This is a genomic window from Paenibacillus pinihumi DSM 23905 = JCM 16419 (assembly GCF_000422505.1).
In the GTDB taxonomy this organism is placed as follows: Bacteria; Bacillota; Bacilli; order Paenibacillales; family Paenibacillaceae; genus Paenibacillus_D; species Paenibacillus_D pinihumi.
Genome location: NZ_KE383866.1, coordinates 311,106 through 368,776, shown reverse-complemented (window position 1 = coordinate 368,776; position 57,671 = coordinate 311,106). Strand labels below are relative to the sequence as shown.

At 50.5% G+C, this 57,671-nt stretch carries 57 protein-coding genes (1 of these 57 only partly in view); 47 read left to right on the top strand and 10 right to left on the bottom strand.

The features are described from left to right. The 6 genes from H583_RS0125405 to H583_RS0125380 form a co-directional block, all read left to right on the top strand. Window positions 1-1,578: the 3' portion of a response regulator gene (locus H583_RS0125405; RefSeq protein WP_028562941.1), read on the top strand. The gene continues 9 nt to the left of window position 1, outside the view; the window shows 1,578 of its 1,587 coding nt (coding positions 10-1,587); its start codon lies off the left edge, out of view; the stop codon is at window positions 1,576-1,578. After that, a complete protein-coding gene (locus H583_RS0125400; protein WP_028562940.1) occupies window positions 1,575-3,317 on the top strand; it encodes a sensor histidine kinase in 1,743 nt (580 codons plus the stop codon). Before H583_RS0125405 ends, H583_RS0125400 begins: the two co-directional genes overlap by 4 nt. 303 nt (window positions 3,318-3,620) lie before the next feature. Beyond that, a complete protein-coding gene (locus tag H583_RS0125395) occupies window positions 3,621-4,268 on the top strand; it encodes a FusB/FusC family EF-G-binding protein (protein ID WP_028562939.1) in 648 nt (215 codons plus the stop codon). 408 nt (window positions 4,269-4,676) lie between these two features. Further along, window positions 4,677-5,531 (top strand): metallophosphoesterase, encoded by an 855-nt coding sequence (locus H583_RS0125390; protein WP_028562938.1) that lies wholly within the window; start codon window positions 4,677-4,679, stop codon window positions 5,529-5,531. Between the two features lie 165 nt (window positions 5,532-5,696). Then, the gene (locus H583_RS35675; RefSeq protein WP_051236985.1) at window positions 5,697-6,638 is read left to right on the top strand and encodes a hypothetical protein; all 942 of its coding nucleotides are present in this window, start codon (window positions 5,697-5,699) and stop codon (window positions 6,636-6,638) included. Window positions 6,639-6,845: 207 nt separating this feature from the next. Beyond that, the gene (locus H583_RS0125380) at window positions 6,846-7,073 is read left to right on the top strand and encodes a hypothetical protein (protein ID WP_036710961.1); all 228 of its coding nucleotides are present in this window, start codon (window positions 6,846-6,848) and stop codon (window positions 7,071-7,073) included. A 125-nt stretch (window positions 7,074-7,198) separates the two neighbouring features. On the opposite strand, the gene H583_RS0125375 is transcribed toward H583_RS0125380, so the two are convergent. Continuing rightward, window positions 7,199-7,528: a hypothetical protein gene (locus H583_RS0125375; protein ID WP_028562936.1), complete on the bottom strand. Its 330-nt coding sequence runs from the start codon at window positions 7,526-7,528 to the stop codon at window positions 7,199-7,201. Window positions 7,529-7,740: 212 nt separating this feature from the next. On the opposite strand from H583_RS0125375, the gene H583_RS0125370 reads away from it, so the two are divergent. The 8 genes from H583_RS0125370 to H583_RS0125335 all read left to right on the top strand — a co-directional run bounded on the left by H583_RS0125370 (window position 7,741) and on the right by H583_RS0125335 (window position 16,629). After that, window positions 7,741-9,216, top strand: coding sequence for an MDR family MFS transporter (locus tag H583_RS0125370; RefSeq protein ID WP_028562935.1), 1,476 nt, complete (start codon window positions 7,741-7,743; stop codon window positions 9,214-9,216). 213 nt (window positions 9,217-9,429) lie between these two features. Further along, window positions 9,430-10,113, top strand: coding sequence for a response regulator transcription factor (locus tag H583_RS0125365; RefSeq protein ID WP_028562934.1), 684 nt, complete (start codon window positions 9,430-9,432; stop codon window positions 10,111-10,113). Next, window positions 10,106-11,470, top strand: coding sequence for a sensor histidine kinase (locus H583_RS0125360; protein WP_028562933.1), 1,365 nt, complete (start codon window positions 10,106-10,108; stop codon window positions 11,468-11,470). The genes H583_RS0125365 and H583_RS0125360 overlap by 8 nt, the downstream gene beginning before the upstream one ends. A 77-nt stretch (window positions 11,471-11,547) precedes the next feature. Continuing rightward, window positions 11,548-14,727 carry an efflux RND transporter permease subunit gene (locus tag H583_RS0125355; RefSeq protein ID WP_028562932.1) on the top strand — a complete coding sequence of 1,060 codons (3,180 nt, stop codon included), beginning with the start codon at window positions 11,548-11,550 and terminating at the stop codon, window positions 14,725-14,727. A gap of 207 nt (window positions 14,728-14,934) precedes the next feature. Beyond that, window positions 14,935-15,510, top strand: coding sequence for a TetR/AcrR family transcriptional regulator (locus H583_RS0125350; RefSeq protein WP_028562931.1), 576 nt, complete (start codon window positions 14,935-14,937; stop codon window positions 15,508-15,510). A gap of 65 nt (window positions 15,511-15,575) precedes the next feature. Further along, complete coding sequence (locus H583_RS0125345) at window positions 15,576-15,929, top strand: DMT family transporter (protein WP_028562930.1); 354 nt, start codon at window positions 15,576-15,578, stop codon at window positions 15,927-15,929. Continuing rightward, entirely contained in the window at window positions 15,926-16,240 is a 315-nt protein-coding gene (locus tag H583_RS0125340; protein WP_028562929.1) for a DMT family transporter, read from the top strand. The genes H583_RS0125345 and H583_RS0125340 overlap by 4 nt, the downstream gene beginning before the upstream one ends. Before the next feature lie 200 nt (window positions 16,241-16,440). Next, a complete protein-coding gene (locus tag H583_RS0125335; RefSeq protein WP_154665988.1) occupies window positions 16,441-16,629 on the top strand; it encodes a hypothetical protein in 189 nt (62 codons plus the stop codon). 117 nt (window positions 16,630-16,746) lie between these two features. Here H583_RS0125335 and H583_RS35670 read toward each other — a convergent pair whose 3' ends face one another. Beyond that, window positions 16,747-17,145 carry a helix-turn-helix domain-containing protein gene (locus tag H583_RS35670; RefSeq protein WP_051236983.1) on the bottom strand — a complete coding sequence of 133 codons (399 nt, stop codon included), beginning with the start codon at window positions 17,143-17,145 and terminating at the stop codon, window positions 16,747-16,749. 380 nt (window positions 17,146-17,525) lie between these two features. Here H583_RS35670 and H583_RS0125325 point away from each other — a divergent pair, with 380 nt between their 5' ends. The 5 genes from H583_RS0125325 to H583_RS0125305 all read left to right on the top strand — a co-directional run bounded on the left by H583_RS0125325 (window position 17,526) and on the right by H583_RS0125305 (window position 19,898). Then, window positions 17,526-17,885, top strand: a complete 360-nt coding sequence (locus H583_RS0125325) for a response regulator (RefSeq protein ID WP_028562927.1) — start codon at window positions 17,526-17,528, stop codon at window positions 17,883-17,885. A gap of 106 nt (window positions 17,886-17,991) precedes the next feature. Next, window positions 17,992-18,198 (top strand): hypothetical protein, encoded by a 207-nt coding sequence (locus H583_RS0125320; protein ID WP_028562926.1) that lies wholly within the window; start codon window positions 17,992-17,994, stop codon window positions 18,196-18,198. Window positions 18,199-18,246: 48 nt separating this feature from the next. Then, a complete protein-coding gene (gene sda, locus H583_RS34270) occupies window positions 18,247-18,447 on the top strand; it encodes a sporulation histidine kinase inhibitor Sda (protein WP_036710956.1) in 201 nt (66 codons plus the stop codon). 212 nt (window positions 18,448-18,659) lie between these two features. Further along, complete coding sequence (locus H583_RS34265; RefSeq protein WP_051236981.1) at window positions 18,660-19,433, top strand: putative bifunctional diguanylate cyclase/phosphodiesterase; 774 nt, start codon at window positions 18,660-18,662, stop codon at window positions 19,431-19,433. 141 nt (window positions 19,434-19,574) lie between these two features. After that, window positions 19,575-19,898 carry a YflT domain-containing protein gene (locus H583_RS0125305; protein WP_028562925.1) on the top strand — a complete coding sequence of 108 codons (324 nt, stop codon included), beginning with the start codon at window positions 19,575-19,577 and terminating at the stop codon, window positions 19,896-19,898. Window positions 19,899-19,994: 96 nt separating this feature from the next. Here H583_RS0125305 and H583_RS0125300 read toward each other — a convergent pair whose 3' ends face one another. Continuing rightward, window positions 19,995-20,438 (bottom strand): GreA/GreB family elongation factor, encoded by a 444-nt coding sequence (locus H583_RS0125300; protein WP_028562924.1) that lies wholly within the window; start codon window positions 20,436-20,438, stop codon window positions 19,995-19,997. Between the two features lie 211 nt (window positions 20,439-20,649). On the opposite strand from H583_RS0125300, the gene H583_RS34260 reads away from it, so the two are divergent. From H583_RS34260 to H583_RS0125255, 9 genes are all read left to right on the top strand, one after another. Continuing rightward, window positions 20,650-21,231, top strand: coding sequence for a bifunctional transcriptional activator/DNA repair enzyme AdaA (locus H583_RS34260; RefSeq protein ID WP_051236979.1), 582 nt, complete (start codon window positions 20,650-20,652; stop codon window positions 21,229-21,231). Between the two features lie 253 nt (window positions 21,232-21,484). Continuing rightward, window positions 21,485-23,146: a spore germination protein gene (locus H583_RS34255; RefSeq protein ID WP_081667552.1), complete on the top strand. Its 1,662-nt coding sequence runs from the start codon at window positions 21,485-21,487 to the stop codon at window positions 23,144-23,146. Further along, window positions 23,143-24,339, top strand: coding sequence for a Ger(x)C family spore germination protein (locus H583_RS0125285; protein ID WP_028562923.1), 1,197 nt, complete (start codon window positions 23,143-23,145; stop codon window positions 24,337-24,339). Before H583_RS34255 ends, H583_RS0125285 begins: the two co-directional genes overlap by 4 nt. Before the next feature lie 6 nt (window positions 24,340-24,345). Next, window positions 24,346-24,585 (top strand): hypothetical protein, encoded by a 240-nt coding sequence (locus tag H583_RS0125280; protein WP_028562922.1) that lies wholly within the window; start codon window positions 24,346-24,348, stop codon window positions 24,583-24,585. Between the two features lie 6 nt (window positions 24,586-24,591). After that, window positions 24,592-25,692, top strand: a complete 1,101-nt coding sequence (locus H583_RS0125275; protein ID WP_028562921.1) for a GerAB/ArcD/ProY family transporter — start codon at window positions 24,592-24,594, stop codon at window positions 25,690-25,692. A 225-nt stretch (window positions 25,693-25,917) separates the two neighbouring features. Then, complete coding sequence (locus H583_RS0125270; protein ID WP_028562920.1) at window positions 25,918-26,619, top strand: GntR family transcriptional regulator; 702 nt, start codon at window positions 25,918-25,920, stop codon at window positions 26,617-26,619. 172 nt (window positions 26,620-26,791) lie between these two features. After that, on the top strand, window positions 26,792-27,784 hold the full coding sequence (locus H583_RS0125265; protein WP_028562919.1) for an ADP-ribosylglycohydrolase family protein: 993 nt from the start codon (window positions 26,792-26,794) through the stop codon (window positions 27,782-27,784). A 35-nt stretch (window positions 27,785-27,819) separates the two neighbouring features. Further along, window positions 27,820-29,193 carry a purine-cytosine permease family protein gene (locus H583_RS0125260; protein ID WP_028562918.1) on the top strand — a complete coding sequence of 458 codons (1,374 nt, stop codon included), beginning with the start codon at window positions 27,820-27,822 and terminating at the stop codon, window positions 29,191-29,193. A gap of 2 nt (window positions 29,194-29,195) precedes the next feature. After that, window positions 29,196-30,110 carry a PfkB family carbohydrate kinase gene (locus tag H583_RS0125255; RefSeq protein WP_028562917.1) on the top strand — a complete coding sequence of 305 codons (915 nt, stop codon included), beginning with the start codon at window positions 29,196-29,198 and terminating at the stop codon, window positions 30,108-30,110. A 151-nt stretch (window positions 30,111-30,261) separates the two neighbouring features. Here the strand turns inward: H583_RS0125255 and H583_RS0125250 are convergent, their stop codons facing one another. Both H583_RS0125250 and H583_RS0125245 read right to left on the bottom strand, forming a co-directional pair. Then, the gene (locus tag H583_RS0125250; protein WP_051237029.1) at window positions 30,262-31,695 is read right to left on the bottom strand and encodes a DHA2 family efflux MFS transporter permease subunit; all 1,434 of its coding nucleotides are present in this window, start codon (window positions 31,693-31,695) and stop codon (window positions 30,262-30,264) included. 115 nt (window positions 31,696-31,810) lie between these two features. Continuing rightward, window positions 31,811-32,395, bottom strand: coding sequence for a TetR/AcrR family transcriptional regulator (locus H583_RS0125245; RefSeq protein ID WP_028562915.1), 585 nt, complete (start codon window positions 32,393-32,395; stop codon window positions 31,811-31,813). 195 nt (window positions 32,396-32,590) lie between these two features. Between H583_RS0125245 and H583_RS0125240 the strand changes: the two genes are divergently transcribed. After that, a complete protein-coding gene (locus tag H583_RS0125240) occupies window positions 32,591-33,058 on the top strand; it encodes a hypothetical protein (protein WP_028562914.1) in 468 nt (155 codons plus the stop codon). 18 nt (window positions 33,059-33,076) lie between these two features. Beyond that, window positions 33,077-33,226, top strand: coding sequence for a 50S ribosomal protein L33 (gene rpmG, locus H583_RS0125235; RefSeq protein ID WP_028562913.1), 150 nt, complete (start codon window positions 33,077-33,079; stop codon window positions 33,224-33,226). 204 nt (window positions 33,227-33,430) lie between these two features. Here rpmG and H583_RS0125230 read toward each other — a convergent pair whose 3' ends face one another. Further along, on the bottom strand, window positions 33,431-33,733 hold the full coding sequence (locus H583_RS0125230) for an ArsR/SmtB family transcription factor (protein WP_028562912.1): 303 nt from the start codon (window positions 33,731-33,733) through the stop codon (window positions 33,431-33,433). 15 nt (window positions 33,734-33,748) lie between these two features. Continuing rightward, window positions 33,749-34,789: an LLM class flavin-dependent oxidoreductase gene (locus H583_RS0125225; protein WP_036710952.1), complete on the bottom strand. Its 1,041-nt coding sequence runs from the start codon at window positions 34,787-34,789 to the stop codon at window positions 33,749-33,751. 326 nt (window positions 34,790-35,115) lie between these two features. Between H583_RS0125225 and H583_RS0125220 the strand changes: the two genes are divergently transcribed. Next, complete coding sequence (locus H583_RS0125220) at window positions 35,116-36,030, top strand: ATP-binding cassette domain-containing protein (RefSeq protein WP_028562910.1); 915 nt, start codon at window positions 35,116-35,118, stop codon at window positions 36,028-36,030. Then, window positions 36,027-36,710, top strand: coding sequence for an ABC transporter permease (locus H583_RS0125215; protein WP_028562909.1), 684 nt, complete (start codon window positions 36,027-36,029; stop codon window positions 36,708-36,710). Before H583_RS0125220 ends, H583_RS0125215 begins: the two co-directional genes overlap by 4 nt. Window positions 36,711-37,009: 299 nt before the next feature. Here the strand turns inward: H583_RS0125215 and H583_RS0125210 are convergent, their stop codons facing one another. Then, window positions 37,010-37,369, bottom strand: a complete 360-nt coding sequence (locus H583_RS0125210; protein WP_028562908.1) for a c-type cytochrome — start codon at window positions 37,367-37,369, stop codon at window positions 37,010-37,012. Window positions 37,370-37,707: 338 nt separating this feature from the next. Between H583_RS0125210 and H583_RS0125205 the strand changes: the two genes are divergently transcribed. The 12 genes from H583_RS0125205 to H583_RS0125145 all read left to right on the top strand — a co-directional run bounded on the left by H583_RS0125205 (window position 37,708) and on the right by H583_RS0125145 (window position 52,182). Then, window positions 37,708-38,049, top strand: a complete 342-nt coding sequence (locus tag H583_RS0125205; protein ID WP_245586000.1) for a c-type cytochrome — start codon at window positions 37,708-37,710, stop codon at window positions 38,047-38,049. Window positions 38,050-38,250: 201 nt separating this feature from the next. After that, the gene (locus H583_RS0125200) at window positions 38,251-38,673 is read left to right on the top strand and encodes a disulfide oxidoreductase (protein ID WP_281170145.1); all 423 of its coding nucleotides are present in this window, start codon (window positions 38,251-38,253) and stop codon (window positions 38,671-38,673) included. A gap of 44 nt (window positions 38,674-38,717) precedes the next feature. Further along, window positions 38,718-39,176: a MarR family winged helix-turn-helix transcriptional regulator gene (locus tag H583_RS0125195; protein WP_036710949.1), complete on the top strand. Its 459-nt coding sequence runs from the start codon at window positions 38,718-38,720 to the stop codon at window positions 39,174-39,176. Window positions 39,177-39,289: 113 nt separating this feature from the next. Next, window positions 39,290-40,372: a saccharopine dehydrogenase family protein gene (locus tag H583_RS34250; RefSeq protein ID WP_051236977.1), complete on the top strand. Its 1,083-nt coding sequence runs from the start codon at window positions 39,290-39,292 to the stop codon at window positions 40,370-40,372. A gap of 271 nt (window positions 40,373-40,643) precedes the next feature. Further along, complete coding sequence (locus H583_RS0125185) at window positions 40,644-42,524, top strand: heavy metal translocating P-type ATPase (protein WP_036711081.1); 1,881 nt, start codon at window positions 40,644-40,646, stop codon at window positions 42,522-42,524. 423 nt (window positions 42,525-42,947) lie between these two features. Continuing rightward, on the top strand, window positions 42,948-45,623 hold the full coding sequence (locus H583_RS0125175; protein WP_028562903.1) for a YhgE/Pip domain-containing protein: 2,676 nt from the start codon (window positions 42,948-42,950) through the stop codon (window positions 45,621-45,623). A gap of 78 nt (window positions 45,624-45,701) precedes the next feature. Further along, window positions 45,702-46,319: a DUF3267 domain-containing protein gene (locus H583_RS0125170; RefSeq protein ID WP_028562902.1), complete on the top strand. Its 618-nt coding sequence runs from the start codon at window positions 45,702-45,704 to the stop codon at window positions 46,317-46,319. Window positions 46,320-46,738: 419 nt separating this feature from the next. Continuing rightward, complete coding sequence (locus tag H583_RS0125165; RefSeq protein WP_028562901.1) at window positions 46,739-47,584, top strand: STM4015 family protein; 846 nt, start codon at window positions 46,739-46,741, stop codon at window positions 47,582-47,584. 21 nt (window positions 47,585-47,605) lie between these two features. Further along, window positions 47,606-48,826 (top strand): STM4014 family protein, encoded by a 1,221-nt coding sequence (locus H583_RS34245; RefSeq protein WP_036710947.1) that lies wholly within the window; start codon window positions 47,606-47,608, stop codon window positions 48,824-48,826. Between the two features lie 73 nt (window positions 48,827-48,899). Beyond that, window positions 48,900-49,682 carry an STM4013/SEN3800 family hydrolase gene (locus H583_RS0125155; RefSeq protein WP_028562900.1) on the top strand — a complete coding sequence of 261 codons (783 nt, stop codon included), beginning with the start codon at window positions 48,900-48,902 and terminating at the stop codon, window positions 49,680-49,682. 287 nt (window positions 49,683-49,969) lie between these two features. Further along, on the top strand, window positions 49,970-51,325 hold the full coding sequence (locus H583_RS0125150; RefSeq protein WP_028562899.1) for an STM4012 family radical SAM protein: 1,356 nt from the start codon (window positions 49,970-49,972) through the stop codon (window positions 51,323-51,325). After that, on the top strand, window positions 51,322-52,182 hold the full coding sequence (locus H583_RS0125145) for an STM4011 family radical SAM protein (RefSeq protein WP_028562898.1): 861 nt from the start codon (window positions 51,322-51,324) through the stop codon (window positions 52,180-52,182). The genes H583_RS0125150 and H583_RS0125145 overlap by 4 nt, the downstream gene beginning before the upstream one ends. Here H583_RS0125145 and H583_RS0125140 read toward each other — a convergent pair. After that, window positions 52,179-53,528, bottom strand: a complete 1,350-nt coding sequence (locus tag H583_RS0125140; protein ID WP_028562897.1) for an aminotransferase-like domain-containing protein — start codon at window positions 53,526-53,528, stop codon at window positions 52,179-52,181. The genes H583_RS0125145 and H583_RS0125140 overlap by 4 nt on opposite strands. Before the next feature lie 154 nt (window positions 53,529-53,682). Here H583_RS0125140 and H583_RS0125135 point away from each other — a divergent pair, with 154 nt between their 5' ends. Next, window positions 53,683-54,636, top strand: a complete 954-nt coding sequence (locus H583_RS0125135; RefSeq protein ID WP_036710944.1) for a DMT family transporter — start codon at window positions 53,683-53,685, stop codon at window positions 54,634-54,636. An 82-nt stretch (window positions 54,637-54,718) separates the two neighbouring features. Here H583_RS0125135 and H583_RS0125130 read toward each other — a convergent pair whose 3' ends face one another. Next, window positions 54,719-55,555 (bottom strand): aldo/keto reductase, encoded by an 837-nt coding sequence (locus H583_RS0125130; RefSeq protein ID WP_028562895.1) that lies wholly within the window; start codon window positions 55,553-55,555, stop codon window positions 54,719-54,721. Window positions 55,556-55,657: 102 nt separating this feature from the next. Here H583_RS0125130 and H583_RS0125125 point away from each other — a divergent pair, with 102 nt between their 5' ends. Together H583_RS0125125 and H583_RS37070 are read left to right on the top strand one after the other, a co-directional pair. Then, window positions 55,658-56,776 carry a glycosyltransferase gene (locus tag H583_RS0125125; RefSeq protein WP_036710939.1) on the top strand — a complete coding sequence of 373 codons (1,119 nt, stop codon included), beginning with the start codon at window positions 55,658-55,660 and terminating at the stop codon, window positions 56,774-56,776. Between the two features lie 218 nt (window positions 56,777-56,994). Then, the coding region (locus H583_RS37070; protein WP_036711078.1) for an alpha-helical endospore appendage domain-containing protein at window positions 56,995-57,671 on the top strand (677 nt) is incomplete at its 3' end.

Sequence of the window (57,671 nt, the reverse complement as noted above, 5' to 3'; positions counted from 1 at the left end):
CTGTTTGTAGATGATGAAGCGATAATCCGGGAAGGCTTGCATTCGCTGATTGACTGGCAGGCGGCAGGCTTTGAGGAATGTCTGGAAGCGCCTACTGCAATGGAGGCCATCGGGATTATTGATCAGAACCCGCCTGATCTGGTGATTACGGATGTGTTTATGCCGGAGATGTCAGGCATTGAGTTCGCCAAGCGGATCAAGGAGAGCCATCCGAGAATCCGGTTCGTTATTTTGACGGGCTATGAGAAGTTTGAGTATGCCAAAGAGGCGGTAGCGCTGGGAATATCCAGCTATCTGGTCAAGCCGGTGCTGCCTGAGGAAATGCAGGAGACAGTGGCGTCAATCGTCAATGAGATTGCCAATGAGCAGCATAATTCGCTTCTGAATGAGGATACAAGGCGGAAGCTGGACTTATATAAACCGATTATTATTGAGAAGCTATGGTCTGATCTCCTGTCGGGAGCTTTCCGGAATTCGCCGGATATGGAGGAGCGGATGGAGGCTGCAGGCCTCGATCTTGGGGAAGGCAGCTATTACTGCATTACGATTAAGATTAATATGAACCAGGTGATCCGTCTGCAGGCTGGAACTGATATTTCAAAGCTGAAGGGCAAGGTGCGCGCGATAGCCGATAAGCACCTGAAGCGTCAGCGGGTTCATTTTACCGACTCTGGGCCGGCTCTGATCCAGGGCATCCTGCACAAGCCGGTGGAACAGGCGGTTTATGAAGCGCTCCTTGATGAAATTGAGGAGCAGCTAAAGGTTACAGCTTCAATCGGTGTAGGGAGGAGTTATGACTCTTTCAACTTTATTCCCAATTCAGCGCATGAGGCTGAGGAGGCTGTCCATCTGCTCTCGCTGCTCGACCACCGTGGCATCATTCATTATGAAGAAATGCCGGCTTTGAACCAAAGCCACATTGAATATCCATACCAGGAGGAAAAAGAGCTGATCGAGGCCGTGCGGTTCCGGGATCAGTTGGAGGGTAATCCCCTAAGACCATTTACGGCAGCTCTGGAACGTCAAAAGGCTGCTTCGCCGATGATGAAGCTGATGTATGTCCATCTCCTGGGTACGGTATACAGGCTGGCGGATGAATATCAGGCCGGAGATACAATGCCGAGCTACTTCGAGAGCTATACGAAGCTGAATGAAACGGAATCAGCCCGGGAGATTGAAATTTTCTTCGAGGACTGCTTCAATCAACTGATCGTTCTGAGGACCCGCACGAATGCGGGCTTCGTCGATGTTCTGGTTGAGCGCGCCAAGCTTGCGATGGCGGAGGGCTATGCAGACAGCGAATTATCCGTCAGCACCGTCGCCAAACTGCTATGCATAACACCAAATTACTTATCCCGTATTTTCCACCAGAAGACCGGAATGACCTGTGTTGAATTTTTGACGGGCATCCGTCTGGAGGAAGCGAAGAAGCTGCTCGTACATACATCTCTTAGGAATTACGATATTGCCGAGAAAATTGGCTATTCCAGCGCCCATTACTTTAGCAGCCTATTCAAGAAAAATACAGGATTTACCCCGAGTGATTTCAGAGACCGCTACGGGGATAAGGAATCATGAAGTTTTTAAGATCACTCCGGTCCCAGATGGTATTTTTCTTCTCTATTCTGCTGCTGCTTCCGTTATTAATTTGTGCGGTCTATGTCTACTCGACCGTTCAGACGAATTTGATGCAGTCCTATGCCCGCCATCACAACCAGTCTGCTGAGGCGCTTACGGTCGAAATTACCAAGTGGAGGCAGGAATACGAGGGTCTGATGCTCCGTATTTTCGGCGATCCGCTCGTACAGCGTTTTCTCGCTGTTCAGGAATGGAAGCAGACGGCCGAACATTTTACCCTCCGCAGCGATCTGCATAACCGCCTTGTCACTTATGGAGACTCGAGCGAATTCACACGCAATATTTTTATTATGAATAATGAATTCCGCATTTCCGGAAGCACCGCAATTTCACCGAAGCTGACCGTGAATCTCATCGATTTGACTCAGAAAGTTGATGAAGCGAATGGGACATCCGTCTGGTTTGACGGTTCTGACGAGGGGACCATCGTAATTGCCCGGCAAATCATGGATAACCGTTCCGACTTGAATCATAAAATCGGCTATATGTTCGTCCTGCTGGAAAAGCAAGAGATCTTCAACATGTTCAAGCAATTTACACTGGATGAGGGCCAGCAGTTTGCTGTTTTTGATAATGAGATGCGCATTAAGGTTTCCAGTACCGATGACTGGAATCCGAAGCTTCTGTTGTCCGGAAGCGGGGGGACAAACGGGGACTCCACCTTTGAGTCGGGAGGGGGGAAATATTCGTACTATACGATCCAGCAGAAGGATTGGAATATTTCCACCTGGATACTGGAATCCAAGATTAATGAACCGATCCGCAATATACTGCTTGCGTTTGCATTTGTCATGTTCACATTGCTGATCTTCACCATTGTATTGGTTGTATTCATGTCTCACCGGATTACAAGGCCGCTCCAGCAGTTGCAAGCGGGAATCAAGCATTTAGGCAGCGGGCAGCAGATCCGGATTCCGGTGCTTCGCAATGACGAGATTGGACAAGTTGCGAACAAGCTGAATATGATGTCCGATGAAATTGCCCATTTGATTGAGAAAAACCGCGAGGAACAGGAAAAGCGGCGCAAGCTCCAGCTTCAAACGCTGGAATATCAGATAAATCCGCATTTTTTGTATAATACGCTCGATTCGGTATATATGCTGGCACGCAAATATGACGATTCCAGAATTAGCGATATCGTGACTTCCTTGTCACGGTTATTTCGGATCGGACTCAATCAGGGTAAAGAAATCATTAAGGTTGAAGCCGAGGTCATGCATGTCAGCCACTATTTGAAAATCCAGGGTATCCGATTTGCAGACCAGCTTCACTGGGATATTGACCTGGAGCCTGAGGCCGGGGGGCAGCATATGATCAAGTTCCTGCTGCAGCCTCTGGTCGAGAACAGCATTATGCACGGCATCCGCAAACACGGACGTCCAGGCACGGTAACCGTGCGGGCAGCATTGAAGCAAGATATACTGACACTTACAGTAAGTGATGACGGTGCCGGGATGACGGCTGAGAAGCTTGCCGAGGTACGGAGATCGCTGGAACGTGAGGAAATCGAGGATTCATGGGCAGCCTCTACAATGGAAACAGGCGGTTTCGGTCTGCGCAATGTGCATCAGCGGATTAAGCTTCATTATGGCGATAGCTACGGGATTGAACTGACGAGTATATCCGGGGAAGGAACAACGGCTGTCATCCGTCTTCCGGTCCAGACTTCAAACAGTTGAAGCTTTTGGAAGAGCTCCTCCGGCACGGCTGTCTTATATTAGAGCTAATTTGCAAACGCAATTGAAAGAATGGCCTATTTTTATTATACTAATCCTATCGTTAAATCGAAGGAGCTGGTAACGATGGCAATAAAAGATTGCCGGATTGGCAAGTCTCATGCAAAGCCTTTTATTGGGGCGATACTTTGCATGGGCGGAATGTTGCTTTAATCTAAACATCGCCCGTATAAGCAGTGATCGTTTCTAGTAATGGGCTTTGCACCTTATTTTCCACTAAAATAACGGATGAGGGGCTGTCAAGCGATGCAAACACCATTTATTAGAAACCACCAATATAATTTGATAAAAAAACAGGCAAGCCTGGTGCAATATACGTTACGCACAGTATCTGACCGCAAGGTCATCGAGTCCATCCGGGATGGTGCCGAATATACAATCACAGAACAATTCCCGGAACCGGCACAGCACGAGAAGGTCAAGGGCATTTCTTTGCTGGAGACAGCAGAACAATTTGAAGCCTATCTCCGGGAGCTGGAACCCTATTTGCTGGAATTTCCTCTTCTTTCGGAGAAGCAGATTCAGAAGCTCTTTCCCAAGACCAAGAAACTGAAGGCTCCGGATCTTCAGCAGATGGACCGGCGTTATATGTCCCATCTGAGCTGGATGGATATCTCAACGAACAAGCTGTTTATGGTCTATCCTGTTGAAGGAAAGCTTGTCGGGATAGAGGGCAAATACACGCCTACGAACAAGAAAGGCTATTGCTTTATTTGCAATAGACAGGAGGAAATTGCCCTGTTTTCGGCGATGTCCAAGAAGAGACCCGAGAAGTCCTCGTCAGATTACTATCGGACAGTGGGCAACTATCTGTGTGCAGACGGCCATGCTTGCAATTCCAATATAACGGACCTCTCCGCTTTGGAGAAATTTATAGAATCTGTTATCGGCTAACCGGCAGGCCCGGTGCTGATTACAGATAATTAAACTTTAGCAAAAAACCATTGAACCAGATGCAGTTACCGCATCGGCATTCAATGGTTTTTTGCTATTTTTAGCTCATTTGATACCTAATATAATCATACTTACGTGATATAAACATGCGTGTTTGCACGTATTGTGATTTTAAGTTTTGGCCCTGCCTATCTGTTATCAGCATTATCAGCTGATAGCGCTCCCTGGATCATTTCAATTTGGGAAAAATCGCATTAAAAGAGGATCAAAGAAATTTTAATTTCTTTAATTTTAATTTCTTTAAGAATTTTGCATGAGTTGACCCTGGGAATGTATAGTAAATGAGTACGTTAAAAATATTAACCGCAACATAAATAACGGATCATCCGTCTAGGGGGGTGAACAGCAATGAGTAAGATGATAAAGCGTATACTGTGGATTGCAGTATTTGTTGTTCTTGCAGCAGGTTTTCTTATTTTTGAAAATAATGCGTTGACCGTCACAAACTTCAACATCAGCTCTGCCAAGCTCCCCAAAGGAGCGGAGAATTATACAATTGTGCAGCTTTCCGATCTTCACAGCAAATCTTTCGGCAACGGCCAGCAGCGACTGGTCAGCAAGGTGCAGACACAGCATCCGAACCTGATTGTCATCACAGGCGATCTGGTGGACAGTAAACGGTATGATGAAGAAACAAGTCTGACTTTGATGAAAGAACTGACTCAGCTTGCCCCCGTCTATTTTGTCACCGGCAATCATGAATGGTGGTCGGGAAGATACGAAGAGCTGGAGAAGAAGCTGGAGCTGCTCGGGGTACATGTGCTGCGTAACCGCTCCGAAATGATTCAACTGGGCGAAGGCTCTTTTCGTATCATTGGCATCGATGACCCGGCAATAGAGAGAATGTCTTATGACGAGCAGGATCTGGTAGCCTCTGAGCTGCGAAGCTCGCTGGAAGGAGATGAGGAGTCAAAAGATTTCATGCTGCTGCTGTCGCACAGGCCGGAGCTGTTCCCGGTCTATGAAAAGTATGGGATGGATTTGGTGCTCTCCGGACATGCGCATGGCGGACAGGTCAGATTGCCTTTCATCGGCGGACTTGTCGCTCCGAATCAAGGCTTTTTGCCGAAGTATGACGCCGGACAATATACGGGCGAAGGCACAACGATGATTGTAAGCCGGGGGCTTGGGAACAGCATTATTCCGCAGCGGTTATTTAACCGTCCCGAGATTGTCGTCATTAAGCTGTCTCACGCAGCTTAGGAGAATGGATGCCTGAGAATGTTACAGAACGTGGCTGGCGGAAATAGGGTTCAGACCTGTGTAAAGCAGTGATTGTGCGGTTAATCAATAATCAATGGCATCCATATGAAATGGATCACGTTATTAAATTATTCAAATACAAACAATGAATTGGAGGAACTTATCATGAACAAAACATCCAAACGCTTCAAAAGCCAACTGCTGGTACGTTCCATGGCTCTGGGTATTACATTGACCGTAGCTGCAGGGGCTGGAGCTGCTGCTGCGGCGCCGCTTGCCAGTACGGCCAACGTTCCCGCACAAACAGTCACTGCCCAGTCCTCCCAGGCTATTTATGATCAGTTCCAGATCTATCTGAAGGCACCGGGCAAGCTTAGCCAGGCCCGCAAGTATCTGCTTAATCATATCAGCAAGACATCACCGCATCATGCAACACTGATGACGCTTCATCTGGAAAATGCGCAGCGGGCGGATCTTGCTTCCTTTACGAAAAAGTTTGAAACCGGAATTTTGGATGGTGTCCGGGTAGAGAGTCCGACATTTACGAATTTGCTGGCCGTCGTGAAAGATCCGGCCAAGCGCAAGCTGCTCATTGAGGCCAGAGACCGCGGTTACCAGATAGCAACACAAGAGGGCATGTATTACCCCGTAATTAATTACAGCGAGTATAAACGCTACAGCCCTTACGTGAACCGTGATATTGCGGCTTATATCGATATTATGGCAGTGGAGGCCAATAAGCCGGCTCTTGGAGATGCGGCGCTGTTGATCAGCTGGGATGAGGCATTGAAGCGGGGATTGGAACGCGAGAAGTTCCTGGATACTTACAAGGTATCCAACCGCAGAGCCAATGTGGAGCGGGAACTGGAATTTTCCAAAATGCATATTTTTTATGGTGCCAACAACACGCCGTTGTTTGATTACGATACGAAGACAATCGAGCCAGGAGCTCTTAAGACTTACAAGAAAGCACTGGAGAACGGAGCCGGAAGCAGCAAGCTGCTAGGGACTTTGCAAAAGTTCATGGATGTCCTGGAGAAGAATGGCGGCAAGCGTACGGCTGATGTAGATAAATTTCTTAAAGCCAATGTTCCGTTAAAGTTTTAATTAAATTACCCTATAAAGGAGCTGTTCCTGCTGATAAGCAAGGGGCTGCTCCTTTTTATGGATATCCGATAAGATTAATGTGAATAGTTAATTTATAAATATATCATAAAGTAATATTGAAAATCAAGAAATAAATATTGTGCAAATCAGGTAAATATAGTATTCTAGTGACGGGAACAAAATGATCGAGTAGAAGGAGAGATGGAGATGAACAATATGATGATGTCCACGGTTATGATGAACATGTGTATGGAAGAAATGATGTGCAAAATGAAATGTATGAAAATGATGATGGATTCCATGATGGGAATGGATATGGACATGGACATGGACATGAGCATGGATACTGATATGATGATGTCCAAAATGCAGGAATGTGATGAAATGATGACGATGATGATGCAAATGATGAGAGAAATGAAGCAAAAAGCATAAAAAAGCCGCCCGCGAAGATTCCGTACAAGCTGGTCCCGTCCTCAAGAAACGGGAGAGCTGTTACGTGGTCAAGGCAGAGCAGACCTCTGTATGCCAACGAATCGGCTATTCAATTCACACCCCTGCTACAATCCTCTTAGCTGCTGCGCAACATGCAGACGCTCCAGTTTGAGCCCCCACAGCTTTTCCTTGATTTGCTGACTATCCGGATTTTCCTCATCCTTCAGCCCATGAAGCTGTTCGTATAGCGACATCAGTTCCTGATTAATCTGGTCAAATTTTTGCCAGAGACGGGTTTTGATCGTATAGCGGATCTCACCTGCAATATGCAGCTCCTTTTGCTTTAAGGTGAAGAGGATGTCTTCCTGCCAGGCTGTATCCCTGACTTTTACCGCATAATTATATAAATCCAAATGATCGTCAATCCATCTTTGGGCAATAAGTTTTGCTGTCATAGGATAGGCTCCTTTTTGCGTTTCAATTAATATGTGTAAGTTGAATCTCTTTACCGAGTATTATACTAGGATTTATCGGAAAATCAATACATTTTTCAGAGAATTTTATGCACCGGGATAGGCCGGAAAATCAAGACTTGTAACCTCTCGTACATATTCAGTTCAAATAAGTTCGATATACTTCAATTCTGGAGAAAGAGAGGAGCTATCGAATGAGTACGAACAGCTTGAGTACACATGAAGAATTTTCAATTAAAAAAATTATTGGCCCGATGTTGGCCGTAATCGTCGGCATGATCATGGTCATTCTGGACAGCACCGTGGTTAACGTTGCGCTGCCGAAGCTGGTGGAAGAGTTCAACTCTACCATATCCAAGCTGCAATGGTCCGTTACAGGCTACACCCTGGCTTTGTCCGCCGTGATTCCACTGGCCGGATGGATGACCGACCGCTTCGGGACGAAGCGGATTTTTCTGATTACCATCGGTTTTTTTACCGTTGGATCTTTGTTGTGCGCCATGGCGCAAACACCGGAACAACTGATTTTGTTCCGTATTATTCAGGGTCTTGGCGGTGGTATGGTATCGCCGATTGGAATGGCCATGATTTTCAAGATGGCGCCGCCGGAGAAACGCGGAACATTAATGGGAATGCTCGGAATTCCGATGCTGCTCGCACCTGCGCTTGGACCTGTGCTGGCCGGTTATCTGGTGGAGTATGTGCATTGGAACTGGATTTTTCTGATCAATTTGCCGATCGGCATTTTGGCGATCCTGATCGGACTTCGCAACCTGCCAAAAAGCGAGGTGAAGGCTGTGCCGTCGCTTGACCTTCTTGGCATGATTTTGGCGCCGATCGCCTTCTCCATGCTGGCCTTTGGCGTAAGCGAGGGCGGTGTAGAGTGGACATCTCCACGAACGTTGACAGGCCTGATTGTTGGCGGAACTGCGCTCTTGTTGTTCATTATCGTAGAGCTAAGAAGCAAGCAGCCGCTGCTGGAGCTGCGCGTATTCAGGTCTTCAGACTTTACCCGCGGCATTTTGATTTCCTGGGTGACGCAGATTGCCCTATTCGGGTCGATCCTGCTCATCCCGCTGTTCCTGCAGAGCATTAAGCAGTATACGGCGCTGGAGACAGGCTTGATTCTGCTGCCGCAGGCGCTCTCGTCTGCGATCTTCATGCCGCTTGGCGGCCGTCTCTATGACAAGCTGGGCGCCCGTCCGCTCGCTATTGCCGGACTGAGCGTCATTACAGCAGCATTGTTCATGCTGTCGAAGATTACACTGGATACCGGACTGCCATACATCATGACTGCACTGGCAATGGTAGGGGCAGGAATGGGGATGTCCATGATGGCGATCAATACGCATGTGCTCGCCTCGGCGCCTCGTCATCTCGTCGGACGGGTCACTCCGCTGACGACTGCTGCACAGCAGGTCATGGTATCTTTCGCCGTTGCGGGTTTAACCGGCTATTGGACCTCACGGGTAACCAGCCATATGACAGAGACAGCCAATCAGGCTGCAGCCGCAACTTCCGCTTTCGGGGATACGTTCCTGCTGGCATCGGGTATTGCGCTCGTAGGGGCGTTGCTGGGATTCATTCTGCGAAAGCCAAAGCCGAAACCAGATGATACAAGCAAGGGAGAAGGAAATGCCCCGGACCCGGCCATGATGATGGGACATTAATGAATAAAAAAAGAGCATGAGCAAAAACGCAGTCTGTACCGGCATGACAAAAATGCCGGGGCAGGCTGCTGTTGCTGTTTTGGCGATTCTATGCCCGGAGATAATGAGAGCTAGGCAGCATCCCGCCTAAGCAGACCAATTGAATAAGAAATGGATGGAGATTAAATACTTTTTAATCAGCGTGTATGTAAATGCGGAAGGGGAGAGCAGCGGATGACAACGGTGCTGGTCGTTGATGATGAAGCGCACATCCGGGAACTGGTGCGATTATATTTGCAGGATGAGGGCATGGACATTGTGGAGAAATCCAATGGCGAAGAGGCATGGGATTATGTGAACTCCCATCCGGTCGATCTGGTTGTGCTCGATGTGATGATGCCCAAAATGGACGGCTGGGAGCTGTGCAGACGGCTGCGCGAGTCCGGTGACAAGCCGGTGCTGATGCTGACAGCCAAAGGAGAAGCCGGAGACCGGATCAAAGGCTTCACTGTAGGAACGGACGATTATTTGGTCAAGCCCTTTGAGCCGATGGAGCTGGTTATGCGGGTAAAGGCACTGCTCAGGCGCTATCGGATTGCAGTGTCCAATGCAATTCAGCTTGGGCGAATCATATTGGATAAGCAGAGCTATATGATTGCCTTCAAAGATACAGGACAGGAAATGTCCATCCCGCTGAAGGAATTCGAGCTGCTCTATACGTTGGCCAGCTATCCGGGCCAACTGTTCACGAGAGAAATGCTCATTTCCCAAATCTGGGGCTATGAATATGAAGGCGATGAACGGACAGTTGATACGCATATCAAACGGGTGCGCGAGCGGTTCGCCGATTATAATGATGATTTTAAAATTGTTACCCTGCGCGGGCTGGGCTACCGTCTTGAGGCGGGCCATGATTAAATCGCTGTATGTACGGATCATTTTCGTTTTTTTCGCAGTAGTAATCGGAAGCCTGATTCTGACTTTTTTAATTTACGGGAAAATGTACAGCAGCCAGTTCAAGTCCTTTTTGCAAGAAACTCTGATTTTAAGCGGCAAAACAATCATTCAGTCCTATGTGGAGTCTTACCCGGATAATCAGGACTCTTTACTCAAGGGAATTAACGCGCTGCCCATCTTCACGGTCAATATTTATGACAATAAAGGCAAGCTGCTTCATCAGGATGATATCCGCAAAGTCAAACGGATTCAACTGAGCGGCAAGCAGATTCAGCAGGTGCTGGGTGGCGGCGTGCTGCGCGACAAAGCGCCAGGGAAAAATCATTCGGAAATTGTCATCGGCCTGCCCTTTCAGGTAGGGAACGCATCCTACGCCTTGTTCCTGTCGCCGGAGATCAGCGATCTGGAACGGGTGCTCGCTTATATTTTCCGGTCCCAGCTCTTGCTTGTGCTTTTGTTCGGAAGTTTGCTGATTCTAATCGCTGCAGGTTATATTGTCAGGCCGCTGCGCAAACTTACACATGCAACCAGACAAATGGCCAAGGGAGATTTCAGCATCCGGCTGCATACAAGACGCCGGGATGAGATTGGGGAACTGACGCGCAGTTTCAATCTGATGGCCAAGGAGCTTGGCGCGCTGGAGCAGATCAGGAAGCAGTTCGTATCGGATGTCTCGCATGAGTTCAAGTCGCCTCTCACTTCAATCAAGGGCTTCACCCAGGCACTCAAGCACAAGAAGCTGGATGAGGAGAGCCGGATGCGCCTGCTCGGCATTATGGAGGCCGAGACGGACCGCCTGTCAAGGCTAAGCGGCGATTTGCTCCAGCTGTCTACGCTGGAATATGAGCATTTTCAGCTGGATACCCGGCTGTTCCGGCTTGATGAGCAGCTTCGCAAATGCGTAATTGCCTTTGAGCCGCAGTGGCTGGCAAAAAATATCAGCATCGAGCTGCAAATGGCTGACGCTGCAATTGTAGCGGATGAAGACAGACTGAATCTGGTATGGACAAACCTGATCAGCAACAGCATCAAATTTACAGAGCCCGGAGGAAAAATTCGTGTCACGCTGGAACTGGGCAGTGAGTGTGTAAAGGTGGGAATTACGGATACTGGAAGCGGTATCCCTGAGGATGAGCTGGACCAGATTTTCAAGCCGTTTTACAAGGTTGATAAGTCCAGGGACCGGACAGCCAGCAGCGGCAGCGGCATCGGGCTTTCCATCGTCAGGCGTATTGTAGCGCTGCATAATGGAAATATTATGGTGACGAGCCGGATTGGAGAAGGAACAACCTTCACGATACATCTCCCGTCCGGCTGAATTTGTAATCCTTCATTCACAGAGGGTTCAAATGAATTGGCTATACTACATCCACAACATGAGAGGAGAGAAGCCAATTGAACCAAATCACCCGGCTCAGCCTGAAAAATGGTGCTGCTATTGTTCTATTATGCCTGCTTGTGCTGGGCTATGGATTTTACTCCACAACCCAAATCAAGCAACAAACGTTCCCCGATGTAGAGTTTCCGGCTCTGTTCATCCAGGCCGTTCAAGCGGGAGCATCAACTGAAGAGATCGAGAGCAGCCTTACCGCTCCTATTGAAGACAGTCTGATCCATCTGAAAAACTATGATTCCATAACAAGCACCTCAGCGGAGAATGCAGCCAGCATTGTGCTGCAATTCCCGTTTGGTACCGATATGGACAAGCGGACAAACGAGATTGAAAGTGCGCTTGCCAAGCTGAAACTGCCGGAGCAGGCGAATGTAACCGTTCAGCGTCTGTCCGCGTCTGCTGCGCCGATCTATCAGGCGGCTGTCTATGCGGCGGGTGGTGAATCCGATGAGCTGTCCAGGCAGCTTCAGGACGATATTGTACCTAAAATGGAAAAGCTCAGCGGCGTAAGCACTGTCACTTTGCACGGCCTGCCCGCTGAAGAACTGCAGATTGTAGTTGACAAAGCGAAGGCAAATGCAAATGGGATTACGCTGCAAGCGATTCAAAACGCGCTTTCAGGCCTTGATTATGCTCTGCCGCTTGGCGCTGTCAATGAGGAAGGCAAGACGATTCCGATCCGGCTGTCCGGGAAGATCGGGTCCGTCTCCAAAATCGAGCAGCTCGTCCTTGCACCCTCCATTCCTCAAGGGGCGGGGGGAGTTGCCCCCAATGCCGGCCTTTCGGACGGAACCGCTCAAAGCAATACAGGCTCTCCAGGTACTTCCGGGGGCAAAGGAGCGGCTCCGCCGCCGCAGGGCAATGCCAAAGGGGGTGGAGCAGCCGCGGGTGCTGCCATTCAGCCAATCAAGCTGGCTGATATTGCCACTATCAGCACGGCAACCTCGCAGCATGAGATTACCCGCTTTAACGGCAAGCCAAGCTATGTCGTTGAAGTTATCAAAAATCAGGATGCAAATACAGCAGAGGTTGCCAATGAGGTCAAAAACCTGCTCGCTCAACAGCAGGAGAGCAGCGGTCTGGAAATCCATGTCATTATGGACCAGGGCAAGGATATTGAGCATTCCGTATCCTCGCTCGTTAAGGAAGGGCTGTTTGGCGCTTTATTTTGCGTCATCATCATCTTCCTGTTCCTGAGAAATATCCGGGCGACACTGATTTCGATTCTGTCTCTGCCGCTCTCGATATTTGCTACTATTGCCTTGCTCAACCAGATGGACTATACGCTCAACATTATGACCCTTGGCGGGATTGCGGTGTCCATCGGCCGGATTGTCGATGACAGTATCGTGGTCATTGAGAATATATACCGCTGGCGCCAGGAGAAGGGCGATCAGAGGGGCGGCAAAGAGCTGGCCTGGCAAGCGACCAAAGAGGTAATCGGAGCGGTTACTTCCTCCACGGTGGCAACTGTCGTCGTCTTCGCTCCGCTTGCTTTCGTAAGCGGCATAATCGGGGAGTTTTTCCGTCCGTTCTCGCTAGCGGTCGTCATTTCAATTGTGTCTTCCCTGCTCGTATCTGTCATGCTTATTCCTGTGCTTGGCGCCGCCTTGTTCAAGCGGGTCAAGCCGCATAAAGAAGGAGGGCGGCTTATCGGGGGATTCGAGAGGCTGCTTCGCGGGGCGCTAAGACGGAAGGGTTGGGTGCTTACAGGCGCTGTGCTGCTGCTGGCAGCTTCGCTGAGCATCATCCCGTTGCTGGGCGTCGCCTTTCTCCCCGCTGATACTGTCCCGACTGCTTCCATTAATCTGAGCCTGCCTGCAGGCAGCGGCATAGATCAGACCGGACAGGCCAGTGAAAAAGTAGAGAAATATGTCCAGTCCTTGCCGGGTCTGGACAACGTTCTCGTATCCATCGGCGGTGCTGCCGGTAATCCGTTTCTCGGCCAAGGGGCAAAAAACAAGGCGGCCATTACCGTCCAATTTACCAAAGGAACGGACATGGATGCGGTGGTCGGGCAGGCGAACCGTGAGCTGCCGACTATCGTCGACGCAAGCGGCAAAGGAACGGTTGTCAACATACGCGAAGGCCAGCAGCAGGGGCTGCCTACAGGCAATAATATTGACATCAATCTGTATTCAAACAGCACGGATGATTTAAATAAGGCTGCACGCCAGATCGAGGACCTGATGAAGCAGGACAATGATCTGAAGGATGTTGCCAATTCCATGAATGATCTGTCTCCAAAATGGGAGCTTAAGCTCAAGGACAATGCGGAAGGAATCAGCCCGTACCTCATTATGCAAATGGTCGGCGAGCAGCTTCGTCCGTTAGATGCGGGTACGTATGCGCTGGAAGGCAAGGAACGCCATATTACCATCGCCTATAAACAGCAGATTGCCACCCGTGAGGAACTCGAAAATATAGCAATCCCGACGGCCTCAGGCATTGTCCGGCTAAAGGATATTGCGGAGCTGTCGGAGCAGAATGCACTGGTAACCATTCAGCATAATGAAGGAAAAATGTACGCCCAGGTAAAAGCAAACGTGAAGGGCAGTGATACGGCTGCTGTTACGCAGCGCGTGCTCAAGGATATTGACAGCCTGAGCCTGCCCCAGGGGGTAGAAGTTGAGACCGGGGGCGGCCTGAAAATGATAACCGAGGGGTTTGTCCAGATCGGGATTGCGATGGGTGCAGCGGTCGGGCTTGTTTTTCTCGTGCTGAGTGTAACCTTCGGCGGGCTGCTGACGCCGCTCATTATTTTGTCCTCCTTGCTGTTTATTCCTGTAGGCTCGCTAGGCGCCCTGCTGCTGACCGGGCAGGCTCTGTCCATGAGCGCAATGATCGGGATGCTCATGCTCGTCGGCATTGTGGTGACAAATGCAGTCGTCCTGCTGGATCGGGCGGAGAAGAACCGCAAGGCAGGAGCAGAGTTGAGGGAAGCGATTGTGGAGGCCTCGCGGACGCGGCTCAGACCGATTCTGATGACGGCGTTCGCAACGATGCTGGCTCTTGTGCCGCTGGCTTTGTCCGGCTCTTCCACGAGTCTGATCTCAGGCAATCTGGCCGTTACAGTTATTGGCGGCCTGTTCACCTCAACCCTGCTTACGCTGGTCGTCGTCCCGGTGCTGTATGAGCTGGCCTGGAAGAGAAGAACGTTCAGGCGGACAGACGGTCTATAACATCTCAAGCTTTAAGGAGTAGCAGGTATGCGGTAATGCTATATAAGGCAGTATACAAAAAGACGGACCCGGAAATCGCCAAGGGTCCGTCTTTTTGGTTTGTCCAGTAGCCGGCCGCAACATCATCAACCAACTTTAAAGAAGAGGGTTGACAATAAAAAAGAATGGTGAGAAAATTTCACCTAACGACCGTTAGGAAGGTGAATTATGAGTTCGCAGAAAATTTTGCTTGCAGCACGGTCCTGCTTTGCCAGGGATGGGTACGAGGGAGCATCTCTGCAAAAAATCGCAGAGGAGGTTGGGATCAAGAAGCCTTCTATTTACGCCCATTATAAAGGAAAGGAAGACTTGTTTTTGCATGTCATGACGCTCGTTTTTTCAACAGTAAAACGGCGAATCATAGACTATTTCATCCAAAATCATCAGGCGCCGCTGGAAAGCCGGATGAAGAACTTTTTTGACTGGATGCTTCAGGAGTATGAAATGAGTGACAATGCCCGATTTTTAATCCGCTCGGGCTACTATCCGCCTGCCGGCCTTTATGGGCAGGTGATGGACATCCTGATTCCGTTCCTTGACGGATTGAGGCGGGCATTGACCCGCCTCCTGCAAAGGGAGATGCTTACCGGCGGGGTACACTGCAAGGACCCGAAGGAGGCGTCAATAGCATTTCTGACCGTGGTAGAGGGGGCAGTGGTGGAGCTTGTGTGCGGCTGGCCTGACCGTTACCAGTCCCGCGCAGCAGCGGTGTGGCCGGTCTATTGGAAAGGAATCAATGCTTAAATAATATTTGCAAGTCTGTATAGGCTTGTGACATCAAGAAGATTAATTGGAAAGCAGGCTTGAAAATGAATCGTATATGGTTATCTGTATTTGGCGCTGGAGCGCTGGAAGTGTTGTGGGTCTCCGGACTCAGACATTCGTCGAATGTGCTGGAATGGACCGGTACTGCCTTGTTTATCCTGCTCAGCTTTATCATTCTAATCAAAGCGACACAAACATTGCCGGTAGGGACTGTATATGCCGTATTTGCCGGATTGGGTACTTGCGGAACGGTAATCGTAGAAATGCTTGTGTTTGGTGAGCCGTTCAAATGGAGCAAAGTTTTGTTGATTGCTGTTTTGCTGGCGGGTGTGATCGGGCTGAAGCTCGTCTCTGGAGACAGTGAGGAACAGGCTGCGGGAACGGAGGTAGCGAAATGAGCTGGCTGGCATTAGGTTTGGCAGGGTGCTTCGAAGTGCTCGGTGTATTGAATCTGAAACGGGTTGCCATGAAGAAGGGCTGGAGTGCGATCGCGCTGTTAATTGTCTCCTTCGTGTGCAGCTTCTCGCTGCTTTCCTATGCGATGGTCTCGATTCCGATGGGGACCGCATATGCAATATGGACCGGAATTGGTACAGTGGGCGCTGCTGTGCTCGGGATGGTAGTGTACAAGGAGCCGAAGGAATGGAAGAGGCTGCTGTTTATCGCGATGATACTGGCTTCCGCAATCGGGCTGAAGCTGACGGTATGAGAGAAGACTGATGTGTTAGAGGTAGAAGCAGCTATGTCCGCATTGACAAGCTGCTTCTGCATAAAGCTTTGATGGCCCGCTGCTGAAGCGGTTTGCAAGACGAAGGAATTCGGACATCGCGCCGGCTGATGAGTGAGTCCCGGGAAGTTGTGGCTGCTGCCAGTAATTGATCTGTGGCGGATGAAGGCGGGGAAATGCTGGTGCGGCAATCACTCCTTGAGCCCTCGGATGCATGGAATATTCGGGAGGAACTGTTCGGGGGACAGCAGCAGGATGTGTGGCTGCCAGCCGGATGCCGGGAAGTCTGGCATGGAGATTGTTTCTATCCGGGCGGATTGCTCCTGCCCAAGGCTGTGTTTCGAATGACTATGTATCCGAAAGCTATATAATTAGCCTGTAAAATTGGATTTTACAGGTTTTTGTTATGCCTTCTACTTCTTGCAGAAAGACAACATGAATTATGCGGTAAAATTACCACATTTGGACATTAATAAAACACCCCCTGGCTAATGCTCGTTCATTGGCGTCTGTGTTCGTTGCTCTGCCAGCAAAAACTGCATAAACTTGCGAACCGTCATTTTGTTGGCCGGGTTCAACGAGCGGCAGTCCGCCAAAAACTGCAATTCGTCGCTGCTTGCCTTGTCAAAGGGCATGAAAGCTTCAGGTTTGCCTCTTGGCGTCTGGGAAACAGTTTCTGGAGGAAAGCCTTTACCCAACAATAACCATTCCGCACTAGGTGAAAACTGGTTAACCACGGCGATTAGCGTATCGGCGGAGGGTTTGTTTTTTCCTTGTTCAATATCGCTCAATCTTCCTTGTGAAAGGTTGATCAGGCGGGCAAATTCAGACTGCTTCATACCTGCCAGTTTGCGCAGGTACAGAAATCTTTCTGCAAAAGTTCGCATATATCTCCTCCATAGAAAATGTAAATCCGATATCAGATATTAGGGTGAAAAAAATCCTTTTTTTGTTGAAATTATTCCTTATCAGATATATGATGGATGTAGTGGTAGTAGTACCACATTTATTATATCACCTTAAATGATGTCATTCCTTGGGAGGAAAGAAATGAGGCAGTATCCAGCAGCTACACTTGTTAGCCTGTAGCCCGAAAACTATTTCATCATCATTATCCTCTACACATGGTAATCAGATTATTTTACCACTCCAAATCGGGCCCGCTGCTAGAATTGCTACAATGGACATGGACCGGATCGAAAGTGGTTTTATTATCGGAATTTTTTGTCGTAATTTGTTGTAAATATGGGATAAAAGGATGAGGTTTGTGAAACGAGTTTTAATCGCGGATGATACTGAAGTCGTACGCCTGTCACTTAAAATGCTACTTTTCGCCGCAGGCTTTCAGGTGGTAGCGGAGGCGCGGACCGGCAGGGAGGCCGTTCAGATGTACGAGAAATACAAGCCTGATCTGGTCACGATGGACATCTCCATGCCTGAGATGGATGGCGTAGAGGCGACAAGAGAGATTATGGCGATGGATACCGAAGCCCGTATTGTCGTCTGCTCGGCATTGGGCCAGCAGAAGATGGCTGCCGAGGCCGTCCAGGCCGGTGCGAAGCATATCATCCATAAGCCGCTTCTCAATGAACGGCTTATGAATGCGATCAGCAAGGCGTTTATTTGACCGTTCCTCTTGGCATCTATCATCAGCTCATCTCGCAGCCTGCCAGACTTATGCAAGCAAGAAAATCGTGGGGGATGACTGTATCAATTCATTGGAGGTGTTGTGATTGCAGGAAATCAGAAGGCTGACACTCTTTGGATTGGCTGTGAAAAGGGCACTTCTTGAGAAGCAGATGACACAGAAGCAGTTTTGTGAAAAGGAAGGTATTCCCGTCAACCGGTTTACAGAAATATTGTACGGACTCCGTCCGGGCAAACGGTACCGCAATCAAATCGCAGAGGCCTTAGGCATAGATCGAATTTACAATGGATGAACTCCTTTGCAGAGAGGAGACGTTTTTGGAAATGAAAAGGATGTGCCCATGAAGATACAGCCCTACATTATTGACCGTAAATCGCTGTCTGATGATTTGCTGATTCAATGTTACTATCAGGCGATTCGCTTGAAATGCGATGAGCGTTTTATTCAAATTTTAAAGGATTCTATTCAGTATCGCAGTCTGATTGTAGAATCAGAATGTCCAAAGCAAGTGTGTAATCATACGCAAGGGACGGGAAGATAATGCCCGCTCATGAAGCCTGAAGCTTGGTCACAGGCAGAATGTACGTATACTTGTGAAACGCTGTAAATCAACAATGCCGGGCGGTTCTATTCTAACCGGAGAATGACGCATGCCTTTTTCATTTCTTATCCGAAGGGTCTTGCAGTTGCAGCATGATTAGATTTGCAAAATAGCGGTGCGAATGGAAACGTAACCGGAAGGATGAATGACCAGTGATTCAAGAGTTAACGAAGGCAACCGAGCATATGCATGATTTTCACTTGGTATTTCAGCCTCAGTATAAGCTGGACATTCACGCCATTGCTGGCGTAGAAGCGCTGATCAGATGGAAACATCCGGGCAAGGGCTGGATCAGCCCGGAACAATTTATTCCGGTTGCAGAACGCAGCGGACTGATCGGCCGGATTGGCCTGTGGGTGATGCAGGAGGCGTCCAGACAGTTCGCAGCCTGGAGAAGGGCGGGGATTTCACTGCGCGTCTCCGTTAATGTGTCTCCGGAGCAGTTGAAGGATGATGGTTTTGTGTCGTCTGTGCAAACTGTCTTGCGTGAAAGCGGGATGGAAAGCGACTGTCTCACGCTTGAACTGACTGAAGGAGCACCACTATATCAATCGCCGGATGCTGTAGCGCGCCTGCACCGTCTCAGGGATTTAGGCTGCTCGATCGCGATTGACGATTTTGGTACCGGCTACTCCTCTTTGAAATATTTGCTGGACATTCCCGTGCAATACGTCAAGCTGGACCGCTTCTTTATTCAGCATTTGGGACATCATACCCGCTCAGAGGCGATTGTCAGGTCGGTAATCGGACTTGCCGGGCAGCTTGAATTCCAGGTCATAGCTGAAGGAGTAGAATCGTATGATACAATTGTGCATCTGGCTGAGCTTGGCTGTCATGAAATCCAGGGCTATTACATCAGTCCGCCAGTTGAAGCGCAGCATATTCCTGAGATTATGGCGAGATATCCGGTGAGCAAGACCACCTGACAGACAAATATAGAGTTCGCACGGCTTGGCTGAATCTGTGCCGGAATGCTTCGGTCTGTTTCATCTTTCTCTATCCGGGTATTTAATAGTACGGCGCTTGTAAGAGACTGCCGAATCATGAACGAGATGGAGGAATGAACAATGAGACCTTCTGTACAGGTTGTACACACGGAAGCTGATGCGGTGCATGCTGTGAGAGATTTGACTTTGAGGGGTGTTGACCAGGAGCATATTTATGTACTCGCCCATGAGAAAGAGGATACGAAGGCATTGTCGGAATTAACGGATGTGAACACAATCGGTGCCCGCGAAGAAGGGGCCGTCAGCTCTGTAGCGAATCTGTTCCGGTCAAGGGGAGACGAGCTTCGCTCCAAGCTGGAATCGGTAGGTTTCAGTGAGCATGAAGCGGAGTATTATGAGCAGGAGCTGGACAAGGGGCATGTGCTTGTTATTACCAGACACTAGCTTGATTTTCACATTTTCATATATGGAGACGACCCTCCGAGAAGACAATCCCCTTGAAGCGTGACCGAGCGCAGTGCTTCAAGGGGATTGTTGTGATTAATTTGCAACGGGTATCGGCCAATCAAGCTGAAGTTGAATATCATCTACACGCACTTCCAACGATTCGGAAGCCGTCGGGATAACGATAATATCGCCCTTTTTAGCAAGCAGCAACCGTCTGCCGGCCGGAGACAGAAACGAAATTCTGCCTTCATCCGTACTGGCTTCTTCAGGGAGAACAAGCTTGAAGCTGTCTGTTGTCTGATAATGTAGGTAGGTCAGCGTAATTGTACTGCCGATCATAACCGTTGCATGCAGATCGCTTTCCGGCAGCATAAGCAGACGCTCAAGTTCAGCTTTATAGTCGGAAAAAAGCTGGATCATTTCTGTGCGTTCATTACCTTTCAATGGAAGGTAAGCATCCATTTTGTCATTCCCGAACGTCTGTAACTGCGCCTTCAAAAACTGCAGGCACGGGTCGGGGGCTATACTCGGGTTCACCGTATGCGTCACCTCAGGTTTAAAATCATACAATCCATATTGCAGTGTGCAAAAGCAGAAGAATACGATATCCTGTCCGCTTTGTCGAAGTCGTTTCTCTATATAGTTTTAACACATTACAAGTGCTTCGGCTTTTGTATTCTTGCTATTTCATTCGAAACGATGACATTGTGAATTATTGAGGGTATAATTTTTTTGTGGGGTGAGGCAGATGGGCAAGAAAGATGAGATAACGCTTACAAATCAACGCTGGAAAGCAATTTTCAGTAATGATACCGCCTATGACGGGGCGTTTTACTATGCAGTCACAACAACAGGAATTTACTGCCGTCCTTCTTGCAAATCCAAGCTGCCTATTCGCGAGCATGTACGGGTATATGTCACTGCCGAGGCGGCGGATCAGGCCGGTTTCAGGCCCTGCAAGCGCTGTAAGCCTGACGGCAAACGGCTGCCGGATGAGGAATGGATCAGCCAGATTGCCGGATTTATCGAGACGGGGTATGCCGAACCGTTAACTTTGAATGCGCTGTCCCAGGCGTTTCATGGGAGTCCTTACCACCTGCAGCGTACATTCAAGCGAATTATGGGTGTTTCCCCATCCCGCTATATTCAGCAGGTCCGAATGGAGAAGGCAAAGGAACTGCTGCTTCATACAGATATGTCTGTTATGGATATTGCAGTCGCGGTGGGCATTAGCAATGCCGCTCATTTTGCGACATTATTCCGAAAGAAGACGGGTTGCACACCGACAACATACAGTTCAACCTACAATCCGCAGCACATCGGCAGATAATCGCTGTTCCGCCTGTAACCATAAGGGTATCCCCTTCAAAGCATCTTATGCTGCAACAGCGGCCGTCTGCCGTACTGGCAGTTCAGATGCTTGAAGAGGGTACCCTTTTTATGTGGGCAGCCAGTCAGGCGCCGCAGTCGCAACCAAGACGGCATACCTGCCGCAGCTTTCCAATTTTTCTGGAGGATTCAGGGTAACTTTAAGGAGAAGTGGGCATCATTAGCAAGACTACACTTTGTTGGGGGGATGATGCATGCGTTCGTCAACAGGAAAAATTCCGCTGCAAGACGGACTAAAGCCTGCCATTGAGACCATCCAGCAAACCCTGGGAAGCAGCCAGGACTTCATTGTCAAGCCGATTGAAACAGCCTGGAATCGTGAGGCAGTACTCATGTATATGCATGGCATGGTGGACCGTCAGATTCTCCAGCATTCACTGGTCGAATTATTGGAGGGAGTAAAGCCCGATGAACTGCCTGCGGAGACCCGGGAAGCTAGGCAACTGCTGACCCATATCCAGAAAAAGGCGCTGACGGCGGGCGATGTCAAACTGGATGAGACAATGGATGAGCTGCTTGCGGATTTGCTGTGCGGTTATGCGATCATTATGATAGAAGGCTGCATGGAGGCGCTCGCGATTAATGTTGAGGGCGGAGAAGGGCGGTCTGTGGAGGAGCCTACTTCCCAAGGTGTTACCCGCGGTCCGATGGAGGGCTTTAATGAGTGTCTGACGACTAATCTGTCGTTGATTAGACGCAGAATCAAGGACCCGCGTCTGTGGGCGCAAGGGCGCAAAATTGGAAAAATGACGCAGACGAATGTCGTCGTGGTCTATATTCACGAACTTGCCAGCCAGGAGATGGTGGATGAGGTATTTCGCAGGCTGGACAAGATAGACACCGACAGTATATTGGAGAGCGGATATATTGAGGAATTCATTCAGGATGAGCGGTATACGCCTTTTCCGACTCTTTATAATACGGAGCGTCCGGATGTTATAGCTGCAGGCCTGCTGGAGGGGAAAATTGCAATTCTGGTAGACGGAACCCCCTTTGTTTTGCTTGCACCCGCACTTTTCGTACAATTTTTTCAGTCGCCTGAGGACTACTATCAGCGGGCCGATATTAGTACACTGCTGAGGCTGATCCGTTTTCTTGCCTTTTTGATAACGATGCTTGCTCCTTCATTATATATTGCCATCACAACCTTTCACCAGGAGATGCTTCCTACCAGCCTGCTGGTCAGCCTTGCCGCACAGCGTGAAGGGGTTCCGTTCCCGGCATTCGTTGAGGCGATGCTGATGGAGCTGACATTTGAAATTTTGCGGGAAGCGGCAGTCCGAATGCCAAAAACCGTTGGTCAGGCGATATCCATTGTCGGAACCCTTGTTATCGGACAGGCTGCAGTGGATGCAGGCTTTGTATCCGCGGCGATGGTTATCATCGTGGCAATTACCGCAGTGTCGAGCTTCGTCGTCCCTGCAGTCAATCTGTCCATTGCGATTCGTATGATCCGCTTTTTGCTTATGGGACTTGCAGCTTCCTTTGGCCTGTTCGGCATTATGACAGGTCTGATCGTACTCGTGCTTCATCTGACCGGATTGCGGACGTTCGGCGTTCCGTATATGACCTCGATCGCGCCTTTTGTATTCGAGAATCAAAAGGATACCTTATTCCGTATCCCCTGGAGGGGGATGGTGCTGAGGCCAAAGCAGAGCGGAAGCCAAAATATGCAGCGGCAGACGGACCCGCAACAGCAGAAAAACATCCAGTCTGCCGCTGCTCCGCCGGCGGATGGCTCGCAGCAACCGGCAAGTACAGCTCATTCACACTCATCGCCGCCGGCCGGATCAGAAAAAGCGGCTTCGAAGCGTGATGGCACAGGAGCAGGGAAGCAAGAGGAGGAACCGTCATGAAGCTGCTCCGGACCATTCTTGTTGCTCTGCTCCTGATTGCGCTGCTTTCCGGCTGCTGGAACCGCAAGGAAATCAATGAATTGGCAATTCAGGTCGGGACTGCGATTGACAAAGTTGGAGACCAGTATCGTGTAGCGGTTGAGGTTGTTGTTCCGGCAGAGGTATCAGCCCGTGCTCCCGGCAGCGGACGATCTCCAGTGACGATCTATGAGGCGACAGCGCCAACTATATTTGAAGCTTTCAGGAAGCTGACGGAGACCAGCCCCCGCAAAATCTATTCCGCTCACATTCGGGTGCTTGTCCTTGGTGAGAAGCTGGCCAGAGAAGGCATTGTCGATGTGCTGGACGCGTTGTCACGAAATCCGGAAGCCCGTGCGGACTTTTACATTATGATTGCCCGCAAGTCCGAGGGCAAGGACGTACTCAAGATATTGACGACACTGGAGAAGATTCCGGCTGACGACCTCTTCTATACACTGGATACCTCAGCGAAGACATGGTCACCAACAACAGCGGTCACACTTGACAAACTGATCGAACAGCTTGTTACTGAATCGTCTTCACCTGTGCTGACCGGCGCTCGAATCATAGGAAACCAGAAGCAAGGGGAGACCCATAAAAATCTGGAAGAGGCTGAATCTGCAGCCATCGTCCGGTTTATCGGGCTCGCTGTATTCAAAAAGGACAAGTTGGCCGGCTGGCTGAATGAGACCGAAAGCCGAGGCTACAATTATATTATGGACAATGTCAAAAGTTCCGCAGGCCATATCAAATGTCCAACCGGCGGGTATGCCGTCATGGAGACGACACGCACGAAGACCAAGCTGAAAGGCAAAATTGTAGACGGAGAGCCTGTCATCCGGATTGAAATGAAAAATGTCGGTAACGTCAGCGATGTGGAATGTGATATTGATCTTGCGGACCCCAATACGATTACTGCGTTGGAGCAAAAGTCCAAGGAGCATCTGGTTGAAGTGATGGAGAAGGTTATTCAAACAGCCAAAACCAAATTTCATATGGATATATTCGGCTTCGGGCAAGTGCTAAACCGTTCCAATCCCGATGCATGGGAGCGGATGAAGGAGAATTGGCCGCAGCATTTTTCCAAGCTGAAAATCGAGTACGCAGTAGAGTCGATCATTCACAAAATCGGAACGACAAATGATTCACTGCGAAAATATTTGAAGGAGTAGAGGAGTATGCTCAAGGGGCTGTTCTTATTTGGCACGTTAGCCGCTGTGGTCGCTGCTTGGGAGCTGCCCAGAATGCTGAAGAAGGGCTGGCGCAAGGAAGCACTGGTCTATCTGCTGCTGCTGATTCCCGGTGTCATCATGAGTACGTTTGTCGTTAGTCTGATCCGTATTCCAACTCCGCTTTATCTGATTGAAATTGTCTATGGGCCAGTAATCCGTTGGGTATCACATATGGTTGGGGGGTAACTCAGCATGGAAAAGCAAATCGTTGGAACAAGGCAGTTTGCCGTGCTTGTCCTGTTTTTCATAATCGGGGATATGCTGTGGTTCCTGCCCTCCTTTATGGTTAATGCGGCGGAGCAGGATGCCTGGATCAGTGCACTGATCGGGCTGCCGATCGGGCTGCTGGCTGCATGGTTTTTGTTTCACTTTGCCGATCAATTCCCGGGCATGAGCCTGGTCGAGATTAATTGGAAGGTGCTGGGGAAATGGTTGGGATCCGTCCTGACCATCCTGTATCTGATTGCTTTTTTCACGGTGTCGGCTGTGCAAGTGCGGGAGGTCAGCGACTTTATCACATCCCAAATGATGACGGAGACACCGCTCAGGGCAATTAGCATGCTTATGACCATCATCGTCATGCTTGGTGTATGGTCGGGGATCGAGACATTTGCGCGAACCGGCGAGATTTTTATTTTGCTTTTCGTGTTTATGTTTTTGCTGCTTATTGTCATGCTTTTGCCCCAGGCCAAGGTGGAGAATCTGCTGCCTATGATGCGTCATTCCTTTGCTTCAATGGCTGAGGGAGTCGTGTATTATATCTCCTATTCCTTTTTGGAAATGTATGTATTTCTGATGATATTCCCGTACGTCAAGCGAACAGCACACTTGTTCCGGGATTATATGCTTTCCGTACTGCTGGGGGGCTTGGCGATTTTCCTGATCGTCACCATCTCGCTCCTGGTGCTTGGACCGTTTCTCTCCAAGTTCCACCTGTTCGCCACGTATACCTTGGCCAAGAAAATAAGTCTTGGGGGGTTCCTTGACCGGCTTGAAGCAATTTTGGTCGTGAATTTTATTTTATCGACCTACTTCAAGGCGACGTTGTTTGCGTTTGCCTTCGTCATGGGCTTAACGAGAATGTTCAAGCTAAAGGATCACCGGATTTTGACCTTTCCGGTTGGGCTAATGATATTTGGTTACTCTTATCTTGTATCTCCCAATATAGTAGTTTTGAACAGCATTACGCCTGCATGGAGTCTTTGGGATATGACGAATAACCCGGTTATTCTAGTCCTGATCTATCTCATCCACAAGCTGAGAAGCCGCAAGCAGCAGGGAAATGGAGCCTGATCAATCGCTTAGGGAACTGCTGTTTTTTTTATAGTATTGTCAAATGGCCGATAACTTGTTAGTATAGAAATACACTCATACGTATGAGTGTATAACTTGAGAAGCATAAGCAAGAATTTGCTTGAAAGCGTTACATTAACGTAACAGAAGCTTATTCTTAATTCACGGGGCTGGTAGTGTCCCGGCCTGGCTTCATTATCCTATTATTCATGCAAGGAGGCCGATATGCTGAATAAGCACGACAGTGTCCCTCTATACGTCCAATTACAGAATATCATTCGGGGAGACATTGTAAGCGGTAACTATAAGGAAGGGGAGATTATACCCTCCGAGACCGAAATGATGAAAACGTATCAGGTTACGAGAACGACAATCCGCAAAGCCATCGCCAATCTTGTGGATGAGGCGCTGCTGATGAAGCTGCACGGCAAAGGAACGGTCGTATGCCTGAGGGAAATGAAGCATAATATATGGAATTTTAGCGGATTTACCGATTATGCCCGCAAAAAAAATGAAATTCCGGTATCTCGGGTACTGAGGAAGGAAATTATAAGCTTGCAAAATGAACCCTTCATGGTTCTCGTAAGGCTTCGCGGAACCCGGAGAGAGACGACGGCCAGGTGGCTGACGCTGGATACCTCCTATGTGCCTATGGCTCTATTTCCGGGCATAGACCAGTATGACTTTACAGAACAGTCCCTGTACCAAATTATGAATCAGCGCTACAACATTTATCCACAAAATGCTGCGTTGGGTATACATCCGATCATGAGTGATGCAAGAACCCGGGAGCTGTTCGAATTTGATGGAGACATCCCGCTCATAATGGCCAAAGGAAGTGTGCTTGGCGAGGACGGGATAGAGGTGGAGCAGGTTGAGGTCATTTACGGGCCGAACGTCGAATTCAAGGTTGTCACTCATATTTAATGTTGATGGCAGATTTCGGGCGGAGACTGTATGCTGCACTTGGTAAAACATTGGTGAAACAGATATAATGCACGAATTGCTGATGCCTTGCTTCAAGGAACAGCCTTTCATGCTGTAACAACTCATACGTACAACCGTATAACTATAGATGAATATGGATAGGAGAATAGAGATGAGAAACAAAGTTCTTGGCGCACTGTACGGTATGGCAATCGGAGATGCAATGGGGATGCCCCCGGAGTTGTGGGGGAGAAAGCGGGTTCAAGCCTATTTTGGAGAGATCACTGATTTTCTGGACGGTCCAAAGGAAAACGATGTAGCCTGCAACTTCACGCGCGGCCAATATACAGACGATACGTCCCAGGCGCTGCTGATTCTCGATGCGCTCATTGAAACGGATTTTGTACCTGACACAAAGGTGATTGGCAGGCATCTGATGGAATGGGCAGACCGTCTGAAAGCATTCGACAACAATATCCTCGGTCCAAGCTCCAAGGCGGCGCTGCTTGCGCTCAAGGACGGCAAGGATGTCAGTCAATTTACCTCCAAGGCAGAGACGAACGGCGCTGCGATGAGAATCGCCCCTGTAGGTTGCCTGTTCAGCTCGAACGAGCATCAGCAGCTGGCCCAATATGTGATGGACATCAGTAAAGTGACGCATTCCACAGATGTAGCAGTCGGCGGAGCAGCGATGATTGCAGCCGCAGTCAGCTCGGCTTTGGAGGACAAATCCTGGGATGCAATTATGCAAGATGCCATCGCAGCTTACGATGTGGCCAAAGAGCTAGGGGCAGAGACCTACAGTGCATCATTGTCCGGCCGATTAAAGCTGGCAATGGGCTATGCCAAGCAGTATGAGGGGCAGGACGAGCCATTCCTGCAAACCATATATGATATTATCGGCAGCGGCGTCATTACCAGCGAGTCGGTCCCGGCTGCTCTGGCGATTGCCTACTATGCGAATGACCCTCACCGCTGCAGCCTGCTGTGTGCCAACCTCGGGGGAGACACCGATACGATCGGAGCAATGGCAACTGCAATCTGCGGAGCGAAGAGTGGAGCGGATGCAATAGACTCCGGCTGGAAGCAATTGATGGATGAGGCCAACGGGACAGATTTTGGACGATATGCCGATCACATCATCGCTTACCGGGGCAAGAAGTAATCTTAATTACTTTATAAAATCAGGGGGAGACACCAATGTCCAATCCGAATTCTGAAATGTTTATCCCGCAAGCAGAAAGAAGCGGAAGCCCGAAGGAATTGTTCTTTATCTGGTTTGCCAGCAACATTGGCATTTTGGGTGTTGTGTACGGCGCACTTATTGTCAGCTATCAGCTTAGCTTTATCCAGTCTGTGCTGGCGGCGATTGTCGGAGCGCTCTCCTTCGCACTTGTTGGTTACCTGAGTCTCTCCGGCCTTAAATCCGGTGGTACAACCTTTGTGCTGTCCAGGGCAGTATTCGGTGTAAAAGGCAATTTTATTCCCAACCTGCTAGGGTGGATTAGCCTGATTGGCTGGCTCGCTGTGAATGTCATTACCGGTACACTGACGATTTTATCACTGCTGTATCTGTTTGGGTTCGGACAGTCTGCTGTGCTGACGGTCATCAGCCTTGCACTTTTCGTACTGCTGATCCTGGCCTCCAGCTTGTTCGGGCAAAATATGCTCGTTAAAATTCAGACCTTCTTCACGTATGTATTCGGTGCACTGACCTTTATTATTCTGGTCCTGCTTATCCCGAAAACGGACTGGACGGCCTTGCTGGCCATGAGCAACGGGGACTGGATGTCCGGATTTTTGCCCGCAATTTCGATTATTATCGCAGGTACAGGAATCAGCTGGTCCATCGCTGCTGCGGACTACAGTGCCTATCAGAATCCGGCTAATTCCGGGAAAAAGGTATTCTCAAGCGTTACATTAGGCGCATTCATTCCGTTGTTCTTTATTATGGGTGTCGGTATTTTGCTGAGTACATCCGTACCGGATCTGGTATCTGCATCAAATCCGATTCAGGCGATCGGTTCGGCGCTTCCGAAATGGATTACAATCGTCTACTTTATTACCGCTATCGGCGGTTTGATCCCGCAATGCATCATCAGCCTGAAGTCCGCCAAAGTCAATATGGAGACGCTGAACATCAAGGTGAGCAACAAAACGGCGATTTTCATCCATGCAGTGATTATGATTCTGATTCCGGTCTACGTGCTGTTCGTTTCCGAGGACTTCCTGATGAACTTCCAGTTGTTCCTTGGCATTCTCGGAATCGGGCTCGCAGCGTGGGCAGCGGCCTTTATGTTTGATTATATTCTTCTTCGCAAAAATGCAGGCTATGCTGCAGAGCAACTGGACGCAGCGACTGGCCGTTTCTTTAATTGGAATGGCGTTATCAGTTGGCTGGCAGGCGTGATTACCGGTTTTCTGTTTACGAATTCCCCGTTCTTTAGCGGTCCGTTCGCCAAAGGGATATTTCAGGATAACAGTCTTGGCGTATTGCTTGCATTTGCAGCCAGTGCCATTATGATGGCGATTTTAAGTGGAGCAAAAGGTAAGGAAAGTGCAGGGAGGTCATGAAAATGAATAATAATTTGGTGCAGCGCTCCGGATCGGATGAGGATCAAAAAATTCTGGTAATCGGCGCTGCTGTGGTGGATGTCATTATCCAACTGGACAAACTTCCGAAAACGGCGGAGGATGTAATTGCGGAGCATAAGGAGACCGTTGTAGGCGGGTGCGCATACAACGTATCGAATATTCTCAAGCAGCTCCACGTCCGCTACGGTTTATTTGCCCCGGTCGGAAAAGGCACTTATGCGGATGTTGTCAAGGGGCAACTGCTGCATGACGGCGTGCCGATTATGCTGGAAGACGGTGCAGCGGACAATGGCTGGAACCTGTCGATTGTTGAGCAGGACGGGGAGCGGACATTCATTACGATTCCGGGTATCGAATCCCGCTGGGAACGCCGCTGGTTTGAACATATCGACCTAGGGGCCTATGATTACATCTATCTGAGCGGCTATGAACTGGAGGGTCCGTCGGGTCCGGTCATTCTGGATGCGCTGGATCAAAGGAAGGATACAGCGAAGCTCGTATTCGATCCGGGACCGCGTGGAGAATTTCTGGATACCGAAGTGCTGGAGAAGATTCTCGGCATGAGGACAATCGTGCATGCCAATAAGTCGGAGATTCTCGCGCTAATGAAGGAGAAGGACCCGCAAGCAGCAGCGGACAAGCTGATGAGGCTTACACATGAGCCTGTCATTGTAACGCTGGGCGGCGAGGGCACTTTGTATTGTGCGCCGGATGGGAACGGGCTTGTCGAGACTGAGCCGGTCAAGGTTGTGGATACAATCGGCGCGGGTGATGCCCATACGGGCGCATTTATCGGCGGACTGGCTAGAGGCTATACGCTGAAGCAGGCATGTGCGCTTGGCAATGTGATTGCCGGCAAAGTCGTGCAGCAGCAAGGCGGACGGCTCCAATTGTAGGCTGGTATGGGCTTGCTTGCGGCACTTCTGGAATAGGAAGAGCGGATAGTCCAATTGCTCCATTAAATGAAGAGAAGAGGCACATCTCCATAGTTATTTTGGAGGTGTGCCTCTTTATTGAATTCTTTTAAATCATACTGTGAGTTGTGAATTATGCCTTGCCGACTTTGACACGTTTGATGAAGAACGAACAAATGAGTGCGACAACTGCCATGGAAACAGCGAAAATAAAGGCATTTTTAACACCGTAAGCAAAGGCGTTCGGCAAGTGCTGCATAATTGAAGGGTCCGTCAGATTAGCCGGGTCAAGACCGTGGCTCACATCAAAGCCCTGATCGCCAAGATATTTCTCCTGGCCGGCAGACAGAATACTTACAGCCAGTGCAGTACCGATAGCGCCTGCCACCTGCTGGAGGGTGTTCATAATGGCCGTACCATGCGGATAGAACTCAGGCGGAAGCTGGTTCAGACCATTGGTTTGCGCAGGCATCATGACCATCGAGATTCCGATCATCAGACAGCTGTGCATGGCGATGATGAATGCTGCCGTAGAGGCAGTTGTAATGCCGGACATCAGCCACAGAATCGAAGCGATAATGACCAGACCCGGAATGACGAGCCATTTTGGTCCGTACTTGTCGAACAGTCTGCCCATGATTGGAGACATCAGACCGTTGATAATCCCGCCCGGGAGCAGCAGCAGTCCTGCGCTCAAGGCATTTCTGCCCAGTCCATTCTGAAGGAACATCGGAAGCACGAGCATCGATGACAGCAGAACCATCATGACAACAAACAGCATAATGACTGCCAGCGTGAACATCGGATAACGGAAAGCCCGGAGGTCCATCATCGGATTTTCCATTGTCAGCTGGCGCCAGACGAACAAGATGAGCGCGACCCCCCCAATGACGAGAGAGGCAATGACACTCGCGCTTCCCCAGCCGTCCGACTCACCCGCTTTGCTGAAGCCGAATACCAGTCCGCCAAATCCTGCCGTAGACAGGACAATGGACAGCAGATCAATTTTGGGCCGGGTAATTTTAGATACATTTTGCAAGAAAACAATGCCGACGATCAGGGAGATCAAAAGAACGGCAAATGAAATCCAGAAAATCCAGTGCCAGGTCAACTTCTCAATGAGCAGCCCCGCAATTGTAGGACCGATCGCCGGAGCGAACATAATGACCAGACCCATCATTCCCATTGCAGCCCCGCGCTTGGCAGGCGGGAAAATGACAAGAATCGTATTAAACAGCAGCGGAAGCAAGAGGCCGGTACCAGCTGCCTGGAATACCCTTGCGACCAATAACACTTCAAAGTTCGGCGCCATTGCAGCTACGAGGGAGCCGAGTGTTGAGAAGCTGACCGAGGCGACGAACAGCTGCCGGGTTGTAAACCATTGGAGCAGTAGTCCCGATATCGGAACGAGAATACCAAGAACGAGCAGATAGCCGGTTGTCAGCCATTGAATGGTTGTCGGGCCGACGTTCAGCTCCTTCATTAGATCAGTTAATGCGATATTGAGCGCTGTCTCACTGAACATGCCAATAAAACCGCTCAGCAGCAGCGAGATAACGATCGGCATGACTTTGTATTGCTTCGTCTCGTCATATTGCAGATCGTTAGATTGTACAGTTGCTTCCACGTTTCATCCTCCAACTCTATATATCCGTCTGTGTAATCATTGCAAAAGCAGCGCTTCAAGGCTCAGGCTGGGCGTGTATGATTGCATTCACATGCCGGCTGATCGCTTTCAGCGCCCGGTTGTCCCGGTACGTCACGCTAAGAATGCTGGACCCCTCCAGCATGGAGATGATCAACATAGCCTTTTCCTCAGCATCCTGAATAGCAATACCTTGAGTAACCATATGATCCGTCAGAATGCTCTGCCATTCCGAGAATACATTGCGGCAGGCCCCACGAAACTTTTCATTGATCGCGGATGTTTCTGCAGCCATCCAGAAGCTGAACGGGACAAAATCAAAGCAGTCGTTTTTTTCGGCCTCCCCGATGAAACGCTCGAACATCCTGCGCAATCCTTCGGCGGTATCCGTGGTGTCTGCCAGGAATGATCTCAATTCATTGGAGACATTATTGCGTGCGATTTGAATGCACTCGACGGCAATTTCCTCTTTCCCGTCCGGAAAATAGTAATACAGAGAGCCTTTGGGACACTCACTCTCCCTGATAATCTGGCTCATGCCTGTAGCGTGATAGCCCTGGGTGAAAAACAGCCTTGCAGCGGTATTCACTATAAGATCACGTGAGCTGAATTTTTCATTCAACCGATCACCACCTAAATTATAACGATTGGTCTATATAATAACGCCCGTTTTCTTATATTGTCAACTGTCTTATTTTTTTTAAGGCCGCAAGGGTAATATAGAAGCAAACGAGTAAACATTTAATATCACATTTGCAAAATGTAATATTTACGATTATAATAAATTTACAAACCTGATATGAAGGAGGAGGGGAACATGGCGGCTGTTGGACTTGAGCAAGCAGGGGAGATCATCTTGAGCAGCCACGAGTCTCAGCATTGGGCCCGGAGGCGGGCTGAGCTTACAGAGTGGATATCCCGCAAGAAGGAGACACGCCAGCCGAAGGGGACAAAGCTTCTTGCAGGAGTGCCGGTGGATGTTGAGCTTCATTCCGCGCTAAAGCTGATAAACGAGGCAGGGGCAGCGACCGAGTTCTCCTGTGCAGGGGTCAGTATGCTGGACGAGCCGTTGGATCATTCTTTGTATGCGTATGTTACCCTGACGGCCACAGAACGGTCTGAGGCCTTTGTCCGCCAGGCAATGAACAGGATGCGGCACCGCCTGCTTGTTGCCTATGAGCCGGAGCGCCGCCGTTATGACCTCTCTTCTTTTCTGATTGGCCATAATCGTTCCTTTTGCCTGCTTATAGAGCAGGCAGCCCGGGAGTTTTCCGGCAACAGATGACGGAAGGAGGTGGGCAACATGAGAGTTATCGTAACCTTGGCATGTACAGAGACAGGTGACCGCAACTATACAACCAGCAAAAACAAGCGGAATCACCCGGAGCGGCTGGAGGTGAAAAAGTACAGTCCGCGTTTGAAACGATATACGATTCACCGGGAGACACGTTAAGATGCCCAAGTTTAGAGTACAGGCATCGACCCGGGCATTCCCGGCAATGCTTGGGCATCGTTGTGCCGGATTTATCGTTATAACCTAAATAAAGCGGCTCCGGCATGCCTGATGCATGCCGGAGCCGCTTTATGCTGCAAGCAGGGAGCGTCCGTAGCTGAAGCAGGTTACAAAAAGCCGCTGCATTAAACCGCAGGGCTTTCGTTACAACTCATCCTCCAGATAGTGCGCGACCTTCCGCAGCATGTCCTCATTCCGCTTGTAATAGGTCCATTTGCCGATCCGGGTCGCTGTAACCAGCCCCGCCCGCTGCAAGATCGCCAAATACTCGGATACCGTGGACTGAGTGAGCTGCAGTCTTTGATGGAACAGGCTCACACAAACCCCGACATCTTTGCAATCGGCGCTCGTCTGGGTGCCAAAGTGCACCTCAGGCTCCTTCAGCCAAATTAAAATTTGCAATCTGGTTTCATTCGATAGCGCTTTGAAAATGTCAATAGGGTTCATGTGCTCCATTATAATCTACTTGATCTCGCCCCGCCAAATGTTTTTGACGATTTCGTAAGAATGAATTCGGTCCTTCTGATCGTAGGCATCGCTCACAATCATCAGCTCGTCCGCTTCCGTCATCTCAAGGAATCTTTCCAGCTTGGCTTTTACTTTGGCAGGAGACCCGATAATGGCTGTACTGAGCTGGGATTCCACGGTGTACTTCTCTTGTGGTGTCCAGAGTCCGTCCATGCTGTCCACAGGCGGCAGTGTCAGAGTCGGCTTGTTGCGAATGAGCGCCAGAAATCTCTGGTACAGAGTGGTGGCAAGACGCTCGGCCTGTTCGTCTGTACCTGCAGCAAACACATTGACGCCTACCATGGCATGAGGCTTGTCCAGCATTGCAGATGGACGGAAGCTCTGGCGGTACAGTGACAGGGCAGGGAGCATATAGGTTGGCGCGAACTGCCCTGCAAATGCGAACGGCAATCCAAGCTGACCGGCAAGCCGCGCGCTGAAATCGCTGGAGCCAAGCAGCCAGACCGGAATGGATAGACCTTCACCCGGAACTGCCCTGACGCGGGAATGATCATCCGGATCCGGCTGGAAGTAGTCTCTCAGCTCGGCCAGCAGCTCAGGGAAATCGCGTCCGGCATTGACATCCCGGCGCAGCGCACGGGCAGTCTTCTGATCAGAGCCCGGGGCCCGTCCGAGGCCCAGGTCAATACGGCCGGGGTAGAGCGACTCAAGCGTGCCGAATTGCTCTGCAATGACCAGCGGCGCATGGTTAGGCAGCATAATGCCGCCGGAGCCAACGCGGATGCGGCTTGTGCCGGAGGCAATATGGCCGATCAGCACGGATGTTGCCGAGCTGGCGACACCAGGGATGGAATGATGCTCTGCAAGCCAATAACGGTTGAAGCCCCATTCGTCGACTTTTCGTGCAAGCTCCATACTGTTGCGGAAGGCTTCGGAGGCATTGCCTCCTTGGCGGATGGAGGCCAGATCAAGAACAGATAGCGGTATATCGCCAAGCGAACGCTTGGATGAATCGGAATGGGACGGTTCAGTCATATCGGATAGCTCCTTTATAATCAAGTAATGGGTTGAATGGTGAAGTATCCCCATCATACGCGTTCACCATAGGAGAGTCAATATTGACATATCGGGACATATCGATATTAGATAGGTTTTCCCCGGCTTAGGTCCAGCATGACGACTGGACCGGGGCCGGATTTTTTTTATCCGATTCCGTTTTATGATGTAAACAGGGATAAAAGGCTCTATATAGATTATTTGCTGCCCTGCTAATAGTAATCATGTTCATACATATACAGCTCAAAAGATTATACATAAACGAAATTAGAGCATCATTATTCTGGCTGAGAGGAGCTTGCAGGATGCGAAGTGAGGATGCGCTTCAACTGCGCAATGTATCGAAGACGATGCGGGGGAAGGAGCTGATTAATAATATTTCGCTGGCCGTCCGGCCGGGAGAGATCTATGGCCTGCTTGGACCGGAAGGAGCCGGTAAAACTACAATGGTCCGAATGATTACGGGACTTGCATCAATCACCTCGGGAGATGTTCTTATTGGGGGTCACAGTGTGATCACAGACCGGAGCAAGGCGCTGTCCGGACTGGGGGTTGTCCTTGGGGGAGACGGGTTTTATCCCTTTATGAGCGGAATCCAGGCGATGAAGCAATATGGAAGAATGACGGGTGCAGGTTGTGGTGAGCGGATACACGAGCTGCTCAGCTTGTTCGGGCTTGAAGCTGTCATGCATCGCAAAATCAGCAGCTATACGGCAGAACAGCGCCGACGGCTTGCAATTGCACAGGCGTTGCTGCACCGCCCGTCTGTTTTGATTATAGATGATCCTTTACTGGGACTTAAAGGGGAGAGTGCCGAGATCATCTATCATGAGATCTGCAGTCTGTCACGCCGCGAGCAGCTTGCAGTCGTCCTGACAGGCGGGCTGGACTCCGGACTGGATCAGCGATGTGACCGGTCAGGCTTCATCGCGGGTGGCTGTATTGCAGCCGAGCAGCCGGCAGCCCGTAGAGCCAGCGGCAGACAGAAAGTAGTCACCTCCTTTGAGGTGAGTGATCCGGCCAAGGCAGCTTCGTTGCTGTATCATTCCGGGTTTATTTCCCTTGACCACAGCGTGGTAACGATTGAGGCTGATAAGGAGCAGTTGCCGGAGTTGATGAGCACCTTAACAAGACATCAGGTCGGTATTCTCCAGATCAGGCAGGAGGCTGGTGCGCTTGAAGAGATCTATGGACATTTGAACGAAGGCGTGCACGGATGATTTTCTTCCGGCTCCTGCATAACGAGCTCTTTAAAGTCGCTGCGAACAGGCAGCATGTGCTGTCTGGGGCTGTTCTGTCCGGCCTGATTTTGCTACTGGCATTCATCCGCCATGTTAATCCCGAGTTGCTGAGACTAATTGCCTCCACAAAAGGGGAGAGTGCGCTAAACTTTGCTTCTGCTGCGCTGGTTCTGCTCTTTTTGCCTGTTCTGGTGTATTCCATTTGGCTGGGAGCGAACGTCGTGCTGTCGGAATTTAAATATGGTACTGCAGCACAATTGTTAGCACGCCCGGCAGGGAGGGCTGCCGTACTTCTTTCCAAATATACCGTCGTCGCCATTGTTCTTGTGGTGCTGCTCCTCTTGTTGGCTGCTGTGGCACTGTTGGCAGACACACTGTTGTCCGATACCGGAATGTCAGCGGAGATGATCCTGCAGATACTTGGAATGCTTGGCGGTGAATATCTTCCGCGGCTGCTGCTCTCTAGTGCTCTTGCTCTTGTCACAGCAGTGTTAAGCCGCAAGTTGTGGTTGTCCGCAGCAGTTGGAGCGATACTGCCGGCTCTGACATGGATGCTTCCGGGCTGGGGACATTCATTGGGGTGGGCAGAGGCGCTGGGGTTCACCTTCCTGATTTTGCTCGGCGGGATCTGGATGTTCCGCAGGCAAGACATCGTCTAACGGGTGCTCTGGAGAGTGATTTCACTTTCATTAGACGTTCATAGTGTCTGTCCCGCGACGATGCAAGATGCCCCTACCGGAATGGATCGGAGTCTTCAATGCAAGCCTCATCCGAAGGTAGGGGGACTGCGCCAGGCAGTGTCCAGGTTACCTGCTCACGGCCGGGTGTCATCGGATATATCGTGAAAGAGCCTGTCCTTGCATGTGAGGCGGAGTGTATTCTTCCAGTATGGAAGACATCCCGTTTCACATGACTGAGGACAGGCTTTTTGTTCATCATCAAGTGCTATGATCTGGTGTTATTTCATTTGCGCAAACCAACTGCTCAGATTGGCAATCTCTTCTTTGGTCAGCTTCTCCTTGAAGGCAGGCATTCCATTGCCGCCGTTCAAAATCCGCTTGTACACTTCCTCTTTAGTCATATGGCTTCCGACCTGATTCAGCGCCGGTCCCATATTGCCCTGCATATCAGTGCCATGACAGCCTAGACAGCTGTTTTTGTAGATTGCCTCTGCAGATCCAATATCAGAGGGCTGTTCAGGAATAACAAAAGCCTCCTCCTGTTCAGGCGCCGTCTTCTCCGGCAATCCGAATGTCAACAGAAATATGCCGAGCAGGCAGGCTGCCATAAATCCGCCGAACATCATCCATTTTTGCATGTAAACTCGCCTCCTTTGTTTAAATTTATTAACCATATTCTGTACCATGAAAAATACATACGGCCTTAATTCTAGCATTGCTGCCTGGAACCTTCTATAACCCGAAAGGGCTATCATCGCCTTTGGGCAGTAGAATATACACCGTCTTTGCTGTCACAGATTCATCATAATCAAGGGGGAAATATAGCCCCAAATAGTCATTTGAAGCCTATTTTAGTTCCCTTATGATAAATACAAGCCACAATATAATTGTAAATGTAACTTTTTTCGCCGATACTTAAGATACTGTAAACAAGCTAATACTTCCATTTCATACTGCAAGTTAAGGAGCTGATCATATGCCCCATCTGAAAAAAGGAATGGCCCTTGCCTCCATTGCTGCTGTACTGCTGTTATCCGCCTGTGGAGCAGCTGTTCCCAAGGAACCGGGCCTGCTTGATTCGCAGGCAGCGGATTATCCGGAGGCTGTTGCGCTGTACAAGCAGAGCTGCCTCTCTTGCCATGCAGTCAATTTACAGGGACGCGTTGGCCCAGGGCTGCAACAGGCAGGCAGCAAATTCACGGAGAGTGAGCTGGTCGCCCTGATCAGCGACGGAAAGGGCGGGATGCCGGCCTTCAAGAAGTCGATGACGCAGGAGGAAATCGAGACGCTTGCCCAGTGGCTTGCCCAGCAAAAGTAAGATTGAAATGCCGTCGTGCTGTCTGCCTCATACAGCTGTTCAGCCATAAAGTCATACGCCCGAAATAGTCGTTTGGCTGTCAGGCGGATACGATATAATGAAAGAACGCTTGGTCATGCAGGATTGCAGGGTGCAGATGGCGTAAATATTAAAGCAGAACCGCTTGAAGCGGAAGCTGAATTAAAGGCAGGTGACGAAGAATTGGCTCAGCAGCCCAAAGCTTTATCGTGGATGTTTGTTGCATGGGGAGCCTCTGTGCTGGCAACTTTAGGCAGCTTGTATTTCAGTGAGGTTATGCAATTTGAACCTTGCAGTCTGTGCTGGTTCCAGCGTATTTTTATGTATCCGATTGTCCTGCTGCTTGGCATGGCTTATGCCCGCAAGGATACCTCCATGCATGTGTATGTGCTTCCCTTGGCAATTATAGGCGCATTATTCTCGATCTATCACATCGCGATTCAAAAGCTCGGGACGCATTTGGGCGATCTGGCCCCAGCCTGCGGGCGGGTGCCATGCTCGGGTGATTACCTCAATGCCTTTGGCTTTATTACAATTCCGATGCTGGCACTGGCAGCATTCGTGATTATTATCGTGGCATTGTTCCAGGTCCGCCGCCTTCGTTAATCAGGCGGCTTGACATTTTATAGTATAGATACTAAACTAAGTTTATGAATACAAATATACATAATAATCAGGATGATGAAGTAAGAGGAACCCGTTATCTGGGACAAGTCATTATGAAGCTTCGCAAGCTGGAGCGGCAGCCCAAGCGGTTTGGGGAAGCAGGTCTGCTGACGCCAAGTGAAATTCATACCATCGAAGCGATCGGATGCGGACGAAGTGTACTGATGAGCGAACTGGCAGCAAGGCTTCAGGTGACTAAAGGAGCGGTCACTCAAATCATCGCACGGCTGGAGGCTAAATTGTTGGTGAAGCGGACTTTGCATCCGGCAGACTCCCGAGCAACGGAGCTGTCCCTGACAGAGCTTGGTCTTGCTGCATATCGGGCGCATGAGGAGACAGAGAGGCAGTTCTACTCAGAGCTGCGTGAGCAATTGACGGAACAGGAGATTCAGGTGTTCGAAGTTTGCATGGAGAAGCTAAGCCGTTTTTTAGACCGGGAATAATCCGGTGTTCATCGTCAGACGGCTGCCCTGACAGCATTTTTTGTGCTGGGGCAGCCGGTTACTTCGGGATTTTAGTTTAGATACTATACTTTATGGAAGAGAGGGAATTTCAGATGAGAGAGGATATTGTAGTTGTCGGGGGATACGGGCATGTTGGACAAAAGCTAAGCCTGTTGCTGGCAGAGCAGTTCCCGGGCAAAGTAATAGCCGCCGGAAGGAACAAGAAGCGGGCAGAGCAGTTTAGTCGCCAGAGCAGGGGCAAAGTCAGAGCGATGGAACTGGATATCAGCAAACCAATCCATGCGGACAAATTAAAAGGCGTAAAGCTGATCGTGATGTGCATCGACCAGCAGGATACGCCATTCGTAGAAGCGTGCTTGCGCCTTGGCATTCACTATATAGATGTGACTGCGAGCTATGATTTCTTCTCCAGGGTCGAGAAGCTTGACCATGCCGCGGTTGCAGGGGGCGCTATCGCGCTGCTGAGCGTCGGGCTTGCTCCCGGGATAAGCAATTTATTGGCGCGCCGCACATATGAGTTTTTGGACCGGACCGACCGAACCGATATCACGATCATGCTGGGACTTGGCGATGCGCATGGCCAAGCAGCGATTGAATGGACGATTGATCATTTGGACGGCAGCTATACGGTAGAGGAAGCCGGACGATCCAGGCTCGTTGGCAGTTTCACGGATGGCAGAGCCGTTTCACTGGGTGCTCCATGGGGTAAAAGACAAGCATACCGCTTTAATTTCGCAGATCAGCATGTGCTGGTTCGCACATTGGGCATCCCTGCTGTTGCTACGCGCCTCTGCCTGGATTCTGCCTGGATGACAGGTTTGCTTCATATGCTGAAGCTTGCCGGCATCACCAGATTGCTGGCATTCAATCCAATCCGTACAGCTGCAGTCCGGGTGTTCGGCAGCATGCGCTTCGGCTCAGATGCTTTTGCTCTGAAAGTAGAGGCGAGCGGGATTCTTGACGGTAAACCTGTTATAGCAGAATGCCTGCTGCATGGCAGCAATGAGTCAGCTATGACGGCCAAAGCTGCGGCTGCGGCAGCAGCTTCCCTGTATCGAGCAGCACGTGATCCGGGCGTGTATCATATTGAACAGCTGTTCAGGCTGGAAGATCTGTTCGATCCTGCTGCTGAAGGAATACAGACGGCTGTTATCCACAGTAAATGTATAAGTTGAACGAATTAGAGTTTACATGAAGAGAGTTTTATTTTATAATAATTATAAATAAATTATTATTCCTATATTAAACAAATACTTAATGAGAAGTTTCCACGTGCTGTCCCTGTAATCAGGGGCAGCATGTTCCATTTTAAGGGGAATAAGAGTGGAACTCATTCTCAATTAGAAGGGAGAATCAGATATGTCAATACTAAAGACGACAGGTAGAGCAGGGCAGCAGGAGAGGGAAGGGACTTCAGGCATTGGCATCGGCCAGTCTGTCCGGCATATGGGCAGGGAGGAAAGCTGGCTTATCCGCTATGCGGAGGGCGTTGCTGCACTGGCAAGCGGTGTTCTGATTGGCACAGCATGGATGATGGAGTCTGCCTCCTATTCATGGGCAGTGGCACTTTATCTGACAGCATTCGTGGTTGGCGGATTTGTGAAGGCCAAGGAAGGTTTGCACACATTATTTATAGAGCGTGATTTGGATGTCAATCTGCTGATGATTGCGGCTGCCATTGGCGCTGCCAGCATCGGCTATTGGACGGAGGGAGCTGTTCTGATCTTCATATTCTCGCTTAGCGGAGCATTGGAGAGCTATACGATGGACCGAAGCCGCCGGGACATTGCCGCATTAATGGATTTGAAGCCGGAGCTTGCAAGGCTTGTCAAAGATGGCATGGAGAGCATGATTGCAATTGAGGAACTGGAGCCTGGTGAATGGATTGCGGTCCGGCCAGGTGAACGCATTCCCGCTGACGGCAAAATTGTAGACGGCCGCTCTGCTGTTGATCAGTCTTCGATTACCGGGGAATCGGTACCTGTAGACAAGGAGCGCGAAGATGAGGTTTACGCCGGTACCTTGAATGGGGAAGGGGCGCTGGTTATACAGGTGAGCCGCGCCTCCGAATCGACCGTATTTGCGAAGATTATCCGTCTTGTTCAGGAAGCGGAGAGTGAGAAGCCGGCCTCCCAGCTCTTTATGGAGCGCTTCGAACGGATTTATGCCAGAGCAATTATTGTTGTTGCACTGCTGCTCATTCTCGTTCCGCCGCTTCTGCTGAATCTCTCCTGGGAATCAGCACTTTATCAGGCAATGGTCTTCCTTGTAGTGGCTTCGCCATGCGCGCTCGTCGCCTCCATTATGCCGGCAGTGCTGTCCGCAATCTCTGGCAGCGCCCGCAAAGGCTTGCTGTTCAAGGGCGGCGCTCATTTGCAAAATTTGGCCAGGACCCGGGTTGTTGCCTTCGACAAGACCGGCACATTGACACAAGGCCGTCCAAACGTAACGGATTATGCAGCGTTTGGCGGCTACACAGATCAAGAGTTGCTTCGCATTGCCGCTTCCATTGAAAGCCTGTCGGAGCATCCGCTTGCCAAGGCCATTGTTAGGAAGGCGAAAGAGGAGGGGCTGCTTCTGGAGAGGCCAGAAGACTTCCGCAGCGATACGGGACGCGGTGTGCAGGGACGGCTGGAAGGGAATTTGTGGCGGATTGCAAAGCCAACGCTTGTTCATGAAGCTGTGATGACTGTAGAGCTGCGTACGGCAATTGACCAGTTGGAGCAAGAGGGTAAGACAGTCTCGGTCGTCTATCATGAGGGGGGTGCGGCAGGTGTTATAGCTCTTCAGGACGGAATTCGTGCTGAAGCCAAACAAGCGATTGCGGCCCTCCACAAGCTGGGCATTCAAGTTGCCATGCTGACGGGAGACCAGAAGCAAACTGCGCAGGCCATTGCACGGGAGGCAGGAATTGATCTGGTTTATGCGGATCTTCTTCCAGAGGATAAGGTGCTCAAGGTCAAGGAGTTGAGACAGCGATACGGATATGTAGCCATGGTAGGTGACGGAGTTAACGATGCTCCTGCGCTGGCCACTGCCAGCGTCGGGATCGCCATGGGCGCTGCGGGCAGTGATGCTGCTCTGGAGGCAGCCAATGTCGTGCTGCTGAAGGATGAGATTGGACGGATCGCCGAAGCGATACGGCTGGGCCGCAAGACGATGAGCGTGGTGAAGCAAAATATCGGGTTTGCGTTAACTGTCATTATTCTCTTGATCGCGGCGAATTTTGCCGGCCATGTCCCGCTGCCGCTTGGGGTACTGGGGCATGAAGGGAGCACGCTGCTTGTTATTTTGAACGGCTTGCGCCTGCTGCGCCCGATTCAGTAAGCCGGATATAACAAGGTTCTCAAAAAAATAAGCAGCAACAGGCATGCATGCCTATGCTGCTTATTTGTGTCCGGCTCTCCTGCGGTCATTTTCGATTGCGGCGAACAGGCAGAACGCTCCTGTAAGTACCAGAACAAAGGTCAGGACCGGAAATGCGATATTCAACAACCGTCATCTCTCCCAGTTTTAGTAGTAATAATCATTATCATTGTATACGGGGAAACTTCATATGACAATGGCTATTTTTTCTTGATTCGGGGCAAAATCAATCCGACAGCGCACAAAAAAATGATGACAGCGGTTTCTCTGGCTTGTCATATGCCATGAGGGTTTGCTCACGCAATCTGTCAGGTATGCTCAGGCTTGAAACCCTGCCATAATTGGGTATAATGATAGAATCCTAATTTTGCAAGGAAGGTTATTATGAAACAAATCGCAGAAATTTACAAACAAGACTGGCGCAACCTGTTCAAGGTACCGGTAGCCATATTTTTGATCGTGGCTCTTATCGTGCTTCCTTCCATTTATGACTGGGTCAATGTCGCCGCTGTATGGGACCCGTACAGCAACACCTCCGGAATCAAAATTGCTGTGACCAGCAAAGACAAAGGAGCGGAGATTGAAGGGAAGGCCATTAACATCGGTGACGATGTGATTGAGAGCCTCAAGAGCAATACGAAGCTCGGCTGGACCTTTGTCGACGAGGAGACGGCCCTTGAGGGTGTCAAACATGGTGATTATTATGCCAGCCTGCTGATTCCGGAAGATTTCTCCCAGAACATCACAAGCATTCTTGATGGGAAAATTCACAGACCGGAAATCAAGTATACGGTCAATGAGAAGATCAACGCCGTTGCTCCGAAAATTACGGAGAAGGGTGCTACTTCCGTTACATCCCAAATTAGTGAAAACTTTATGGAGACGCTCAGTACGACAGTATTTACCCGCCTGAAGGAGCTGGATGAAGCCTTTGAAGCGGAACTCCCGGCAATCCGCAGGGTTGAGGAAGGCATCCTGGAGCTGGAGAAAAGCCTTCCTCAGATCGAGACGATCGCGGGCAAGGTGCTGGAGCTCGAGAAGAAGCTGCCTGAGCTCAAGGAGAAAAGCGAGAAAATCGCAGGGCTGGAAAGCCGTATTCCCGAGATGGACCGCGCAGGAGAGGCTGTGCTGAAAATTGAGGAGCGGCTGCCGCTCGTACAGGAGGCTGCCAAAGTGCTGACTGCGCTGCAGGGCAAGCTGCCTGAAATTCAGCGTATATCCGGCCGCGTTGTAGAGCTGGATCAGCATTTCGGCGAGGTTGAACAGACCGTTGGGCGCGCAATTGAAGAGATTGGCAAGGCCCAGGGCGTTGTGAATACAGCGCTGACGGCGCTTCCGACAGTGGAGCGGATCGCAGCCGAGGGCGGGCAGTTTACCCGTGAACTGGGCCAATTCCTTGAGCGTAATGACGCGGCGCTTGATGCCATCATTCCGGTAATCCGCCAAAACCTGATCTTGCTGCAGCAAACAGCGGATTCGGTAACTCAAATTGCCAGCCTGCTTAAGGATGCTGATATCGATCCTTCCGGCCTGCTTAAAGCGATGGGCTTCGCCAGAGACCGTCTGGAGAGTGCAAGCGGGGTAGCGTCCAGAATGGCGGGCATGCTGTCCACACTTAACAATTATTTGCCAGGCAGTCCGCTCGGCAGCCAAATTGATCAGTTGAATGATATCAGCTCCAGGTTTGACCAGCAGCGCCAGCAACTGGCGCGCATTATTACAGCGGTGGAACGCGGAGAGAAGCCTGCCAAGGATCTGGTAGACAATCTGTATCGTCTGTCGACGAGCACAAGCGCGCTGCTGGGCGGGATGATCGAACGCTTCGACAGAGAAACGGTTCCTGCCCTGCAACAGGCCATCAGCCGCCTCAAAACAATTGCAGCGGACTCCACATCTGCACTGGATACGGCTGCGGGCAAGCTGCCGGATATCAAGGAGCTGCTGGAGAGTGCGCTCAAGGTAACCGATTTTAGCCAAATGAGGCTTCAGGAATTGCAGGAGAATCTGCCGCAAATCCGCAAGGTTATCCATGAATCGGCAGTCAATATTGATGAGCGTCTGAGCGGATTTACAGATGCGGTCAATCATGCCGTTCCGCTCATGGAGAAGGAGCTGCCTGCGGCGGAAAACAAGCTGCGCAAGGCTGCGGACTTCGTCCGCAATGACCTGCCCCATGTAGAGGAGCAGATCCGTCATGTTGCCTCGCTTATTGGCACAGGCACGCCACAGGTAGAGGAAGGCGTTCATCGTCTGGCCGATATCGTCCGCAATGACTTCCCGCAGATGGAAGAATCCGTGCGCAAGGCGGCGGACAAGATCCGCAAGATCAAGAGCGAGACTAACCTGGAGGAGATTGCCAAGCTGCTCGGGGGAGATATCAAAGCGAAGAGCGAATTTCTGGCTAATCCGGTACAGCTTGTAGACGAACGCTTGTATCCGATCCCCAACTACGGTTCGGCAATGACGCCATTCTATCTGGTGCTTGGGCTGTGGGTCGGCGGTACGTTGCTGATTTCGCTGTTGCGTGTCAATGTGGATACCGGGGGTAAAACCTATAAAGGCTATCAGCTTTATTTTGGGCGCTTGTTTACTTTTCTGACGATAGGTATTTGTCAGGCACTGGTCGCCTCACTCGGGAATATTTTAATTTTGCCGACTTATATTGTAAACAAGGTATGGTTTGTGCTATTTGCGATATTAATCAGCATTGTCTTTGTGACCATTGTATTTACACTTGTATCGGTGTTTGGCAATATCGGCAAGGGGGTTGCAATTGTTTTTATGGTGCTGCAATTTTCCAGCTCGGGTGGCACATTCCCGATCAGCACGACCGGCCATTTCTTCCAGATGCTGAACCCGTTTATGCCATTTACGTATGCGATTAGTCTAATGAGAGAGGCGGTAGGGGGCATACTGCCGGAGGTTGCAATTAAGGATGTTCTGTCTCTGATATCTTTTATCGGGGTGTGCTTCCTGATTGCCCTGCTGCTCAAAAAGCCGCTCAGCAAATCGATCAGCCGTACAGCCGAAAAAACCAAATCAACAAAGCTGCTATCCTAGCAGCGGGATGAATTCTGAACAAGGATCTGGGATGGGCACCAGGCAGCAAGCGAAGGTATAGAAAGGAAGATGCCGGGCTTGAAAATCATCTTTAGACGGCCGCTTCCTGATCCGCAGCGCAAGGCTGAGCTCCTCAAGCGGCAGTGGATCAGGCTGAAGGAACCGGACAGCATCGGACGGGCGCTTGTGTGGTCGATGCCCCTGATGCTTGCAGCCGGTGGTCTGACCTTGTTGATCATCGATATGTTTGCAGAGGTGAGTATCAAAGAATACGGTGCAGATGAAGGGCGCACAAGCCTTGTGGTGACACCATTAGCGATCGCATCTGCCCTTTCCCTGCTTCTGATACATGAGGCGATTCATCTTGTTTTGATCCCGAAGTTTTGGCGGTCGGAGAAGACTTGGATTGGCCTCAGGCTCTTCGGCGGGTTTGTTTTGACTGAAGAGGAGATGTCGCGTCGGAGATACATTGTCATTTCCGCAGCGCCTTATATTCTAATTTCTATCATCCTGCCATTGATTCTGGGCTGGCTGGGCTGGCTTGCACCGGGAGTCATTATACTGCTTGTACTCAATGCCTTGGGCTCCTCTCTGGACTTGCTGAACATCATCCTGATTCTCATACAGACGCCCCCAAAAGCCAGATTGGTCTGTACAGGTACCGCTACGTTCTGGAAGGCTCCGCAAGGGAGGTGAGCCTTGCAAGGACATTGCCACCCTGATTTTGAAAGGCGGGATTTATAACGATTAACAGTAATGCAGCTTTCTGATCACGTTTACCCTTTATGCGAGGGTCTATATACGTGCAGAGGCTGCATTTTTAATAGGCGAATTACGGAGCATCTGAGCTGTTGCAGTCCGTTTAAATGTAAAATGGGAGTTTATACCCGATTTTTGGCCTTTTTAGCATTAGCATGACCTGCTTGTCCTGACCATGAGCGGAACTTACAGCAGAAGAATGGTTCTAAAGTCATGTAAAAATAAAGTGGGAAGCACGCTTACGCAAGGCTTCAAGTTTGGAGCTGTTTTTGCAGTCCGGGATGTGAATTTGACGAAGAATTGCAGGCCGTGATAAGTTAACAATGGCATAGAATATGATTGGAGGTTCGGGTTGAATGACAGAAATCCGTCTTACCATTGACTACGACGGCTATGAGAGCGGACAGCGTATGGATAACCTGATTAACGAGCTTGCACAGAAGCCGGAGAGCAGCACATTGACCGGGCTGGTTATCGGAGACTGGGGAGAAGCTTACCAGAACAGTCCGGATACATTTTTGGAAGCATTGATTAGCAATAAAGATTCCTTCCCGCAGTTGCGCAATCTGTTCATTGGAGATATGGGCTTTGAGGACTGCGAGGTTTCCTGGATTGTGCAGACGGATCTGACACCGGTTCTGAAAGCTTTCCCGAAGCTGCAATCATTTACGATTAAAGGAAGCACGGGGCTTACTCTGCCGGACCTGCGGCATAATGCGCTGGAAGAACTGGTTATTATATGCGGCGGACTGCCGCAGGAAGTGATACAGCAAATCCGGGATGCACATCTGCCGGAGCTGAAGAAGCTGGAGCTGTACCTCGGGGTTGACCAGTACGGATTTGACGGATCATTGGAAGATATAGTGCCGTTTCTGGAGCAGGAACGTTTCCCTAAATTGACTTACCTTGGCCTTAAGGATAGCGAACTTCAGGATGAAATTGCGTTGGCTGCTGCCGATGCTCCGATCTTGGACCAACTGCATACCCTTGATCTCTCACTAGGAACGCTGACCGATAAAGGCGCGGAGGCGCTGATTAGCAGCGAGCGGGTTCGCAAGCTTGCTTATCTGGATCTGAACTATCACTATATGAGTGATGAAATGATTCAACTCTGGAAGGATACCGGCATGAATGTGAATGTTGATGACCAGCAGGAGAGCGATGATGAAGATGACTGGCGCTACCCGTCGCTGACGGAGTAACCGGAAGGTGAAAAGGTGAACATGTCTGAACGCGGACAAAATGCGTCTATGCTGTTGATCGGCAATTCCGGCAACAGAAGAACGCTTGGTCTTCAGGAAGCCCGCTGCAGATGGGGGCTTCCGCCGGCTGTACTGGTGACGTATACGGAGCTGCTGGAAGCCGAAGAAGCAGGCGGGGAAACGATATCCCGCCTGCTTGCCGCGCGTCTGCCGCAAGTTCAGGATCAAGGGCTGCTCATTCGATTGGATGCTCCAGGGGAGCAAGCCGATGTAGAGCGGTCCTTGATTGGTCTTGGCGCATACGACCGGGATGGCGATGACAGCCTGCTCCCAAGCGCTATTGCAGCGGGATACATGGGAATTAGCAGCGCACAGGCGGCTTCGCTGCCGCAGGAGGAAGGGCGGATCTATTATCCCGGTCAATGGTTTCGCGGATACTGCCGCCTGCTTGCTATACTGCGGCGCGAGGCGCTCCGCTTATGGCCCGGTGCCCGCTGGGTGAATGCGCCGGAGGATATCGCCGTGATGTTCGACAAACGTGCTTGCCAGCAGAGATTGACCGAATGCGGCATTGACATCCCGCGAAGGTTGGCCGCAGGGCTGGGCATCGGCTCCTACGAGCAGATGATTGCGCACATGCAGCAGGAACGGATGAACCGCCTGTTCCTGAAGCTCGCGACCGGATCGGGCGCCAGCGGCGTCATCGCTTATCAGCGCCACCCGCTGACCGGGGCGGAGAAAGCCGTGACGACGATTGGCATCGAGCACAGAGGCGGGGAACGGATCCTCTATAATTCAGGACGGCTCAAACAGTATACCGACCATGCGGCGATTCGCGATATTGTCGAATGGCTGTGCGGGGAAGGCTTGCAGGCGGAAGAGTGGATTCCGAAGGCTGAGGCGGAAGGCTGCTCATTCGATATCCGCCAGCTTGTTGTAGCAGGCAGAGCGTGTCATCGGATCGCACGGCTGAGCCGTTCCCCGATTACGAATCTGCACTTGCGCAACCGGCGGTTGCCAGTCGAGCAGACGGGCTTGCCTTTAGAGCATATCGAGCAGGCCTCGCAGATCGCGGAAGCAGCGCTCGCCGCCTTTCCCGATTCGACGGTTGCAGGCATTGATGTGCTTGTCCGCTCAGGCTCCCGGCGTCCCTATATCATCGATGTCAATCCGTTCGGTGATTTGCTGTACCGGGTTGCGCATGAGGGGTTGAATCCCTACGAATGGCAGATGAAGCCATGAAATGCGACAGGTCATTACTGCAAGCGCGGCTGATTAGCTGCGCAAGTATATGAATAAAGGATGGGCAGGCATGATTACAGATATGAATCAGGTTGTCGGCAGCCATGATATTTTGATGATTACGCTGGATACGCTGCGCTATGATGCTGCAAAGCTGGAAGAGGCGAATTGCCCGAATTTATGCGGGAGCGGCCCCTGGGAGAAGCGCCACACTCCCGGCAGCTTTACGTATGCGGCGCATCATGCTTTCTTCGGCGGTTTTTTGCCTACACCTGCAAATACTGACAAGAGCACGCATGTCAGACTGTTTCACTCCAAAAATACCGGTTTGCGCACCGATCCCCGCACCTGGTTATTCGATACGCCGGATATCGTATCCGGCCTGCAGTCGGAAGGCTACCGGACGATCTGCATCGGCGGGGTGATCTTTTTTACCAAGAAGGTGCCGCTGGCCAGAGTGCTGCCGGGCTACTTCCAGGAGAGCTACTGGCGCATGACCTTCGGGGTGACGAACCCCCGCTCGACTGAACATCAGGTTGGTCATGCCTTGAAATTGCTGAGGGAGGCTGATCCGAAGCAGCGGCTGTTCCTGTTTCTCAATGTTTCGGCCATTCATGGCCCGAATCATTATTTTGTTCCGGGCGCCCGGCATGATTCGGTAGATACCCAACGGGCGGCAATCCGGTATGTGGATCAGCAGCTCGGCCCGTTATTCGACGCCATGCGGGATCGCGGACCGGCCTTCTGCATGGCCTTCTCAGACCATGGAACGGCTTATGGGGAGGATGGCTATCAGGGGCACCGGCTGGCGCATGACGTCGTATGGAACGTACCTTATCGAGAATTTTTCCTGTAACAATTGCTATATAAGTGGCTCAATTTAAGAAGCAGTTGTTGACCACTAGAAGTAGCTTGAGCGGAGGGAAAGAGGGAGGCTGGAGAAGTGTAGCGGTCGCCTTTGTTCGCAGATTTCAACCACGTACAGGGAGGAATACAGGAAATCTGGGAACAACTGCGATCGGAGTTTCTCGCAGCGTTGCTTCATCGTTTCGTGTCAACTATCGATTTTGAGCCATTATAGATGGCAATACATGTATCAGGCGGCGGTAGATCCGCCCGCTATTCAGTCAAGGAGGGGATCGCATGTCCGTCCGCCACGACGGGGCGGCTGTGGAGCCAAGACAGTGGGCCGAGGGGCTGGCTGCTGCTCCATACCGCTCTTATTTGTATTCTTACCCGCATAAAACTGCCTACCTGCCAATTGAGCCGGGGCTTCCACTGTCCGATCTGTGGGCGGCCGAGCAGGCAGACACCTACTTTTTGTACATGCATATTCCGTTTTGCGCGGTGCGCTGCGGATTTTGCAATCTGTTTACGCTGCCTGACCGGCGCGCTGATGTCCATAAGGAATATGTGGATGCGCTGGAGCGCCAGGCCGGACAATGGGCGGAGTTTCTGCACGGGAAACCCTTCGCCAGATTCGCGATTGGCGGAGGAACGCCGACGCTTCTGGAGCCGGGGCAACTGGAGAGGCTGTTTCATATCGCGGAGCACACGATGGGCTTGAATCCGCAGCTGGCGTCAATTTCCGTGGAAACATCACCGGATACGGTAACGGAGGAACGGCTGCGCATCCTCAAGGCGCATCATGTCGACCGGGTGAGCATGGGCATCCAGAGCTTCGTCGAGGCGGAGTCCGCCGCAATCTACCGTCCGCAAAAGCCGAGCCTGGTAGAGGCGGCGCTGGAGAAGCTTGCGGCCTTTCAATTTCCGCTGCTTAATCTGGACCTGATCTACGGACTGCCGGGCCAGACCGTGGAGTCCTGGCTCTATTCTGTAGAGCGCGCCTTGAGCTATGAGCCGGGCGAGCTGTTCATCTATCCGCTCTATACGCGCGAGCATACGATTGTGAAGCCGGAGCAAATCAGGGAGCAGGGCGGGGATATTCGGCTGCAATGCTACTATGCCGCCCGTGACCTGCTGCTCTCCCGCGGCTATGAGCAATTCTCGATGCGCCGTTTTGCCAAGCCTGCAGCTGCAGGCGGCAAACGGGTGCTGGACTACAGCTGCCAGGAGGAAGGCATGGTCGGACTGGGCTGCGGCGCCCGCTCCTATACAAGAGGCGTGCATTATGCTTCCAGATATGGTGTCAGCCGTGCAGCCACGCAGAGCATTATCGCGGATTATGTATCCGCGGCGAGTTACCGCACAGCGGATTATGGATTTATATTGGACGGGACAGAGCAGCGGCTTCGCTTCCTGCTCAAGGCACTGCTGCATAAGGAAGGGCTCACCCTGGCGGATTACGGGCTGCGATTCGGCACCGGAGTGCTGGACGATATCCCGCAGCTGGAAAGACTGCTTGCGGCTGAGCTTGCATCAGTAGAGAACGGCATTCTGCGGCTGACAGACGAGGGTCTGGCTTATTCAGATGCAATCGGCGACTGGCTGATTTCGGATGAGGTGCGGGAGCGTATGGAAGGATATGTCGTCGTATGAAGGCCGTTCTGTATTACCGCGGGTCCTTATCCTCCTGCAACTATGACTGTCCATACTGTCCGTTCAGCAAAAATGTCGACAGCAAGGACACACTCGCCCGTGACAGGGGCCAGCTGGAGCAGTTCATGGATTGGGTCCGTGCCCAGGAGCAGCTTGGCCATGAGTTGTCCATCTTTTTCAACCCCTATGGCGAGGCATTGATTCACCGCTGGTACAGGGAGGCCATGGTCGAGCTGGGGGACATGAAGCATATTAAGAAAATATCCGTGCAGACCAACCTTTCCGTCAAGCTGGAGTGGACAGAGCGGCTGAACCCGGAGAAGGTGTCCTTCTGGGCTACCTATCATCCGGGGCAGACAGAAGAGGCGCGGTTTGTCTCGCAGTGTATGGAGTTATATAACCGCAGCTTGCGCTTCAGTGTTGGATCGGTTGGTGTCCGCAGCGCTTTTGATTCGATAGCCTCACTGCGGCGGGCGCTGCCGGAGGATGTTTACTTGTGGATCAATGCGTTCAAGGATAACGGCAACCGCTACACGGCCGGGGAGATCCGCTCTCTGGAAGAGGTAGACCCGTATTTCAGCCTGAATATCCCGGATTATGAGAGCCTCGGCAAGTCCTGTCAGGCCGGATCGCAAGTATTTTATGTCCAGGGCTCAGGCCAGGTCAAGCGCTGCTACAAGGACCGCAAGGTTATCGGCAACCTGTACCGCGACGGGCTGGAGGGACTATCACAGGAGCGGGCTTGCGGCATGAAGAAATGCGGCTGCTACATTGGTTACATTCATATGCCGGAATTGCAGCTTGGCCAGGTATATGGAGCGGGGCTGCTGGAGCGCAATCCACAGCCGCTGCTTTAAGCGTTCATCCGGGCGAGCACAGCGGAAAGCTGCTCCATTCCTGTCTGGATTTGCCCGGCGGCAAGCTGGGAGACATTCAGCTTCACAATCGGCTGCTGCTCAAAGCCGTGCAAGTAATGGCTGTTAATCGAGCCGATTAATATTGATTTTTGCTTCAGAGCGCTGATCAGCTTATCGGTCAGCGCTCTTTTTTTGAGCACAAAATGATTGTGGATCATTGGCTGTGCGGGGGTAGAATACGCAACCAGCTCAGGGTGTAGCACGGCCAACTGCTTCAAGGCAATGTCCAGCGTACGTGCTTTTTCCGCATAAGAGGAAATAACCCGTGTCCGGTGGCGCGCAAACATACCGCTTTTGATATAAATCTCGAGGGCTGCCTGGGACATCGCTGCGCTGTCAATGTCCAGAATACGCTTGTAGCGGGTGAAGGCATCGATTAGCGGCTCAGGCAGTACAGCTGCTGCTACCCGCAGGCCGGGGAATATAATTTTGGAATAGCTTTTCAGATAGATAACACGGGAAGTTTGGCTATAGGCATAAATAGGATCGGACTTGGAATTTTGCTCAAAGTCGCCCATGTAGTCATCCTCGACGATATAGACGTTATACTGCTCGGCCAGGCCTGCAATCCTCCGCTTGGTCTCTTCATCGTAGGAGCTGCCTAGCGGATTGTGGAACCTGGGAATCGTATAAAAGAATTTGATGCTTTCTGTGCGGAAGAGGCGCTCCAGTTCAATCAGGTCGATACCTTCCGCCGTCCGGTTAATTCCAAGCACCGGAATGCCCCGTGTCTCCAGCAGATCAATTAGCAAATGATAGCTCGGCTGTTCAATCAGCACCTTCTGCCTGCCATCGGGAAACTCAAGCTCACTCAGAATGGCCAGTGCCTGCTGCACACCGGAAGTAATGACGATCTGACTGGTATTTACAAAAATCTGAAAGGCCGTCAATTGTTTCTGGATGACCTGAATCAAGGCCGGGAGGCCGCTGGGTGTCCCATACATGAACAGCTCGCTGCGGTAAGTATCAATCGCTTTGTTCATGCAATGCTGAAAATCCACGTAGGGAAAAATGTCCGGGTCGGGTGAGGCGGATATAAAATCCAGCACACCGGAAGTGTCATGCTGTGCCTTAGCCTTAGTCCTGCTTTTGACAATGTAGTACCCGCTCTTGGGAATGGAATAAATCAGATGGCGCTGCTCCAGCTCCTGCAGCGCTCTAATAATTGTGCTGTGGCTGTAGCCGTATTGATCGGCGAGCATCCGGATGGAGGGGAGCTTTTCCCCTTGCTTCCCGCTATCGATCCATGCTTCCAAATCCGCAAGAAGCTTCATATATTTAGTCATCGTATCCCTCAGTCCAACATCTGTATCGGTACAGATCATGTTTTCTGTTATTGTACCACATGGGAGTAGCCGGGTAAGATTAAAGCATGGATGCTGCGCAGCATGAATATGGTTGAGAGTCCGTAAGGATTACAACAGACAGAAGGTGAGTAAGATGAAGCAAAACCGGACCAGCGGATATATCGCAGCATTAATTTATTCGGTTATTATCGGTTTTTCATTTATTTTTGTTAAAATTGCCCTAAAGGATGCAGGGCCTTTGGATATTTTGGCGCATCGTTTTACATTATCGCTTGCAGCGGCTACAGTGCCTGTCCTATTTGGCTGGGTGAAGCTTAAAATCAACTGGAGCAAGGATTTATGGAGCATTTTACCGCTCGCTTTATTGTATCCTGTTCTGTTTTTTACGTTCCAGGTGTTCGGGCTGGTGTACACAACGACCTCGGAAGCGGGAATTATCCAGGCAGCGATCCCGATCTTTACGATGCTGCTTGCCGCCTATTTTCTTAAGGAGCGGACCGGCGGCTGGCAGCTTGCGGCTACGCTGATTTCCGTATTCGGCGTTATGTTCATTTTTATGCTCAAGGGGCTGGATATGAGTACCTCAAGCCTGATCGGGAGTGTGCTGATCCTGCTGTCGTCGCTATCCTCCGCAGGCTATAACGTGATGGCCCGCAAGCTGGGACAAAAATGGGATGTTTTCACACTGACATATGTGATGACAGCAGCAGGTTTTGTGCTCTTTAATGTATTGGCGCTGGGTGAGCACATTCGCCAGGGAACAACCGGACACTACTTTGCTCCGTTTGCGAAGCTGCCGTTTCTGCTGGCGATATTGTACCTGGGCATATTGTCGTCTCTTGTGACCTCTTACCTGTCCAATTATGCCTTGTCCAAGCTTGAAGCCTCCCAAATGAGCGTCTTCGCCAACCTGGCGACGCTGATCTCGATTGTGGCGGGAGTCATGGTTCTGAATGAACAGATGGAATGGTTCCATTATGTCGGCGGTCTCTGTATTCTGCTTGGTGTTATCGGGAGGAATTTGCTGCCACAGCGCAAGGCGCGGGCAGTTCATCATCAGTCCGATGCAAGGTCAATACCAAAGTAACATATCTATTTACAATGAGAATCAGCCCTCTTTGCTTAAAATGCAATGAGGGCTTTTGTTTTCGGAGGCAGCCATTCGAACCTTACTTCGGCAAATCAAAAAAGTCCGGGTGTGCCCCTGTCCGTATCTCCTGATTAAGCGCATCAATGGCAAGCATCGCGTCATCAGGCAGCTCAAAATTAAAAATATCCGCATTCTCTATAATTCGTGCTTCTGTAACCGTTTTGGGGATGGTTACAATGCCAAGCTGAAGATTCCAGCGCAGTATGATTTGCGCTACCGTTTTGTTATGCTCGTCTGCCAGTCGGGCCAGCAGCGGCTCATCCATAAGTCTGCCCCTCATGAGAGGGCTCCAGGCTTCTACCTGAATTCCATGACCGTTGCAAAAGTTCAGCAGCGGCTTCTGCGTAAGCCGTGGATGGAGCTCGATCTGGTTCACCGCCGGAATGACGCCGCTTGATGCCATAAGCTCTTCCAGATGATAAATTTGGAAGTTGCTTACCCCGATTGCCCGGATTCTTCCCTCCTCATACAGCTTGGTAAAGGCTTTCCATGTCTCTGTAAATTGATTTCGGACCGGCCAGTGTATCAGATACAAATCGATATATTCGAGCTTCAGCCGGTCCAGACTCTGTTCAAAGGCGCTAATCGTACGGTTATATCCATGCTCTGTATTCCACAGCTTCGTCGTCACGAACAATTGCTCGCGCGGCACTCCTGACTCCCGCAGCGCTTTTCCGACCTCTGTTTCATTGCCGTATACGGCTGCCGTATCTATGCTCCGGTATCCGTGGTCCAGCGCGGTGAGTACGGAGCGGAGAAGCTCTTCTTCCTCCTTGACCTTCCAGACGCCAAGGCCAAGCCAAGGCATCTCTGTGCCGTTATTTAATCGGGTTCGATCTGCAATTGAGCGGGTCAACAGAAGCACCTCCCTGTCTGCACGATTGTTTTTTCAAATACATGCATATGACCAGGCGCTTTTTTATATTACTTCAAGAAGAGGCTAAAAGGGGGAGAGCATTTGAGTGACAACATCCAGGTTTCACTGTGCATGATTGTTAAAAATGAGGAAGCGGTCATTGGCCGTACCTTGAAGCAGGCTGAAAAGCATGTTGATGAAATCATTATTGTCGATACCGGATCAACCGACAGGACAAAAGAAATTTGTCTGGAGCATGGAGCCAGGATTTATGAGTTCGGGTGGACGAACAATTTTGCCGATGCGCGCAACTATGGTCTGGACAAGGCGCAGGGGACATGGATAGTGTGGCTGGATGCCGATGAAGAACTTGAGGTTGAGGATGCCGGATTGTGGCGGAGCAGCCTTGAACAGGGCAAGCCGCTGCTGTGGGCGATCCCGATTATCAACTATTTCGGCAGCGCTCCTGCCGATCCCAACCGCTCCTATCTGGCTGCACAGCACAGGGTCTTTCGCAATGGAGCAGGATTACGGTTTGCGGGTGCCATTCATGAACAGCTTCAGGTCGGACATTTGCCGGATGATGCTTTGGAGCTGCGGCAGCTTCCGGCACGTATTCATCATTATGGTTATATGGATGCCATCACCGTACAGAAGAATAAGCATCAGCGCAATGTATCTTTGCTGGAGCGGGAGAAGATCGGTGAGGATTACAATCCGTGGGTAGATTATCATCTGGCCAGTGAATATTACCGGGTCGGGCAATACGAGGCGGCCTTTGAAAATTTAAATACATCCATCAGACGGTTTGTGGAATCGGGCAAGCTCCCCCCATCGCTTATCTATAAGATGAAATATGATATTTTGCTGGCGCTGGGCAGCATCGGAACCGCAGAGCAGGGGATTGAGAAGGCAATTCAGCTTTATCCGGATTACACGGATCTTCATTACTACAGGGGTTTGATTTTATTCATGAAGGAGAGATATCGGGATGCCGAGACGGCTTTCCGTCATTGCCTTGAGCTTGGGGAGCAGCGGCTGCCTTATCTGATTCTAAAAGGAGTTGGGAGCTTCCACGCGCTGTATCTTATCGGCCGCTGCAGGGAATCGGTTGGAGATAGAGACGGTGCACGAATTCACTATAGGAAGTCCCTTGAATTATATCCGGAATACGGGGAAGCCCTCGAAAGATTGGGAGGACTGGATACGGATCAGGGATGAAACCAAGTGGAAGTATGGTTAATGGATTTGAAATTTGCTAGATCAGGGTACAACAATAACAATTAGCCCTCCTTAGGGCGGTAATAGTAGGATCGATCAGGGGCTTCTAGTATTCACCTAAAATTTAGCAAATGATGGAATTGCCCCGGTTCACTTGGTTTAAGGTTGCCATATCCTATGTTGTGCACCACTAATTACCGCAATAGGGAGGTAGATTCATGTCGCAAGCTAATCTTCCTAATATTACTCCCACGATTACGCTGACAAGAGAAGACGCTATTAATCTCATATTGTCTTCCGTCGCGATGGAGGAATTAGGACTAAGCCATATTCTCAATGCCGAAGGGGAAAAACTTCAATTTGTATTGGGAACACTGCCAGGGGTATCAAGTCCGCCAGCAACGATCAGTGATATATTGGCAGTGAATCAAAGCGTTCGCGCCACACTTGACAGTGCAACCAAAAATCAGCTTCTCCTGCAATCCAAGCTCGATAGTGCCTTGAATGCATCTGTGCTGTCCGGTCCGACTGGACCAACAGGTCCAACAGGTCCTTTTGGCGGTCCGACGGGTCCAACCGGAGTAGGGGTCACGGGAGCGACAGGTGCTACTGGCCCGACAGGTGCTACAGGAGCTACAGGCGCGTTTGCAACCGGGGAAACCTTATTCACCGTTAACGGTATTTCCGGAAGTGCAACGGGCGCAGCGACAGTCGGTTTTGGAGACAGTATTAACTTCCTTTCCGACACGCTGGCTATTACTGTTACCCAAGGCTCGGCAGATATTCGCATTGAAGCAATTGGTTCTTTGACGGGAGCGACAGGATCAACAGGCTCTACAGGTGCTACTGGTTCCACAGGAGCAACGGGAGCGACAGGAGATACTGGTGCAACAGG

Excerpts from the sequence above, each read along its gene's own strand:
- H583_RS0125175 (WP_028562903.1), top strand. The coding sequence starts at position 42,948 with ATGAAACAAATCGCAGAAATTTACAAACAAGACTGGCGCAACCTGTTC.
- H583_RS0125260 (WP_028562918.1), top strand. The coding sequence starts at position 27,820 with ATGTCCAATCCGAATTCTGAAATGTTTATCCCGCAAGCAGAAAGAAGC.
- H583_RS0125195 (WP_036710949.1), top strand. The coding sequence starts at position 38,718 with ATGAATACAAATATACATAATAATCAGGATGATGAAGTAAGAGGAACC.
- H583_RS0125280 (WP_028562922.1), top strand. The coding sequence starts at position 24,346 with ATGCTCAAGGGGCTGTTCTTATTTGGCACGTTAGCCGCTGTGGTCGCT.
- H583_RS0125380 (WP_036710961.1), top strand. The coding sequence starts at position 6,846 with ATGAACAATATGATGATGTCCACGGTTATGATGAACATGTGTATGGAA.
- H583_RS34245 (WP_036710947.1), top strand. The coding sequence starts at position 47,606 with ATGTCTGAACGCGGACAAAATGCGTCTATGCTGTTGATCGGCAATTCC.
- H583_RS0125215 (WP_028562909.1), top strand. The coding sequence starts at position 36,027 with ATGATTTTCTTCCGGCTCCTGCATAACGAGCTCTTTAAAGTCGCTGCG.
- H583_RS0125360 (WP_028562933.1), top strand. The coding sequence starts at position 10,106 with ATGATTAAATCGCTGTATGTACGGATCATTTTCGTTTTTTTCGCAGTA.
- H583_RS0125230 (WP_028562912.1), bottom strand. The coding sequence starts at position 33,733 with ATGAACCCTATTGACATTTTCAAAGCGCTATCGAATGAAACCAGATTG.
- H583_RS35675 (WP_051236985.1), top strand. The coding sequence starts at position 5,697 with ATGAACAAAACATCCAAACGCTTCAAAAGCCAACTGCTGGTACGTTCC.
- H583_RS34255 (WP_081667552.1), top strand. The coding sequence starts at position 21,485 with ATGCGTTCGTCAACAGGAAAAATTCCGCTGCAAGACGGACTAAAGCCT.
- H583_RS0125340 (WP_028562929.1), top strand. The coding sequence starts at position 15,926 with ATGAGCTGGCTGGCATTAGGTTTGGCAGGGTGCTTCGAAGTGCTCGGT.
- H583_RS0125345 (WP_028562930.1), top strand. The coding sequence starts at position 15,576 with ATGAATCGTATATGGTTATCTGTATTTGGCGCTGGAGCGCTGGAAGTG.
- H583_RS0125140 (WP_028562897.1), bottom strand. The coding sequence starts at position 53,528 with ATGACTAAATATATGAAGCTTCTTGCGGATTTGGAAGCATGGATCGAT.
- H583_RS0125265 (WP_028562919.1), top strand. The coding sequence starts at position 26,792 with ATGAGAAACAAAGTTCTTGGCGCACTGTACGGTATGGCAATCGGAGAT.
- H583_RS0125145 (WP_028562898.1), top strand. The coding sequence starts at position 51,322 with ATGAAGGCCGTTCTGTATTACCGCGGGTCCTTATCCTCCTGCAACTAT.
- H583_RS0125210 (WP_028562908.1), bottom strand. The coding sequence starts at position 37,369 with ATGCAAAAATGGATGATGTTCGGCGGATTTATGGCAGCCTGCCTGCTC.
- H583_RS0125390 (WP_028562938.1), top strand. The coding sequence starts at position 4,677 with ATGAGTAAGATGATAAAGCGTATACTGTGGATTGCAGTATTTGTTGTT.
- H583_RS0125350 (WP_028562931.1), top strand. The coding sequence starts at position 14,935 with ATGAGTTCGCAGAAAATTTTGCTTGCAGCACGGTCCTGCTTTGCCAGG.
- H583_RS0125205 (WP_245586000.1), top strand. The coding sequence starts at position 37,708 with ATGCCCCATCTGAAAAAAGGAATGGCCCTTGCCTCCATTGCTGCTGTA.
- H583_RS0125305 (WP_028562925.1), top strand. The coding sequence starts at position 19,575 with ATGAGACCTTCTGTACAGGTTGTACACACGGAAGCTGATGCGGTGCAT.
- H583_RS0125285 (WP_028562923.1), top strand. The coding sequence starts at position 23,143 with ATGAAGCTGCTCCGGACCATTCTTGTTGCTCTGCTCCTGATTGCGCTG.
- H583_RS0125270 (WP_028562920.1), top strand. The coding sequence starts at position 25,918 with ATGCTGAATAAGCACGACAGTGTCCCTCTATACGTCCAATTACAGAAT.
- sda (WP_036710956.1), top strand. The coding sequence starts at position 18,247 with ATGAAGATACAGCCCTACATTATTGACCGTAAATCGCTGTCTGATGAT.
- H583_RS0125165 (WP_028562901.1), top strand. The coding sequence starts at position 46,739 with ATGACAGAAATCCGTCTTACCATTGACTACGACGGCTATGAGAGCGGA.
- H583_RS0125240 (WP_028562914.1), top strand. The coding sequence starts at position 32,591 with ATGGCGGCTGTTGGACTTGAGCAAGCAGGGGAGATCATCTTGAGCAGC.
- H583_RS0125400 (WP_028562940.1), top strand. The coding sequence starts at position 1,575 with ATGAAGTTTTTAAGATCACTCCGGTCCCAGATGGTATTTTTCTTCTCT.
- H583_RS0125220 (WP_028562910.1), top strand. The coding sequence starts at position 35,116 with ATGCGAAGTGAGGATGCGCTTCAACTGCGCAATGTATCGAAGACGATG.
- H583_RS34250 (WP_051236977.1), top strand. The coding sequence starts at position 39,290 with ATGAGAGAGGATATTGTAGTTGTCGGGGGATACGGGCATGTTGGACAA.
- H583_RS0125255 (WP_028562917.1), top strand. The coding sequence starts at position 29,196 with ATGAATAATAATTTGGTGCAGCGCTCCGGATCGGATGAGGATCAAAAA.
- H583_RS0125225 (WP_036710952.1), bottom strand. The coding sequence starts at position 34,789 with ATGACTGAACCGTCCCATTCCGATTCATCCAAGCGTTCGCTTGGCGAT.
- H583_RS0125375 (WP_028562936.1), bottom strand. The coding sequence starts at position 7,528 with ATGACAGCAAAACTTATTGCCCAAAGATGGATTGACGATCATTTGGAT.
- H583_RS0125370 (WP_028562935.1), top strand. The coding sequence starts at position 7,741 with ATGAGTACGAACAGCTTGAGTACACATGAAGAATTTTCAATTAAAAAA.
- H583_RS0125365 (WP_028562934.1), top strand. The coding sequence starts at position 9,430 with ATGACAACGGTGCTGGTCGTTGATGATGAAGCGCACATCCGGGAACTG.
- H583_RS0125250 (WP_051237029.1), bottom strand. The coding sequence starts at position 31,695 with ATGCCGATCGTTATCTCGCTGCTGCTGAGCGGTTTTATTGGCATGTTC.
- H583_RS0125395 (WP_028562939.1), top strand. The coding sequence starts at position 3,621 with ATGCAAACACCATTTATTAGAAACCACCAATATAATTTGATAAAAAAA.
- H583_RS0125135 (WP_036710944.1), top strand. The coding sequence starts at position 53,683 with ATGAAGCAAAACCGGACCAGCGGATATATCGCAGCATTAATTTATTCG.
- H583_RS35670 (WP_051236983.1), bottom strand. The coding sequence starts at position 17,145 with ATGCGAACTTTTGCAGAAAGATTTCTGTACCTGCGCAAACTGGCAGGT.
- H583_RS0125185 (WP_036711081.1), top strand. The coding sequence starts at position 40,644 with ATGGGCAGGGAGGAAAGCTGGCTTATCCGCTATGCGGAGGGCGTTGCT.
- H583_RS0125150 (WP_028562899.1), top strand. The coding sequence starts at position 49,970 with ATGTCCGTCCGCCACGACGGGGCGGCTGTGGAGCCAAGACAGTGGGCC.
- H583_RS34260 (WP_051236979.1), top strand. The coding sequence starts at position 20,650 with ATGGGCAAGAAAGATGAGATAACGCTTACAAATCAACGCTGGAAAGCA.
- H583_RS0125275 (WP_028562921.1), top strand. The coding sequence starts at position 24,592 with ATGGAAAAGCAAATCGTTGGAACAAGGCAGTTTGCCGTGCTTGTCCTG.
- rpmG (WP_028562913.1), top strand. The coding sequence starts at position 33,077 with ATGAGAGTTATCGTAACCTTGGCATGTACAGAGACAGGTGACCGCAAC.